This is a genomic window from Megamonas sp., assembly GCF_986095205.1.
Map to the genome: position 1 here is coordinate 1 of NZ_CFQVBI010000003.1, position 57671 is coordinate 57671.

At 36.1% G+C, this 57671-nt stretch carries 33 protein-coding genes and 1 pseudogene (1 of these 34 running past the window's edge); 24 read left to right on the forward strand and 10 right to left on the reverse strand.

The window, feature by feature from the left end; all coding sequences use genetic code 11:
- From AC5LAX_RS00560 to AC5LAX_RS00675, 24 genes and pseudogenes are all read left to right on the forward strand, one after another.
- On the forward strand, positions 1-876 hold an 876-nt coding region (locus AC5LAX_RS00560), incomplete at its 5' end, for a hypothetical protein (protein ID WP_493263560.1).
- 91 nt (positions 877-967) lie between these two features.
- Complete coding sequence (locus AC5LAX_RS00565) at positions 968-1852, forward strand: hypothetical protein (RefSeq protein WP_493263561.1); 885 nt, start codon at positions 968-970, stop codon at positions 1850-1852.
- Positions 1842-2798, forward strand: a complete 957-nt coding sequence (locus tag AC5LAX_RS00570; protein WP_493263562.1) for a hypothetical protein — start codon at positions 1842-1844, stop codon at positions 2796-2798. The genes AC5LAX_RS00565 and AC5LAX_RS00570 overlap by 11 nt, the downstream gene beginning before the upstream one ends.
- A gap of 11 nt (positions 2799-2809) precedes the next feature.
- Positions 2810-3850, forward strand: coding sequence for a hypothetical protein (locus AC5LAX_RS00575; protein ID WP_493263563.1), 1041 nt, complete (start codon positions 2810-2812; stop codon positions 3848-3850).
- Positions 3851-3959: 109 nt separating this feature from the next.
- Positions 3960-4592 (forward strand): hypothetical protein, encoded by a 633-nt coding sequence (locus AC5LAX_RS00580; protein WP_493263564.1) that lies wholly within the window; start codon positions 3960-3962, stop codon positions 4590-4592.
- A gap of 29 nt (positions 4593-4621) precedes the next feature.
- Entirely contained in the window at positions 4622-5281 is a 660-nt protein-coding gene (locus AC5LAX_RS00585; RefSeq protein ID WP_493263565.1) for a hypothetical protein, read from the forward strand.
- Between the two features lie 232 nt (positions 5282-5513).
- Positions 5514-5723 carry a hypothetical protein gene (locus tag AC5LAX_RS00590; RefSeq protein WP_493263566.1) on the forward strand — a complete coding sequence of 70 codons (210 nt, stop codon included), beginning with the start codon at positions 5514-5516 and terminating at the stop codon, positions 5721-5723.
- A gap of 217 nt (positions 5724-5940) precedes the next feature.
- Positions 5941-6297 carry a hypothetical protein gene (locus tag AC5LAX_RS00595; protein ID WP_493263567.1) on the forward strand — a complete coding sequence of 119 codons (357 nt, stop codon included), beginning with the start codon at positions 5941-5943 and terminating at the stop codon, positions 6295-6297.
- Positions 6298-6299: 2 nt separating this feature from the next.
- Complete coding sequence (locus AC5LAX_RS00600; RefSeq protein WP_493263568.1) at positions 6300-9788, forward strand: hypothetical protein; 3489 nt, start codon at positions 6300-6302, stop codon at positions 9786-9788.
- A gap of 5 nt (positions 9789-9793) precedes the next feature.
- Positions 9794-14599 carry a hypothetical protein gene (locus AC5LAX_RS00605; RefSeq protein ID WP_493263569.1) on the forward strand — a complete coding sequence of 1602 codons (4806 nt, stop codon included), beginning with the start codon at positions 9794-9796 and terminating at the stop codon, positions 14597-14599.
- On the forward strand, positions 14592-16298 hold the full coding sequence (locus AC5LAX_RS00610; protein WP_493263570.1) for a hypothetical protein: 1707 nt from the start codon (positions 14592-14594) through the stop codon (positions 16296-16298). Before AC5LAX_RS00605 ends, AC5LAX_RS00610 begins: the two co-directional genes overlap by 8 nt.
- Positions 16295-16858 (forward strand): DUF192 domain-containing protein, encoded by a 564-nt coding sequence (locus AC5LAX_RS00615; protein WP_493263571.1) that lies wholly within the window; start codon positions 16295-16297, stop codon positions 16856-16858. Before AC5LAX_RS00610 ends, AC5LAX_RS00615 begins: the two co-directional genes overlap by 4 nt.
- Positions 16859-16970: 112 nt before the next feature.
- Positions 16971-17174 carry a DUF723 domain-containing protein gene (locus AC5LAX_RS00620; RefSeq protein WP_493263610.1) on the forward strand — a complete coding sequence of 68 codons (204 nt, stop codon included), beginning with the start codon at positions 16971-16973 and terminating at the stop codon, positions 17172-17174.
- Positions 17147-17350: pseudogene (locus tag AC5LAX_RS00625) on the forward strand (DUF723 domain-containing protein); the annotation flags it as partial. The gene AC5LAX_RS00620 and the pseudogene AC5LAX_RS00625, both read left to right, overlap by 28 nt.
- Before the next feature lie 66 nt (positions 17351-17416).
- Positions 17417-17695, forward strand: coding sequence for a PDDEXK family nuclease (locus tag AC5LAX_RS00630; protein ID WP_493263612.1), 279 nt, complete (start codon positions 17417-17419; stop codon positions 17693-17695).
- 7 nt (positions 17696-17702) lie between these two features.
- Positions 17703-18023 carry a hypothetical protein gene (locus AC5LAX_RS00635; RefSeq protein WP_493263572.1) on the forward strand — a complete coding sequence of 107 codons (321 nt, stop codon included), beginning with the start codon at positions 17703-17705 and terminating at the stop codon, positions 18021-18023.
- Between the two features lie 68 nt (positions 18024-18091).
- Positions 18092-22750: a hypothetical protein gene (locus AC5LAX_RS00640; RefSeq protein WP_493263573.1), complete on the forward strand. Its 4659-nt coding sequence runs from the start codon at positions 18092-18094 to the stop codon at positions 22748-22750.
- Positions 22741-24567 (forward strand): hypothetical protein, encoded by a 1827-nt coding sequence (locus AC5LAX_RS00645; protein ID WP_493263574.1) that lies wholly within the window; start codon positions 22741-22743, stop codon positions 24565-24567. Before AC5LAX_RS00640 ends, AC5LAX_RS00645 begins: the two co-directional genes overlap by 10 nt.
- Position 24568: 1 nt before the next feature.
- Positions 24569-33472, forward strand: coding sequence for an AAA family ATPase (locus AC5LAX_RS00650; RefSeq protein WP_493263575.1), 8904 nt, complete (start codon positions 24569-24571; stop codon positions 33470-33472).
- Between the two features lie 98 nt (positions 33473-33570).
- A complete protein-coding gene (locus AC5LAX_RS00655; protein WP_493263576.1) occupies positions 33571-40305 on the forward strand; it encodes a hypothetical protein in 6735 nt (2244 codons plus the stop codon).
- A gap of 294 nt (positions 40306-40599) precedes the next feature.
- Positions 40600-41304, forward strand: a complete 705-nt coding sequence (locus AC5LAX_RS00660) for a hypothetical protein (RefSeq protein WP_493263577.1) — start codon at positions 40600-40602, stop codon at positions 41302-41304.
- A gap of 61 nt (positions 41305-41365) precedes the next feature.
- Positions 41366-44317, forward strand: coding sequence for a hypothetical protein (locus AC5LAX_RS00665; RefSeq protein WP_493263578.1), 2952 nt, complete (start codon positions 41366-41368; stop codon positions 44315-44317).
- A 52-nt stretch (positions 44318-44369) separates the two neighbouring features.
- Entirely contained in the window at positions 44370-46733 is a 2364-nt protein-coding gene (locus AC5LAX_RS00670; RefSeq protein ID WP_493263579.1) for a hypothetical protein, read from the forward strand.
- Positions 46733-51304, forward strand: coding sequence for a hypothetical protein (locus tag AC5LAX_RS00675; protein WP_493263580.1), 4572 nt, complete (start codon positions 46733-46735; stop codon positions 51302-51304). Before AC5LAX_RS00670 ends, AC5LAX_RS00675 begins: the two co-directional genes overlap by 1 nt.
- A gap of 62 nt (positions 51305-51366) precedes the next feature.
- Here AC5LAX_RS00675 and AC5LAX_RS00680 read toward each other — a convergent pair whose 3' ends face one another.
- The 10 genes from AC5LAX_RS00680 to AC5LAX_RS00725 form a co-directional block, all read right to left on the reverse strand.
- Positions 51367-52083: a deoxynucleotide monophosphate kinase family protein gene (locus AC5LAX_RS00680; protein ID WP_493263581.1), complete on the reverse strand. Its 717-nt coding sequence runs from the start codon at positions 52081-52083 to the stop codon at positions 51367-51369.
- A 165-nt stretch (positions 52084-52248) separates the two neighbouring features.
- A complete protein-coding gene (locus AC5LAX_RS00685; protein WP_493263582.1) occupies positions 52249-52437 on the reverse strand; it encodes a hypothetical protein in 189 nt (62 codons plus the stop codon).
- 166 nt (positions 52438-52603) lie between these two features.
- Positions 52604-52999, reverse strand: coding sequence for a hypothetical protein (locus AC5LAX_RS00690; RefSeq protein WP_493263583.1), 396 nt, complete (start codon positions 52997-52999; stop codon positions 52604-52606).
- 146 nt (positions 53000-53145) lie between these two features.
- Positions 53146-53700, reverse strand: a complete 555-nt coding sequence (locus tag AC5LAX_RS00695) for an NUDIX hydrolase (protein ID WP_493263584.1) — start codon at positions 53698-53700, stop codon at positions 53146-53148.
- Positions 53701-53728: 28 nt separating this feature from the next.
- Complete coding sequence (locus tag AC5LAX_RS00700; protein WP_493263585.1) at positions 53729-54304, reverse strand: nicotinate-nicotinamide nucleotide adenylyltransferase; 576 nt, start codon at positions 54302-54304, stop codon at positions 53729-53731.
- Positions 54295-54519 carry a hypothetical protein gene (locus AC5LAX_RS00705; RefSeq protein WP_493263586.1) on the reverse strand — a complete coding sequence of 75 codons (225 nt, stop codon included), beginning with the start codon at positions 54517-54519 and terminating at the stop codon, positions 54295-54297. The genes AC5LAX_RS00700 and AC5LAX_RS00705 overlap by 10 nt, the downstream gene beginning before the upstream one ends.
- 29 nt (positions 54520-54548) lie before the next feature.
- Positions 54549-55652, reverse strand: coding sequence for an AAA family ATPase (locus tag AC5LAX_RS00710; protein WP_493263587.1), 1104 nt, complete (start codon positions 55650-55652; stop codon positions 54549-54551).
- On the reverse strand, positions 55645-56634 hold the full coding sequence (nadE, locus tag AC5LAX_RS00715; protein WP_493263588.1) for an NAD(+) synthase: 990 nt from the start codon (positions 56632-56634) through the stop codon (positions 55645-55647). Before nadE ends, AC5LAX_RS00710 begins: the two co-directional genes overlap by 8 nt.
- Positions 56631-57008 (reverse strand): hypothetical protein, encoded by a 378-nt coding sequence (locus AC5LAX_RS00720; protein ID WP_493263589.1) that lies wholly within the window; start codon positions 57006-57008, stop codon positions 56631-56633. Before AC5LAX_RS00720 ends, nadE begins: the two co-directional genes overlap by 4 nt.
- Positions 57001-57671, reverse strand: partial view of a metallophosphoesterase family protein gene (locus AC5LAX_RS00725; RefSeq protein ID WP_493263590.1) — the 3' portion only. 34 nt of this gene lie beyond the right edge of the window; only the last 671 of its 705 coding nucleotides appear in the window; its start codon lies off the right edge, out of view — the gene reads right to left on this strand; it ends in the stop codon at positions 57001-57003. The genes AC5LAX_RS00720 and AC5LAX_RS00725 overlap by 8 nt, the downstream gene beginning before the upstream one ends.

A 57671-nucleotide genomic window follows, 5' to 3' on the forward strand; every position in this document is an offset into this window, starting at 1 on the left:
AAATATCAATCTAACATTGAAAGACACAGAGGTTATATTACTACTCACAGATGTGATGACAGTTATACAGCTCTGTATGCTGCACAAGAAGACGTTCTTATTAAAATAGGTGAAGGTAAAGGTAATGGTCAGATGTCTGAAACTATGTACCGCATGGATAAGACTCAATCTAACTTGCTGAAGAACTTCCTATATGTAAGAAACAACGGTTTGCTGTTCAACAAAACTAACGTTGACAAGAATGGTAAACCGACACTGTTCGACCCTGACACTGGTCGTCCTATCTACATTGGTGATGGTATCATCCCACAAGTAGAAAGATTTGCATCTAAATATGCATATAATAAGCTTACTGTGGAAGCATTCACTACTGCTATCGCTATGATGAATGAAAAGAGTGAGAATCCAACTGGTAACAAATATGTACTTATTTGCAATGAGAAAGCTTGGCAAGACGTACAAACTTGTCTATCAGAATGGCTTGCAAGATTCAAAACTTGCGGAACTTATCTGTGGTCTAAGAAAGCTAACGGCTATGTTGACGTTGGTGCTACATTCCAATCTTATGAAATCGGTGGTAACACAATTTCATTCAAGGTTGACCGTACATTCTCTCGTGAATGGGGTAGCGACAAGGGCTTCATGCTAATGTTAGACTTGACTGCTGACAAAGTAAGTGGAGAACCAGCTATTCAAATGTTCACTCTTAAAGGTGGTGACTTCATCTCTAATAAATATCCAGGTGTTGGTGGACTTGATGGTCTAAGCTCAGGTGTAGTTTCTAGCCCTGTAGCAGCTTCTAAACTAATCAACTGGGGTTATTCTGGTGTTGGTGTATTCTCACCATACAGAAGCTTTATTATGAAAGAAGTGTAATTAAATAAGTAGATATTGTGGGGAAGGCATAGACCTTCCTCACATTATTTTACAAGATAGTAATTTATATTAAGTAAATGATTGAAATAATATGGCTAATGAAACAGACAACATAATTGTCTTAAGAAGTGTATTCGGTAAAGTAGGACAAAAGTACTTCCTTAATCCAGTTAGAGACCCACAGACAGGTAGATATCCTGACTGTGTAAGACCAGTAGATAGTAAAGGTGATATGCTATTAAGAGGAGAAGAAGATAAAGGTAAATGCTTGATTGCAGAGAACCGTGTATTTATTATTGAAGACGGTAAAACATTTGACCTTAATGACCCTTGGCAAGCAGCTGAATGGTATTCTATTCAACACTGTCCTATGATTGCTATGTCTCGTGACCAACGTGACAAGAATGGCAATTTAGTGATTGACGGTGACTCTAAAAGATACGGAGGAGCTGAACTTTACGTTGAAAGACCTGGTTATGAGACTAATAAGCGTGTTAATAAGAGACGTCTTATCCATGATGCTGAAGAGTATATCATTAAAGACCCACAAGGTGCTGCTGGTAGATTTAAAATGGCTAAATTGCTTGGACGTAACATGCGTAATGCCCCTGATGCCGACGTAGAAGACTTCTTGATGAACATTGCGTCTAAGGACCCAGAGAAGATTATTAATCTATATACTGGTGATGACATTGCACTTAGACTTCTGTTTATTGATGCTAAAGACAAACGTGTAATATACGTTAAGAATAAAGTATATCTATATAGCGAGAATCAAATACCATTGGGCGCAAGTGATGATGCAGTTATTACTTGGATGAAGAGTCCACAGAATAGAAGAACTCTTGAACTAATTAAGAGGGACACATATCCGGAACTGTATGAACAACCAGAGCCTGATTTTACTAACAAAATAAAAGATGGAGAGACTAAGAAGTCATCTTCAACTGGTAAATATATAAATAATGACTGCTAGACAGGTTTATGAAGGAACCGCTACTGAAGTAAATAAAGTACAGTCTATGACTCTATTATTAGAGGATTTTAACTACTTCTTTAATAAGGCTATATATCAATATATTAATAAGAGATATAATATATATGATATTAACCAACAGACTACTGACGACATTAGGGTTCTAAAAGCTACAATAGCCCTTCCTGTAACACTTGCTACGTCCGCTTACGGAGACACAGAAGGTCTTGATTCACTATATGGCGCGACGTATGAAGTGAAATTACCTAGTGATTACTTACATTTACTTAATTGTGTATGTGATTTTGAACTAAAGAAGACTTTCAAATGTTATAACGCTGGCTCCAGAGTTCAAGTCGGAGCTAGCCGTTTAACATCTGATGCATGGTCTCAAATCATTCAGAATATCTATATGAGACCTAGTTATAAACGTCCTTATTTCTACATACACAATGTTGACATAAATACTAGCAATCCTACTAACCCGTATGATGCTGTTAATAATCCACATGGTACCGATATTAGTTCTGCTAAGACAGATGCTGATACTAATGCTACAGAAGTAGCTGGTGGATTGCCAAAAACAATTTCTATTGGTGGTAATGCTGTTACCACAGTAGAAAGAGAAGGACAGATTCGTTTCGGTAATCCTTCTACTGTTAGAATGGAGATACGGTACGGGAAGGACCATACTCTATTTGAGTTAAAGAAAGTATATGTGGACTACCTGAAAGCTCCACAAACTATACGATTGACACAAGAACAGATGGATATGACAGAAGACACATCCCAAATTATGGAATTTCCTGATTACGTGTGTCACGAGATTATTAATGAGCTGGTACATATAATCTTGGAGAACGAAGGTAATCCTAGATTACAAACACATATTCCGATATCAACGTCAGTTGCAAATCCAGCTCAGCAACAGACACAAACCAAATAATTATTTAAATTATGTTTAAGTGGACAAACACATTAATCGTAAATTCTAATTTAGATTCTAGTGGCAAACCAAAATGGTCAGCACAGGCTGAAGACACTGGTAGTGGAGTTGTAGGTAGCTTCGAATTTAAAAGAGTTAACAAATTCCTCAAACCAAACGTAGTAGCAATCTATAAGAAAGAAGCATCAGACCCAGTACTTGGTAAAGTTACTTTCACTATGAGCAATCAAGGTGTAGGTAATTATAGAGTTGCTCTTTACATCAGACTATCTGGAAGCCAGAACTCTTATTACTCAAATGACTTCGTATTCAAAGGTAAACCTTTGATGTATGAATTTGCAATTAAGAATGCAAGTGCTACAGCAGCAGATGTTGCTAAAGAAGCGGCTAGAGTAATTGAGAAGATTCAGACTATCTATGGAGACCACTGGATTAAAGCTAGTGCAAATGGTAACAACCTTGTTATTGAAGGAATGGATGAATATCAACTATTTACTAAAGCTGAAATTCAGAAATTCAATCCAGACTTGAACACTGCTTTAGTTGGTGGAGAGTTTGAAACAATTGCAACAGCACTTCCAGCTGACGACCCAGACTACGATGGACAAAACACTATTGTGAAATCTAAAGAAGGATTCGGTACTTACTGGATGATTCTTAAAGACCTAAGACTTCCGACTATGGAAGCTAGACGCTTTGCTGGTATTAACGAAGAAGAGCTTCCTGTTCCAGGAGCTAAGTATAATGAGTATATTATTAACTATTGCGTTAATAGAGGCATTATGGGCGGAGATGCTGTAGGAGAAGTTACAAGGTCACTTACGACTCATGTATTCTATGTTAAACAAGATTTGGCAGCTGATTTTGAAGCAGCTCTTGCTAAGATAGGTACTATCGGTCAAGAAGTTACTCCAGGTGAAACTGCACAACAAGCTCTAGAAGCTAGTAGTGCTAATGCAGCTGAAATTGCTAAATTGAAGACTGGCAAGGCTAACGTTGCTGATGTTTATACTAAAACAGAAGCAGATGCTAAATTTGAGCCAAAAGCGTAACAACTTAAAACAGTAATTGAAGGCGGGGGCGTCATACGCCTTCGCCTTTATTTATTATAATCATATGGGATATTACGAGAAATTATCGTCAGCCATATATAATGACATAATGAGTGGTCTTAGAGGTTATAGCTCCACTCCAACAATGTCATTAGAACAGTTAGAGGATGATTGCGTTGATGAAAGACTTCAAATTATTAAGGAATATTTTATTAAAGGATTAGTTCCTAAGAAGGACTTACTGATGACTATACCTTGTATAGAAGTTGACTGCAAGAATATTGAAAGGTGTAGATGTAATGCTAGTCCCTGTGACACATTAACTGCTCATTTTGAAATTCCTCAACTTCTTACAGAGTTCGGAGAAGACGGTATAGAATATATAGGAGCTACTGATATGAGTAATCCATTTATATATTATACTAATCCTATCGTAATGAAGTATCATAAATATAGAGTAAGAGGAAAGAATAAACCATACGTGTGGATTGATATAACTCCTAACGAGAACAATATGTACGATTGCTTTGTATTTAATGCTCCATTATTAAAGAAAGTAACAGTAGTGGCAATATTAAAAGACCCTAGACAATTAGATTGGTTCGGATGCTGTGCCCCTGTTGATATTAATAATATGACATTCATTGATGCTGAAATTAAGAAGAGACTAACTGAAAAGAAGATTCGTTATTATAGGCAGCTCGCAGCTCCTGTTTTACCTAATGACCAAGTACCTAAATAATGGAGAATTTTAATTCAGCTTATTATCAAATGAATCTGCTCTATGGAACAGAATTGTCTCCTGAAGAGTTCGAAGAAATTGGACTGATTGCCTGGCATAAGATAGGTAACAGGAGAACTAGATTATACAGGTATGTTACTGATATTCAATGCCCTGACAACACAGTGGATTTACCTTGCAACTGTGACATAATTGAAGCAGTCACTTATGGCTTTGAAGAGTGGAATTATGTTACGAATGACACAGTAAACGGAGATTACTCTTCACAGTTTACTGAAAACTATATAGAATCAAGAAAGCTTTATAGTGACCCTCTCTATATAAGTGGCAAGTATGCCAAATTTGAAAGAGTGGGTGATACTTTGTACTTTGAGAAGAATTATGGACAGGTAAACATTCTCTATAAGGGCATTCTGGTAGATGAGGACGGATTACCTGAAATCAATTATAAAGAGAAAGACGCCATTGCATGTTACTGTGCTTGCACTAAGAGATTTAAAGAAGGTTGGAAGAATCACAACCAGAATATGTTACAGGAAGCACAATTATTGGAACAGAGGTGGTTGAAACTATGTGATGCAGCCAGAGTTTCAATTCATTTAAGTCAAAATGACATGAATGAAATCTTAGATGCTAAAACTAGTTGGAATAGAAAGATATTTAATAAGTCATATAAGCCCTTAAAATGATATGAATTATGCTTTAGGATATGCCTTTAACATCCATGACATGTTTGCTGGTTTTGATACCAGCAGACTTGACTTGGACAGTAAGACATGTGAGGAATTAATAGGTAATAGACATAAAGAAGTAATTGCTAAGCAAGTGTTTAAATACGCAGTTAAGCTAGTAATTGATGATATTATACATAGAAACAATAGATTTGAGCTTCCAACTTTGGGAAGGAATGCCTGGTTATACATGAAGAGAGTTTCTGGTAATGAATTTACCGAAGCTAGACGATTTGGTAAGTGGAAAGATGTAGACTTTCTAGCTTCTGATTTCTGCGGATATAGAATGGTATTAACTTACAAGAATCAAGAGATACAAAGGGAGAAGATGGCTTATCTAGACCCTGTTAATAAGAACGTAATCACAGAGAATACTAACAATGGAATGCAATACTACTAAGAAGTTTACTGATTATACAGACGAAATAATGAAGGAATTTCCATATCTTAGTAAGCATGACATAGAAATTATTGTTAGATATGGCTGGAGACAAATATACTTCTTAAATCAAAGAGGAGGAGATACAATCCTTAATAGCCATAAATATAAATATTGGTTATATATAGGGGAGTTAACTAAGAATCCTATTAAGCATTTTAGATATTACAGGAGAAAGATGCAGAACAAGTTGAGAGTGATGTATACTAGAAAGAAGATTCAATGGGACGGGTATTACTATGTAGCCTTAACCAATGAAGAATATGAAGAATTACTAGAATCTTTTAATAAGAAAGGCAGGAAGAGGAAATATTATACCTTTAATAATAAGAAGGTATTTAAGATTCTAGACGAATGTAAACTATCATTCTCTGGCAGTCCTTGTATTATAAAATTCAAAGGACTTGTAGATTTAGGATTCTCCTATAAGAAAGAAGTACTTAAATGTGAGTATCCAGAGATAGCGTTCACAAGAGATAGAAATGCTAAGTTTGAAGACATCTTAGTAAGTAACGACAATTATGAATATTTATAACAATGAAACAAGAAGCAACAAATACCTTTGGAGAAGGAATAATAATGGACCTAAATCCATTAACCACTCCTAACAATGTACTTACAAGTGCTCTGAATGCTACTATGGTTACTTATAATGGTAATGAATTTGTGCTTCAGAATGATATGGGTAATGGTAGAGTCGAAACTGCTTATTTACCTTCAGGCTATGTTCCAGTTGGAATTAAAGAATATGGAGGAATAATATATGTTGCGTCATATAATCCTCTTACTAATAAGGGTCAGATTGGCTCATTCCCGTCTCCAGAGCGTAGTATTAGTAGTAACGAAATTCAAGGGGCACAGAGTGTGCTTACTCCCAGTTCATTTGGAGCGCTGTCTAATGGAATTTTAGACACTTTTGTATCTAAAATAAACATATTCCCTGAAGGCACAATTATAAGGTCAGGAGACAAATTTACTATTATGCTAGATGCATCTAAGGGGAGTCAAATAGACACTAAAATACTTAGGACATACCTATCAAATTGCTTTAATACATCAAGTAACAAGCCCGATTCTCCTAAAAACAAATTGATGACTTTAACTCTTGCTGTAAGTGATTCTAATGGATATCTTAGGGATATTACAGAACAATTAAAGAGATTTGATGAGGATAATAAAACTATAGTATTCAGCGAAAGTGACGCCCCACTTTATAAAACTAATGCGGGATATTATATACAAACTGTGGCAGAGGATTACTCATCTAATGTGGATGAATATAGAAAGGCGTATCCAGCAAATGTATACAATAACAAGTTATCAGGCTCTTTAACTTTAATAGCTACCTTGAATACTATAGATTCAATAGATGTAGCGGTGACTGGATATGTAAGACCTGAAGAAACGGATATGAATATTGAATATGAAGTTCCTAATCAATCTGGCATAGTTATGCCCTCCGGTTCCAAGTATACACTAATATATGATTTAACATACAAGTATAATTGTCCAGATGGGTATTATGAGGACAATAAGCCATATAATTATGATGAGGTTATAGAGTATTATAATTCATACTACGGAGAGGCAAAAGATTTCGGTTCTAATCAAAATGTAATTCAGGGATGTGAGTTCTTTATGATTGATTCTAGCAAGGCTACTCTTCAAGGCCACGTTAACTTTGATAACTCAGACAAAGCTCCAGTTTACAGCCTAGAATCAAAGCAATATACCAGAGAACAAGCAGTTCAGGTTAACTTAAGTGACGTAACTGGGAATTTAATAAGCTATACTGTTACTCCATGTATGACATATAGTAGGCTTCAAGGATTAAGCATCAATGGGGCTATGGATTTATCCAAGATAGGCTCCGGTATAATTCAGCTAAATACCTGGAGGTATTACTACAATGATATGTCAATTATATTGACTTGGGGACTGGAAGCTTATTTAGTGGAAGGCACCTCTATAAATGAAATTAAGTTTAAATTTTATAGATTTCCAGACGGCAGACCAGATATGCCTACATCCGAGTATGTTGTGCCAGCTAAAAGGAATTATAACGGAGTATTTACAGAGGTTCTAAGATTCGGGGATGTTTTAGAGCCTAATAACATCTATTTGGTTGAGATACAAAAGACTATAACAAAAGGGAATATTACAGAAGTGGACCCAGACTCCGAATTTAGATGGCTCGTAGCTTCTCCTTTGTACAATGAAGCTTACATAGATAATACACAGCTAGACTATAACAGATTTGATGATACTTTAATTAAAAAGTACAATTCATTACAATTAGATACTACCTACAGTAATACGTATACCAGGAAAGTAGGAGCATTAGTAAAAGATGGTGCAGATTTATTTCCGTTGTCCAATAGACCTCTAAGTGAGTTTGATGTAAAAGCAGTGACTCTGTATAACTATTCGTATACTATGATAGAAAGCCATAAGATAGCAACAGAGGCTAAATATCCATTCGAGTTGAATGTATCATCAATTGATACTAAATATTTAGTAGATTCTGATGAAGCCAGGACTACACATGAGGACTACTTTCTGGAAGGCAATGGAGCTAAGCCTGATGATTATATAGTAGATTCTGATTTTGAACGATTGCCATTAGTTGAAGCACGACCTGATTATAATAGTCATAAGTATTCTATAGAAGTTGAGGGAGATAAGATTGGAGTTAATGGAGCTGTTATTTCTGAATTAGTAGCCGCTAAAGACCCTACTCCTAAACCCATAACCTATTCTAATATCTATAAATCCTTTGTAAGTGACATGAGTCAAGTATTTGGGACCAACATGAATAAGAAGAGTACTGGAGCTTATTACAGTAGTTCAGAATTTGGAGTTCATGTATATAGTAAAAACAAACGTAGAAGAATATACCTAGACACAATTAATAGACACTCTCCTACTGGAGAACCTAGTTCTATTAATTCACAAATATACACTGACAAAAATAGTGGTACACGTCAAGACTTCAGAAACTATTGGGATAATTTTATGGGGGCAGTATGGTCCGCTTTTAAAAGGTATCCACCATGTGTAATATTTGGAACTATCAGTGAATTTAACAATAAGGGTTACAAATATCCAGGGAGTCAAGATGCTACACATGTTGGGGGATTAGTCAGTGATAAATCATTAGGCTCATTCCAAATGCTTCTATGGTACACTGGTACGACTTATGCTTGGGTTAAAGACTTTGCATATAGAAATCCAGGAGAGAGTGGCGGCGACAGTTTGTTTATTAATAATGAAATGGCGAATATAGTATATGAAACGTTTAGAGATGTTTACATCCAAACCAGTGATTCTACTGTGCAAAGTTACTGGATTTATAATCCAAATGATTATTTATATAATCCAGACGTTAAAATAACTCTAGCTTACGACGTTTCATGCAAAAGGAACATAAGTACTAAATCTTTGTTGCAGGTTAATGGTAACGATGTTAATACAACGTCTATAAGTGACTTCCTAGATTTGTTCAAAATAGAGGATAAGGAAAGCTATATAAATCTAATGACATTTTATGTAAAATCAGATTCTGGGTATAATAAAGTGGATGGGACCACTTATGAATCTACTATTCCTTACACATTATCCACGCCAATGACAGCCCTAAGTATGGAGAGTGTGTATGCTGAATTGGATAAGAATGCTAAATCTGATAGTGTTAGCTCTAATGTAGGGGTTCTAAGCAGAGACGACACTTTCTTTATTTTGGACGGAACTGGTAATCCATTTATAGGAGGACGTATCTACTACGGTGAAGCTGTAGACAGGATAATTCCAATAGAACAGTCAACTACAGGAGCGGCTAAAGTCAGAAACCTGAAATTAAAAGATGGAACTTTGTTAGTAAATTCTACGTCTGCCACCACTAAGGACTTTGCAGTGTATAGGGATAGTTTAGGAGACGGTGATATATCCGTGCATTTTGCAGGCTTCCCTGTTGTAGAGATAGAGCTAGACAAAGGTAGTGGTAACAACTGGGGCACATTAAGCTAAATATTATGACTACTTTAGAGAACGGATTATTTAATAATTACTCCTTGAACTTCGATACTTTAGCTTTCTCATACTTCCTAGGGCAAATAAAACCTGAGGGCAACATAGTCTATGAATATAATCCTCTACATAATTATAGAATAACCAGAGATACTGATAGTAAGGGTAAAGTATCTGGTCAGGATGGATTCAATCCGAACGATGTTGTTGTGGAAGGTGGAAGTATATTAGATTTAGATACTGAATCACTTCAATTCAGCTTAAACCACCCTGTAGATATTATTGCACAAGAGTCATATGACGGTTCTGTAAATCTTATATTAAATGATAACAAGAATATACCAAGACTAATCAACACTAGATTCTCTGTGCTACAAAACAACACATACGAAATTGTAGATAGAATTGGTAACAATGATACCAATTTGTATGACGATTCTCAATTTGATTTAGATACATCACTTTATAAAAGAGTAAATAACATACCTTCTTTAACGTTTAACGAGGTTCTTCCATATGGTAATTTGAAAGTTGGTAATTATGTAGTCTATCTCAAATATGCAGACGCAGATGATAACGAAACAGACTTCGTTGCTGAGTCCGGAATAATATCATGTTTCCAAGGGTTGGATAGGGACCCTTTCTCTATAAACGGAGGACTTAGGGATATGATTGCCAACAAATCCATAAGTTTGTTAATATCTGATGTAGATGATAGTTATGACTATATAAAAGTCTATTATACTAGGTCTACATCCGATGTAGACGGTAATGAGATTACTACTGCATTTAGAATTTCTAAGAAGTATCCTGTCAAGAATCGCACCTGTAATTTAATAATAACGGGTAATGAAGCTGGACAAGATATACCATTGTCTGAAATTAATATGCAGTATTTAATAGCAGACAAAGCTAAGGCACAAGCGGCTTGCCAGAATATGCTATTTCTAGGTAATTATAATAAACCAGATATGCTATACTCCGACTTGTCTGATATAAGTCTTAGAATATTGCCTTATCTAGAAGTTTCTGATGCCCATTCTCTTATAGGTGAAGTGTCCCCTCAATATGGAGATGTTTCTGATTCCATTACTGCATTTGAATATTATAATACTAAGAATATTTACTACCATTTAGGCTATTGGGATGAAGAGATATACAGACTTGGAATAGTATATATAATGTTTGATGGCTCATTGTCTCCTGTGTTTAATATTCGAGGCATAAACGGATTACCAGACATGAATACTTTATTTGATAAGTACTCCTTATCAAACTATTCTATATTAGATGATTCTGGGGAACGTCAATACTTAGAAGTAGATGAATCTACTTACGAACTTGAGGATTCTAGATATATAGAGAATAGTAAGGGAGTGATTAGAATAAATTCTAATCTTAGTACTGGGTCCCATAAAGTTTACGGCTTAGGAATGTTTATACCAATAGATGTAGTCAACTATTTAAAAGGTAAGGTACGAGGATTCTTTATAGTTAGACAAAAGAGAATACCTACTATATTAGCTCAAGCATATGTATTACCCTTGATAGCCAAAGCAGAAGTTCCTGGAATCAATGTGTTAAACGTAAACAGTAATCCTCAATATTCAGTGGTGGCAGAAAGATTCTTAGATAATAACAAGGGCATAAACAGTAGCTATTTAAGTAGGTTGTATACGTTAGAAGGTTACAATGAGAATACAACGTGGTCTAGAGCTGGAATATGTCCTGAATATAGTTTAAAACAATCCTATTTTAACACCTTGTTCACGGGAACATCATTTCCTATTAAAGAAAGTAGAGTAATCCCAGCTAGTGCCGGATTAACCAGGAGTACCTACGAATCTAGAAGTTATTATGTTGATGCTTATACTTATAATACTTCTGTAAAGGAGATGGATGCTAAAATAGTCGGAATACCTGATAATACTCCCATAATAGCTATAGAAGACTATTCTTTCAGAGCTAGAGCTGGAGAAGCAGAGGAGGGATATAAATTTAGATACTTAGGCATAGAGAACAAAAATAATGAGGCAACCAATCTAGTCAGGGGTTCATATTCATCATATATTGGAATAGTGGGGACTCCTAGTGTAGGGCGAATAATCAATATATACATTCCTGGTTATTCCATAGGTAACATGTCTGACTACTTTAGGATAAGATATGAGGACGTCTCCCCTTATTACGCCATATCAGACAGAGTTGGTTTTGATACAGTAAGCGAGACTTATGACGTAGTAGAGCAAAGTGACATACATGCTTATTCTACAGTATGCTACAGGGGAGATTGCTATATATGCAATTACACTCACAGACTAAATAGAAATTTCCAAGACCCGTCTGCTCCTATAAATGACGAAATTGTGGATGAAAATACTTGGAAGGACAATTATGATGTAGAGAATACGGAGAAGTTAGCAGATATAAACAGAGGAGATATAAATGCGGTTCAATTAGGCAGTTGGATTACATTTAAATTATGCTCTTCTGTTAATTTATCTCTTAGGTCTCTAGACCCAAGTTATCCTACCGAGGAAGGCTTGACCGGATTAAAGAGAGGGTTCTATCCATTACAAGAAATGAGTACATCTGGAAATTATAAAATACCTGAGGCATCTATCATTAACAGTGGATTGAGTAGTACAACTAGCGATAAGAACTTCTTTACATTACCAGATGTTCCCTATATAAAGAACAGATTTGATACTAGAATAGCTTATTCTGACCTAGCAATTACAGATGCCTTCAAGAATGGATATAGAGTATTTCAGTTTACTCACTATAGAGACTATCCTAGAATATATGGAGGAATTATGAAACTAGTTGAGCTGTTTGGTAATATCCTCTGTATATTCGAACACGGTATAGCGTTAATTCCAGTTAATGAACGTGCCGTAGCAGGTGAAGGTTCAGGCGGAAATGTCTTCATTAACACCTCTAACGTACTCCCAGAGAATCCAAAGATGCTGTCGGATACCTATGGTACTCAGTGGCCGGAAAGTGTCGTACAGACCCCGTATTTCGTTTATGGAGTGGACACAGTTGGAAAGAAGATTTGGAGAACTAATGGAGACCAGTTTGAAATTATATCTGATTTTAAGATACAGGAGTTCTTAAATGAGAATATTACACTAAGTGAAAGGGAAATGACACCTATTATAGGTGTTAGAAACGTTAAGGGTCATTATAATGCATTCAAACAAGATGTTATGTTCACTTTCTATGATAATTTATATGGATTTGAAGAGAAGGCTTGGAACATCTGTTATAATGAGGTTATGCAGAAGTTTGTAACATTTTACTCTTGGATTCCTTCCTATTCAGCTAACATTGACAACATTCATTTTAGCTTTAATAGAGATACCTCTAAATGGATAAGTAAATTAGCACTATCTAATATAAATTCAACCAGTGCTGATGGAATTGTGGCTGACTCTGTTGTATTTACTGAAAATATGAAATCTACCAAATTGAGTCTTGTTAATAGACCAATTCCGAATGAATACAACACAGGTTTACCAGCAGTTTACTACAGGTACAGCCTAGAAAGAGACAACTTTAAGAATTGTGAACAGTTCAGTGTTTCTGAGGATGGAATATTAACTTATTTAGGTACTTATGACGAATTAACTTCTAAGCCTGTGTGGTTGCTTAATATTAAAGTAAGTATAGTAATAGATAGATACTCTGGAACAGATAATAATATAAAACAGTATATTAATGGATGGAATAGTTACTCCACTACCAATTATGGTTATTATCAGTCTGTAGTCGCTATTACTTCTGATAGAGTAGTGAACAATCCTGGACTTACCGAAGATGATAAAAAGCTGCCTAACTTAACAACAGACTTCTGGAAACATGGTCAGTCTGGAATCATTGATATTAAGGACAAGATTAAACCATGTTATTGGTATGGTAAGCAGCATCCATTTGAGTATGAATTTGTAGTAGTTGACAACCCAGCTACGCACAAGATATTCGAGAATTTACAAATTGTAAGTAACAAGGCTGTTCCGGACTCATTCCATTATGAAGTAGTAGGTGAAAGTTATGAGTTCCATGAGGACAAGAAGAACATGTATATAAGACAAGAAGCTACTAAGGACTTCTATCAATATAATGGTTCTGATATACTGTACAACAGGAATTTCTTAGACCTAAGAGGTAAGCAAAGAGACATTCTTAGAAACTGGAAACCCACTGGACAGAAAGTGAAATCTACAATGTTCCCATTATACTATGCTAGAGTAGATACATTTAATGAGATTGAGGATTACTACAAAGGTAAGACTGCTCCTAATAAGGATTATGTTAATCTATCAGGTTCTGAAATAGTTTATAATGAGAAGCTAGATGAGTTTAGAGTCTGGACTCATGCTAAGGCTGCTGATATTAAAGACCCAAGAATTGGAAGATTAAGAGGAAACATGAATTATCAAGGAGATGTTTGGAATATTCAAATTAATCCTATTATCTTTGTACAGCGAAACGAGCCAGCATGGAATACAGCAAAACTTACTAAGGAAACTATAGATAAGGTTCCTATCTCTGTAGGTAATTCTCCTATACCAAACGACTTAAAAGGATTTGATATAACTTCAGAAACTCCTGTGGAAGACTATATGCCTCAAGATTTAATAGACTTAGGATATGGACCTGAAGATATAGACACATCTGATTGGTGGAGTGGTAGGAAGGAAGCAAGACTTAGAGACAAATACATCAAGATTAGAGTAAGATATACTGGCGAAGAGTTAGCAATAATAACAGCATTAAAGACATTATATACAATAAGTTATGCGTAAAATTATGAAATTCCAATGGGGAAATTCGCTATTAAGACAAGGTATGGGGAGTATAACTCCCCTACAGTCTAGTAGCGACCTCTATACAGCAATGACTGGATTACAATCCGCTAACTTCGATAAATTCTCTCCCGCCAATAATCCTTTATTACAAGCTGGTGCGGCTAGTGGTGACATGGCTTCTAAGGCATTACTAATGAATGCTAATACTAATAAAGCTGTCAATGGATTATCTAAATCAGCTGCTAATATGGCAACTGGAACTGCTGGAAGTACTGTTAAACCTGGTGGAGGGCTGTTTAGTAAAGCAAATATCGGTAACACCATGTCTAAGGCAGGAGGCTATGCTGATATGATTGGCAGTTTTATTCCGAAGAAGGAGCAATCAGCACTTACTACTGGCTTAAATCAGGGATATGATGCAGCAGCTAATATGATTTCTAGTGTACCTGGAGTAGGAACTATCGTTGGAGGGGCAATGAAGATTGGTGGTATGTTGTCAGATGGACTTACAGCTTTAGGAGTAGGAACCGACCAAATGACTACTACTGATAAGATTCTTGATAGTAAATTTATGAAGTTAACTCCAATGGGGTTAGTAAATGCTTTCGGAGCTAAGAAGGCTGATACTATTTATAAAGATAACGAAACCTGGGAACAGCAAGGTTCAGCTTATGGAGGTTCAATGGCTAAGGTAGATGATGCTCTCACCAAAAGTGGTAAGAAGTACGGAGCCTTCAGTGGTAAGGCTAGACGTAAAGCTAATGCACAAATAGCAGAAGCTAAACGGCAGCAGAATTTGGTATCTGATATTAATCAAGAAGCACAAGATGCATTTGCAGCTTCTAATTATAGTGGAATTGGTCTTAGAAACGAACTAGCACTTAGTGGAGGTTATAGAAATATGGCAGTTGGTAGAAACGGAATGAAGATACTAGATGCTGAATCACAATGGGCTAGAGAAGTTCTTAATAAAGCTAGAGAAGTTAATAAGCTTCAAAAGGGAGGTAAGGTAGACGGAATTACAGGAGCGGCTCCTAAGATAACATTTGAGTCTTGGTATGAAACTGTTCCTTCTGATAGAAACGATACTACTTCATATAATCTTAGAAGGGCCTTTGAGTTAGCTCCTAAGGAGGAATTAGAGGCCTGGAGAACATCTAGTGTAGAAGATTTAAGGAATGGGAAGAATCACCTAAACTCTGTCTATCTAAATCCTAAAACAGGTATCTATGAATTTATGAAGGCTAAGAATCATCCAACTCTTAAATATGAATTAGAGTGGTATAATTCTAAAGACCCAGAAGCAATAAAGTTCAGAAACGCTTATGATTTAGATATGTCTGGAGATTATTATAAATATGTTCCAAAGAAGTTCGCAGAGGGAGGTAAAGTTAATGTAATCCCAGACGGAGCATTACACGCACACAAGCATCATTTGGAGGATATTAGTCCAGAGTATGAACAAGTAACTAGTAAAGGAATACCTGTAGTAACGGAAGAGGAAGGTGGTAAATTGAAGCAACATGCTGAAATTGAGCGTAATGAAATCATCTTCAGGTTAGAAGTTACTAAGAAACTGGAAGAACTTATGAAGGACGGAAGCGATGACGCGGCTATAGAAGCTGGCAAATTACTTGCACATGAAATTATTAATAACACTGTTGACAATACAGGTCTAATGGAGGTAGTAGAATGAGAATAGAAATTGGCGATAAGAAGTATAATGTAGAGGTAGCTCAAACAGATGAGGAGAAGACCAAAGGATTGCAAGGCAAGAAAGAGCTTGCTGAAGATGAAGGTATGCTGTTCATATATGATGAACCTCAAACAGTTGGTTTCTGGATGCAAGATACTGACATTCCACTTGATATAATATTTATTGACGAAGATTTTGAAGTAATATCGGTTTATAAGGGACAACCGCACGATGAAACTATTGCTGAAGAAGACGATGTGCAGTTTGTATTAGAAGTAAATCAAGGTTCTGGAATTAAGGAAGGAGATGAGCTTGACATAGATGACGATGATGAAGTACCAACTATGAAGGTTATAGCTCCCGATGGTTCCACTCAAATGGAATTAAATGGAGGAGAGAGAGTCTTTAGTAGAAAGAATACTAAAACTCTTATTCGTATGGCTAAGAGAGCAGATAAATCTAAGGCAGATAAAGATTATAAGGCACTCGGGAAGAAGATGTTTACCTATTTAAAACAGCAAGATGAACGTGAGCCTGAATATGTGGAGGCTCCTGAATAGTAACCATAGTATTTTAATATAATTACTATCTACATTGATGTAAATAACAATAGTAACGGTTAGCTTTGATATGTCTAATTTAGTCACTAAATTTGTAGTCAAATACAATGTTATGGGTAGGTACTTAACACAAGAAGAAGTCATAACTAGGCTGACAAACACATTCGGTGATAAATTAGACATATCTAAAGTTAAATATATAGATGCTAAAACCAAAGTTAAAGTTAAATGCAACGTATGCTCTCATGAGTTTGAAGCTAAACCGCTTCATTTGTTCAACGGGCATGGATGTCCAAATGTGCTAGAGCACTTGTAGGAAAGAAATGCAGAAATAGTACTGATAAGTTTATAGAGAAAGCTAATAAAGTACATAATTATAAATATGACTACTCTAAAGTTACATATGTTACTAATAGAGTCAATGTCTGTATAGTATGCCCTATTCATGGTGAGTTCTACCAGACTCCTCACTCACACCTATCAGGCAGAGGATGTCCGAAATGTTTATATAAGTCACAATATAATCTATATAACAGGTTGTGTAACGAGCTTCCAAATTTGGAAATATTATATGAATATAGTCCGGATTGGCTAGGTAAGCAAAGATTTGACATCTACATACCTAAATATAATATTGCTATAGAATATAATGGAGAGCAGCATTATAAACCTATGGCTAAGTTTGGAGGAGTAATTGGATATAATAAAACTGTTGAAAGAGACAGTCACAAACTAGAGAAATGTAAAGCTAATAACTGTAAGTTATATGTTTTAAGGTATAACTATAAGAATAATGACTTGCAAGAGATAATAAACACAATTCAATCTTTAAATTAACATAATTATGAAAATTCAAAGTAAAGTAGCTAGATTTATGCAACAAGGTGGTGCAGCTCCTGTACCACAAGACCCCGCAGCAGGAGGCGCACCTGCTGAAGGAGCACCAATGGAAGGCGGAGCACCGGAAGGAGCACAAGCAGGTAATCCTATGGAACAGATTCTTCAAGTGGCAGCACAGGCAGTGCAAACAGGTAACTGCGAAGCAGCTCTAACTGTATGTCAGACTCTTATGGCGGCAGCACAGGGAGGTATGGGACCTGGAGAAGCTCCTCAAGAGGAACCAACCTTTGCAAGAAATGGTTCTAAACTTAGAAGAGTTAGATAATCATTTAACAAGTTAGAAAGGGGCATATATCAAACAGTATATGTCCCTTTCTTAGTTTATAATACGATATGTCACAAGCAATAAGAAAGTATCAAACTGGTGGCAAGTCCTCACAAGAACCAGAGCTGTTTGAGTGGAAAGATGTTAACAAATATAACAAATCAGATTTAGTATCTGGCTTATATAGAAACATTGACACCTATATACAGAATAACGGACTAAAAGGGGACAAAGCTGACCAATTCAGAAAGGCTGCTGGTCAATTCATAGAGGGTCTTAAGTCCGGGACTGTGACTATGAATGGAGACGGAACCTTTACAGATGCTTCTGGGCAAATGAGTAGTACTGGTAAATATGACAAGAAATTTCTAGGATTAGGTACTAAGAATACAGAGAATAATGCATTCAACAGAGTTGGTGATTATGCATTAAGCTATATTAAAGGTATGAGTCCTTATAAGGCACAGGTTGAAGAGAAACCTCAAACTAAGGCAGCTCCAATTTCATTTAAACAAAGACTAGCTAATATAGCTATGGGAGGAAACTGGGATGATAGTCTATGGAGGAAGTTTAATTCACAAGACCGCTTAGGATTCCTAAGACAAGCAATACAATCTAGTCATAATGATTTCATTAATAATCCAGAAGCAGAATATAACAAAGATGTATTCGGAACTAGAGAGAATTGGATAGAGAGAAGCTCTAATCTATTAAAAGCTCTAGAAGACAATAAATATGACCCTGAAGACCTAAAATTCTCTGCCGCTATGGGCTATGGAGATTTAGGCGCTTATCTAAATGATGAAGTCTCTAAAGGAGGTAGTGATGTAAACTTGATAGATGCTTACAGGAAGTCCTTAATAGCAGATGCCAAAAGTAAAGGGATATTAGGAGATGAAGCAATTAACGCCTATGTAGAGAAAGGTCTAAGAGACCAAGCTAATAAGGAGAAAAAAATAATAGATACTAATAAGGCTGAACTGAAGACTGAAGCTACTAAGAAATACTTTGAGGATTATAGAAAGAATAATCCGTTTAAATCTTCCATGTCAGGACATTTCGGTAATGTTAATCCTAATTACAATGTTGACAATTTACTGGATTACTTGAAAGGTCAACCAGATATGGCAAATTATTTTACCAATGTATTAGGAAGAACTTCATTTAGACCAGACAACGGACAGCATATAGTTAATAATATGGATGCTGCCTTAAGTGTCATGAGGTCACAGTTCCCAGACATAGGCGATGGCTTTGTAGCAGTGCCCACTACATATGATTTCAATAATTATACTAGTATGGCATATAATCCTGAAACTAAACAGTACAAGGAAGTATCTATGCTAGATATACCTGCGTTGCAACAGATAGCCTATGCTCATTATGAGAATCCTACTGATAGTTCAAAACCTAGAGTTGCTCCTAGAGTACCAAAGCGGGGAGGTTCGTATTTCCAACAGGGAGGAAGTATAGGATTTAATAGGGAAGCTGCTAACGCTGAAATACTTAAAGCTATTAAGGAGAGAGACGCTAAACGTCAAGCTGACAAGGAAGCTAAAGTAGAACAATCTGTAGCATCTGGTAAATCTCCACAACAAGCTGTCAATGATAGTAGGAAGCCAGCAGATACTGGATTCACTGCTTCTGATTATGCAAGGCTTGGGGCTATAGGTGCTGATTTAATATCCATGATACCTGGAGCTGGGGTAGTAGGTTATGCTGGAACACTAGCCAATTTTGGAGCTGATTGGGGCCAAGATGGTCTTGACTGGGGAGATGCAGGACGTTTAGCTATGAATTTAGGTTTAGATACAGTTGGATTAATTCCCGGACTAGGCGCAGCGGCTAAAGGCAGTAAGGTAGTCAAAAATCTCATAAAATGGACTCCAAGACTATTATCGGCAGCAGCTGCAATAAACTATACAGGCCCTGGTATAGAATCGGCTAGAAAGCTAGCCACTAACCCAAAAGACCTTTCTGTAGATGATTATAGAAACTTAGCTGAATTAATAAAAGTTGTAGTTGGGGGTGGTAAAGGAGTTAAACGCCAAATACAATCTAGACAACTTAGAAATGCCGCTGCTACTGGAAATCATGTAATAACTAGCGCTACTGGTAAAGAATACACTGTTACCGGAGCACAGTTGGACGAGATAGCTAGTCATGGTAAACTCAAAGACCAACAGGCGGCTTTCCAGAAAATTACTAAGAGTGATGATAGATTAGGTCGTCAGGTTAATTTCTCATGGCACAATCCGTTTATAACCAGTTTGCCCAATTCTGTAGTAAGACCAGAATATAACTTCAACAAAACTAAAATAGTTAGTACTACTAAAGGTGATATTGAAGTGCCTCTAGTCTATTCAAATTCAGAGAAAGGAATAGTTAAAAGAATGCAAACTGGAGTTATATCTATTCCTGGCCTTGATAAGCCAGCTCAATGGTACAACTCTTTCAAATACAGAAATCTTAATAAAGGTCAAGCTAAGCCTTCAGAGCTGTTAGCATTACCTGCCCCTAATCAAGTAACTCCGTCTAACAGGGTATTTCACATGGGAGATGGTAAGTCAAGACAAGTTGTAGACATTACTGACCCAAACAAGCTGGCACAAACTAGAGCCACAGGAAATAGAAACAGACGTAATGAAGCTATTAGGAATGAAAGACTTAATAAGCAGGCTGAAGCTAGAGAAGCTCAAAAAGCTAGAAATGAAGCTTTGACTGCATGGGCTACTAATCAACCTTCACCTAAACAGCCATTAGCTGGAGCAGCTAGAGCTAATAAGGAAAGGACTTACAGAGAAGTATTCCAACCAGTAGCTGAACGTGAGTACAATAAAGTATGGGATGAAGCTGTTATTAACAGAAAGGACTTTGGATATGAGGATATGACTCCTAGAAGGAATGTGTATACTCCACCAACTCCAACTGAAATTACTGCTACTGCTACTAATACAATTACTGATAAGAATGCTAGATACTTATGGGAATTAGTTAATCCGCCCAAACGTAGTACTGCTCATGTTAAAAGAGAACTTCCTAAGAAGCAATCTAAACCTAAGACTAAGAAGAAGTCTAAGGATGACAGAGTTACTAAGAAAGCTAACGGAGGAGTGTTAATTCCTAAATATCAAGGAGGTAAAGGTATTAGAAATTTATCATCTGCTAGCGACTTAAGTTGGAATAAGGATATATTAGGAAGTAGTGGTTATAATAGTACTCTTGGCATGATTACTCCAAGTAACGCTTGGAATTATAATGATATGCAAAGGGAGTATAGTACTTTAGGATTTGGTCCAAACAAACCTGGAGCGGTTAGATTACCATACAGTGATAAGGTGGCTAGCTATCAAACTGACTTTAATGCTAATACTAATATTAACACTGGAACTATAGCTGGCTTAGAAAGCTCTGGAAGAATCAAAGGTAGGGGAGGAAGTTCTGATAATAATGCACAAGGGTACGTTGCTGATGGTTACGCAGGAGATAAAACTTGGTTAAGACATTTAGGAACTAACAATATTAGTGCTGACAATCTAGCTAAAGTTAGAGCTGGAGTTAATGATAATATTGATGTTATTAAGAACTTAAATACTGGAATGCTAAACTTTATGCCTAAAGCTAAGGCAGCAGGCATTACTAGTGGAAATCCACAACCAACTAAACTAGAATCTCCAGTTCCAGCTATGGGTAGTAATCCTACTAAGAAGCAAATTAGAGATGCTAAAAGGTCACAGAAAGCTGCCGGAGACGGTACTGTACGCGGAGCAGCTGGAGGTGAAAAGAAAGGTTTAGGAGGTTTTAGTGTGTTGCCAGAGGATGTGATAGCATTAGGTAGAATGGTTGGAGGATTGGCAACTAATAACAAGGCAGCTGAACAGTACAAAGCTGGATTAAAACCATTACTAATAGATACATATGAAAACACTGTACCTATTACTGGCAACTACTTTGCTAAGGCATCTGCTGATAGGCAAGCTTCTAATTTGACATCTCTTGCCGCTAGACCTAGAACTTCTGATGCATCACTTCAGCTTGCTGGAGAATTAGAAGCGCAGAATAAGGCTGGTGATATAAGATTCCAAGGAGATATGGCTGATGCTGATATGTTCTATAAGACAAGAATGATGGCTCAACAAGAGTCAGATGCTGCTAAGGCTAGAAGAACCGATGTTGCCAATAGAAATAGAGCTTCAATGCTACAAATTGATGCTGCTAAGGCGCAAATTGATTCTGCTAAGACTACAGCTAATTATCAGCAAGTTATTAATCCTTACCTATCTGGCATTGAAAATCAATTCAGACAGAATAGAGCAGCTCGTAAACAATACGATGCTGAATCTTATAGACAAGGGTTACTATCTACAATGCAGCCACAATATGATGCAGCAGTTCAAGCTGGAGATACAGCTAAACAGCAACAACTATTAAGACAGTACAATACAGATATGCTTAATTATTCTAGAAACAATGTTGGAATGCCTTGGATGTTCCAAAGAACTACTCCTTCTCCTAATGCCCCATATACTTATGCTAAGGGTGGAAGGTTGACAGCCCAGGAAAGGATTATAATTCAAAGAGCTAAGGATTTCAACAGAAGAATGCTAGCAGATAATAAGCAATTCCATAAAGACATAATGGCAGCGAAGAAGCAACATGCTGATATGATTAAACATATGTCTTCATTAACTTCTGAACTAATTAAGAAAGGAATGTCATGGAAATAATAAATAAAATACAGAAGCTACAGGGCGGGGGTATTCCCGCCTTTGTTAGCTATACTAACGTACCACAACCTCAACCTACAGCTCCTTATATGGAAGGTGCTATGAGTAGCAATGCAGAAGCAGATAAGAATACGATTGGAGGAATAGATAAGTCATTAATAACTGCTTTATATAAGGAAGGACTTATTAGTGACACTGACGCTGTAGCAGAAGAGATAGGTAATCTATTCAGTAGTCAGAACAACCCATTCAATCCAAATCAAACTGCCACAGCTTATAGAAGAACTCTTCAACTAATGGCAAGACTTAGAGAGGGCAAAACTCAACTAAAAGATGCTATAGCAGAATCACAGAAGAACGGCTCCTTTGGTGAAATGGCGATTACTACTGACGGTAGATATTATGTGATGGGAGAGGACGGAATTACTACTAAAGCAACTCTAGAGCAAGGTGATAGAGTTCTTACTAATGCTGACCTAGCTGACCTACGAGCTAATAAATTACCGTATGCTAATAATATATCAACTGTAATTGCTAATGGGGTTAGTATGGATAGTATTAATAAGACAGTATGGGACCTCATTGGTAAAATAGGTAAGGATAGCACTTCTAAAGAGTTCTTTAAAACTAAGAAAGGTAAAGATATAAAGGAGGGAATAGACGAATTACTAGCTGCTGGACAGGACGGAGTGTATAAAATTACAGAAAGTAATACTGACCAATCAAAGAAGGCTAGAGTAGCTCTTACTTACTTGCTGTCTACCATGCCTAATAATGCCAAGGCTTTACTAAGAGGTAAGGCTGCATTGTCTGGATTGGACCCTACTAAAGGTGCATATGAATTACTGGCTGGTATGATTTCATCTGGAATTGATTCTGACTATTCTATTAAAGTAGATTATGATAAGAATGCCACAGAGGGAGCATCTGGCTCTAAATCTAATAAGACTATGCAGATTAAACCTATTATGTCTTATTACATGGGAGAGAATGGAGATGCTGGTAAATATATACTTAATCCTGGACAAGGTTACCAAATGGAAGCAGATGCTGTATTTTATGGTACACCACAAGGGCAAGACGGTAACTTAGTTGCCAAAGGCTCATTAGAGTCACTATTAATGTCTGGAATTGGAGGTATTGTTGATAGCAATAGCATTCATTTAGGCAATCAGAAAGTCGATTCTTCTAAATTTGGGCAGGTGCTGTATGACGGAACTCAACTTGCAAGAGCAGTTCTACCGTACACATATGACCAAAACGGCAGTATAGCTCCAGACTTTGAACTTATGCCTAGATTCATTGAAGCTCAAAAAGAAATAGAATCCAGAGGAGCTAATATAAGTGCTGATGAAGTGCAGAGCATACTTATGAAGCACGACTTAGAAGGATATATGGTGCAAGATGCTAACGGAGGACTAGTTTGGGACAAATCTAAATTCCGTCCTTTCTTAATGACTAACGTATATGCTAGCGGGGAAGACCCATGGTTTGGCAGCAAGAAAGGTGCAATTGATGTAGATAGGGCAGGGGAAGGTTATATGACTAATATCAGAAGTATGCCTAATGTTGACCCTGATGATATAGAGAACTTATTTAAAGGAACACTTGGAATGAAACCTTATGATGACATATATAAAACAGTTGCTTATATGCCACTAAGAGAGAGTGCTGGATTAGCTCTTAACGTCGCTGGCGAGAATCCTACTGTACCTGCTGACTGGGGAGATATGACAATCCTAAAGGGAAGGGCAGCTAGAGCAGCTAAATTAGACTCATTTATGACTCCAAGTACATCTAAAATATTAAATAATTGATATGAATGATATAAAGAAACCTAATGATTGGTTTGTAGCTCAATTAGAGAATCCTTCATTTACTATGGACAATTTTAGAGATGTGGGATTAACAGCTGATAATACTGGATTACTAGATAAGAATACTTACAGGAATAGTAAGTTTGTCCAAGAAATGTTTAAGGATGAGAATGGTAAGTTTAATGAAGTAGCATTTAACCAAAAGTATGATAGTGCTGCATTTACTTATCAAAAGTTTGCCAATGACCAATTCGAGGATACAATCATGGAGGACGTTGATTGGGACCCATATTCTCAATTAAAACCTAATGATGCAGAGGATAGACCTATTAATTTTAATGTTAGAAGGGTACTTAATCCTGATAGATTGAAGACTGGTGTGTCACAAATAGGACGCACAGATAATAGAGAATGGACAGCATCAGAACTAGCACAAACACAGAAGGTATTTAACTACGAAACTGGTAAGTACGAAGACTATACTCCTAATGATAATGTTCTATTTGGCAGCCCATTAGGTTTCTTGAAATCACTTTCAGAACCTTTAGTACTTGCCCAATGGGATTCAGACGGAGAGCATAAAGACCCATACTCTGGCAGAATAGTTAAGCATAGTAAAGGTGACCTTAAATACAATGACGAAGGAACCTACTACTATGAGACACTAGCCGGAAGAGAAGCTTATGGTCGTAAGTTTAAATCTATGTTTGACAGTTTCACAGTAGACGGTTCTGCTGCTAATAAATATGACTTCTTTGATTCTGACGGACTTGATAAGTCTGTTACTGGTACTGTTATGAAGACAGTGACTTCACTAGCACCTTTATTTGTACCTTATGTGAATTTGGTATATGGAGGAGCTATGATTGGTGCCCAGTTAATGGATATATTACCTACTATTTATAAATCTACTCTAGGATTAAATGAAGACACTCCTACAGCTAACCTAATACAAGGTATAGGTAGGACATTTAAAGGCTCTAAATCAGAATACTCTCAAGGTAAATTGATGTCAGCAGAGAATTTCTTTGATTTAGTAACCGATGTGGCATTACAGTGGGGACAGCAAAGAACTATCTTCAAAGGCATGAATGCATTACTAGGTACAGATAAGAAGTACAAAGCTGCAATGCAAGCTGCTGATTTGGAATCAACTAGATTACTGGCTTCTAATCCTGATAAATATAAAGGAGCCATAGGCAGCTTGTATGAGATGAATAGGCTTAAAGGTACAAAAGCGTTTGAGACTATTCTTAAAAGAAATAACAGAATGGCAGCTAATACAGCTCTAGGTTATATGGCTATGATGCAAGGTCTTGAGACTTTTGAAGATGCTATAGAGCAAGGAGCTGATAGAGCAGAAGCAGCAGCTATAGCATGGGGAGCAGTAGCTGGCATGTATGCAGTTGATAGAACTGGACTTGGTGAATTATTCTTCCCAGAGCTTAAAGGAGACGCTCTCACTTACAGAAAGGCTATCTCACAAGTAACTGGAGAAATTAATAAGGGGCTGGGCCAACTTGCTACTAGTAACATGCCTAAGCCTAACAAGCTGGCTAAAATGTTTAATACTGCTAAACAATACTCTTCTAATTATTGGTCTGACATTAGAAATCATACTACAGGATTCGTAGGTAAGGCCATAGGTGAAGGTCTGGAAGAAATGTCTGAAGAATTGGTAGTTGACCTATCGAAAGCTACATTTAACTGGGCTCAGGAAATGGGTTACACTAAGAGTAAACAGAAACTCGACGCTTGGGAGAATGCAGCTGAAAGATATGGTATGAACTTCTTCGGAGGAGCCCTTGGTGGTGCTATCTTCTATGGTGTAGATATTGCACAGAATAGAAAGGCTACTAATGAACAGACTAACCAAGAACTTATCTACCTTATTAGAAATGGTAGAACTAGTGAGTTAATGGAAGAGCTGAATGATATGCGGAGAAAGGGCAAGCTTGGTAATAAGAATCTATCTGCTACTAAGACAGAAGATACAGACCAAGGCACAATATGGACCTCTCCTACTACTCCTAGTGACAATCAAAACGAAGCAGTCTATACCATGACTAAGAATTACCTACAGCATCTTGACGCTGTTATTAATCAAGAAGGGCTTAACTTCTCTGATGAACAGCTTCTTGACAAAATGGTAATGGGAGACGTTAGGATGAAAGCTCTAGCTAGCTTTGAGGTATCAGACGGGCAGAAGTTCGGTAGAGCTATAGAGAACGGATATAATGGCAAAATGCTTCAGGATTTTAACAGTTTAGTTTCTGACATTGTAGAAGTTCGTAGAAAGATAGCTGCATTAGAGTCTAATACACAAGACACTGGAACAGAAAGTAAGAAGAGTACTACTTATGCTGACGACTTACAAAGGCTAAGACAAGAGAAGGCTGACCTTGATTTGAAGAAACAGAAATTCCTAGACGGAACATTCTCTGAATACTATACTGGTCAAATGCTGTTCGCTATTGATAATAGTGTAAATGCATTCTTCTATGCACCAACATTTAGGGATTTTGTTGAGTTTAAATCAGGACAAAGATTCCAAGATATGGCTCCAGAACAAGTTAAAGGTTACGAGTCTGATTATGCATCTTATAAACAGCAAGACAAGATGCAAGCTCTTGATACAGCATATGGTATATTTAAGAAACTCAATAAAGATTTCTCTACTAAACTTGAAGAAGGTACAGTAGCTTATGATGATTATTATAAGTTCAAAGCATGGGCATATAATAATCTAATCGATTTAAGAGCCACTGTTGACAAGTTAGATGTGCCAGAAGGTGCTGATGCTGAACAGGTACTTATTTCTAAATTAGGAAGAGACAAGAATATTAGACCAGTACTAAACAAGAAGTTCGTAAGAGAAAGATTCTCTCCTATTGAAGGTGAGTCTGAAGTTGACGCAGACCTAAGACGTCAAGCTATTGAAGTTCAGAACCTAGAAGTAATCGGAAGAGTGCAAGCTGTAATACAACAAGCTATGCAGTTTGGATTTATGGATGCTGATACCAAGGAGATTCTATTAAGTGTACTTGGAGACAAAATCTCTAATGAAGCAGCATTTGATGTAGTGTTAAAAGCTATTGCAAATGATGTACCAGTTTTAGATATAGACGGGAACAGAATACCACATCCTATATATGATGCCTTATTAGAAACATTAAAAGACATAGACGGTAATAATTTGGATACTGTTATAGACAATATTCATAATATTCTTCATTCTGATGTACATAGAAAGAGACTTGTTTATGACACTTTAGACTTCATGGACAACAATGGGGACGTGTACCCTTCGGAAGACGCTCCTGTAGTAATGGAGAAAGTCGAAGAGAGAATAAATAATTTCGAGAAGACATTTGTACAAGCAGCTAAGGATATGGAAAGTCTTGTAATGTCTAATCCTACTAATGCTACTATAGCTCAATTAAGGAAGGATGTTTTACAAATCAAAACTAGTCCAGTATATGATTTCCTTGACCAACTTACTAATACTGTATATGGAAGCAAACTCACTATCTTTGACTTACTAAGAGATGAGAATAGAAGACTAGAGAACGCCCCTTCTGTATCTGACTACGTATTGGACGGTAATAAGGAGAAGGAAATAGACCAAGCATTCAAAATCATAGACATGCTTAGTGCTGTTATCGATGCCAGTTCTACTACTGATTTAGACATCAATAATCCATTTGGGCACAATGCTACTATGAATTACTTCTTAGAAACCTACTTCCCAAAGGAAGAGAAATATGGGATTATTAGAGGTGATATAGCTGCAATCATGAAAGAGGAGTTGGCATTAATAACTAGGCAACTCACATTCTTGAAAGAGTTGTCCAGAATGAATGCTGTTAATCAGTTCAGCAAACATGGTAGAACAGGTCAACAAATATCTAAATTGACAGCTAATATATTAAAGGGTAAGGATAGATACCAGTTCCTAAAAGAACTTAAGTATAAAGGCATGCAGCTATTTAAAGATATAGATACTATGCCAACCCCTACTCTTGATGATATTGACAATGTTAGCTATGACAATCCGCTTATCTCTAAGGAACTTAGTTCATTGCAGAACAAACTGTATGACAACTTCCAGGAGATAGTGCAAACTACTGGAGATTCTCCACAAGTTATATTGAAGGACCTATTCTCTGATGTAAGAAATCAATTCAACATTAATAATTTGGTAGAGCAAAGAAACACCAAATTTAGCCCGGAGACTAAATCTTTAGAGGATTATGATGTTTATATGCTATTACATGCAATGATAGCTTTTAAGAAGTCAGATTTTGATTATTACTTAAGAGAATCCCTTGTTGAGACAGATGCTAATTATGCCCCTTTATATTCACAAGAATATGCTGCATATTTGGCTACAGCTATGGCAGTTAATCCGGATATAATGAATGCTGCTGTTAATAATATAGATACTCCTAAAGGAACTTATGGTAGCGAGTTAATACGATACTGGAATACTGTAATGGTAGACGGTATTGGTGGTGCTGGTAAAACAGCTGTTATTGCTAAGTTAATTCAGAACATTGTTAAGAAGTACTATCCTGATGCAGAGATATGGAAGGTAGGTCCAACTAAACAACAAGTTGACAATCTTGTTAATTCTTTGGGAAGTGAAGGCAAAGCGTTTACTATAGAGGATTTAATGAGTCATGTATTGGGAGAATCTAACTATGCAGAGCTGTCTAATGACATATTACATAATAATAAGGAGTCTAAGCAGTTCACAATAGAAGAACTTGGCCCCATTACATCGCCTGGTGGAACAGTAATGGAATCTTATAGAGCTGCCATTATCAATGAAGATATAGAGTATAACGATGTTCAAACTCCGAGGCTTGTATTTATTGATGAGGCTACTTGGGTAAATAGCCTTTATATGCAACATTTGTCTAACTGGGCACATAAGAATAATGTAACTATTGTTCCACTAGGAGACTTAAATCAGAATGGATATGAAAATCCTACTATTAGTGTCTACAATGTTAAGTCATCTGAATCTTTAATGGTCAGAACTCCTAAGCTGGATATTAGCTTACGTATTACTAATACTCAACAGAATGATAATAATACTACGGTAAATGCGGCTTTGAGTGTGTTGACATTTACTCCAGAACAAATGGCTGATTCTGAAAGTCAAGCTAATGCTGTTAATAGTGTCAAAGACACAATAAGTAATATGATGGAGCTACATTATTATCAGGACGAAGACAATATCCTTAATGGAAGTAAATTTGTCACTGCTATTACCGAGGACGATGTTAGACAAATACTAGAAAGGGACGGAGAAGTTGGATATGTGTATGATGATGAGAATACTCCTACTTACAAAATGCTAACCAATATGGCAGATAGTAGGATTATTATGCGTACTCCTAAATCAGTTCAAGGTTCTGAGTTTAAACATGCTATAATTGATGTAAACTTCAGTAAGTATAATACAAATACAGTCTCTGGACTTATTGATTATATGAAGTCATTTTATACTATGATGTCTCGTTCTAAGGACGGAGCTTATTTTATTAATAGCAACATGGGAACTATTATCAAAGAAGCTAATTTACGTCAAGATGAATATACATCTACTACTTCTGACCCTTCTGCTGTGATAGATAGATTCAAGGTAATTAGAATGGCTGCATTTAATGCCGAATTAGAGGGATATACTCCTTCTAGGAAAGCACAGGAGCCACCTATACCTGAACCTGCTCCAGTTAATCCAGAAGAAGCTCCGGAGCCAGTAAAATCTACTGATATACCAGAGCCTACTCCTACAACTAAAGAGAAATCTAAGGAAGTGCAAGCTCCTACATTTATACCACCTAGTAGAACTATGACTGGCACTAATGAGCTTGAAAATGAGTTCTTAGCAGATATAGAGGGTAAAGGAGAAGAATCTGTTATAGATGAATCATTACTAAGTGAACCTCTTTCTGGAATTAGAGCATACGGCTGGTATATGAGATATGGTATGGCAGAAACTTCCGATGGTAAATTTACTAGAGTGGTAAGGAATGATGTAGTTGATGATTTGAATGTCTTCACTAGAAGTAATGTAGAGTATGATACTAATACATTACAACCTGCCAAGGATATGTTAGTAGACGTTAGAAACTACTTGACATTTGGCGAGAAGTTTGATGCTGACTTCATTCAGAAACTAAGCGACAATGGTTATAAATACTTAGCTGGATTGGGTGCAGAAGTTTGGAATAATGGTACGTTCAATCTAGAAATCAGGAAAGATGATACTAACGAAGAAGGCACTGATAAAGCTAGAGACAAACAGGGTTATGACTCTACTAAAGTAGAACCTGTTGCGTTCAATATAGTATATAGAATACCTATGGAGAAGGGTAATGATTTGCAATTCACTATAGGTAAATTAACTAATCCTGATACTTGGCAGAAATGGAACAACAGTAATGGTAAAGATGCTGATATTGCTGCTAGAATTAATAAGTACAAGAAGTGGTATAAGAATATGCAGAAGGAAATCTTAGATAATCCTAGTACTGTTAAATACCTTGGAATTGATGAAAGCGACATATCATTCTCTGCTGCGACTAGACTTAAGAAAGTTCCAGACCAAACTTGGAACTTGGATAAGGTTAGAGAAGCATTTCCCAATGCCATTATTAGTCCGATGTATCTTTATGCAGGACATGGTGGAGTAGCTATGGTAGATAAGTCTGTAAGAGGTAAAGGTGTAGTATTTGCCACTTCTAACAAACATCTTAAAATTGACGGAGAGAAGGTAACTGAATCTAATCTTGCAGAGATGTATCTAAGAATGCAGAAGAAGCGTAAAGCTGCACTAGATGAAGCCAAATCTAGAGGTCTTAGTGATAAGGAGGCTCAAGCTGAAGTAGCTAAGACGGTACCACCACTTATAAGAATGATAGTAGCTAATTCTAATGGAACCTTTATTGATAATTACTTTAGACTGTCTTTTAATGATTTAGTTCATACTGCTGATGACGGTAAAACTAAATTAGACAAGAATCAAGTAAAGGAATATTTAGGAACATTTGGAAGTAATACTACTGCTGCCAGAATGCTAGTAAGTATGTGGAATTACAGGTCTGGATTAAAGAACTTCATTAAGGCTTATGACACTTACAGGCAGGCTAATAACCTTGATGATGTTAGAGGTACTTCTGAAGTTAATGAGTTTAATAGGCTGATTGACCAGTCTACTGTGGACGGACAGAAGAGAGTTCCTTGGGATTCTTCTATTTATAATGGATTTATGTTTAGACTTACATATGCAGATGCTATTAAGACTAATGCTCCTGGTATGGTAGTAAGACCTATAAATTTAAGTAGAAACGAATGGCAAACATTTGACTCTAACGGTAAAGTTCCTAGAACTCTTACATACGGTGTTTACATAGACCCTAAAGTAGCTCAAGCTCAACTATCTATATTGGATAATCTATTTAGCATATTGGAAGAGTATATTTCATTACCAGGTAATCCGAACTTCACCATAGCTACTAATGGCAGAGATATGGACAGTATCTTAGCGCAGTTAATAGCTGACGACGGAGCCATAGAGTTAACCGACGGTAAGAATACTTATAAACATGCAGCATCTAATATAGGTGGAATGGGCGGCTCATTCAAAATGGTTGGATTATTATCATCAGTTTACAAACTATTCTCTGCTGGTAAGAAATCAGATGAAAGTTATGTATTCCGAGCTAAAGCTAGAGACGGTAAAACGAAGGAAACTAGGTTAGAGGAATTATCATTTAATATAGTTAGAGCAGTTAGAGATGCAGGTAGAGATAACTACTTCTCTGTACTAAATAACATGTTTAATGTGATATTCCATGGCACTCCAACTATTAAAGAAGGAGCTGCAACTACTACATATGCTCCATTTATAAATGGAATATATTATACTCCTAGAACTCCGACTTCACATGATAGTAGACCTTCTGATTTCTATCCAACTAGAAATAATGACAATCAATTCTATATTGATACTGCTATAGAAAGTCCTAACTTTGAAATAACCATTGACCCTACTGTATTATCAGAGAGACAATTTAATAAAGGAGTTCCACATAACAGACAGTCAGAGTTTGATAATAACATTACGTTAATTGCTAATGGAGTATCCAGTGCTTTCACTGGCTATACCTCAATAGACCAAATCCTTAATGATGCACGCAATGAATATCTAGAGAAAGGTGATATTGCATTAGATGAAATATTAAAAGGAGTAGCAACTAAGGTAAATACTAGTCTTACTAATGACATAAATAACAGACAGCTATTAATTAATAACGACCCTGTAATTCATCTAGATATGACTGTTGATGTTAACAACATGCCAGTCATTAATAAGGTACATACTCTATTACAGGAAATAAATGTTAAGAGTCCGTCTGTACTACCCAAAACTAAAGACGGAGAGATTGATACTACGGGTATTCAAAATGTTGATTATAGTAGTGGTAATTTACAAGATTTTACAGTATATTTGCAAGGTGGACAAACAATTAAAGGAAGCATTATTGGAAGTGAAGTTAATATAGTTGATACAGTGATGTATGAAGTTCCATTTGACCCTAATAGAGAACAGAAACTCAAGATATTCGAAGATACCATTGGAGACCATGAGAATCTTAGGGAGACCGAAATCATGACTGTTATCCAAGAATTGAGAGCTACTACCTCTCTTACTCCGGAAGCTGCTGATGCACTTCTTGATAAGATAAGATTAGTGGACAATCACTTCGAATGTTACTTGACTGATGAGCAACTTGACGACCCTGACATATTAGATGTTATGGAATATATTAACAGTCTTGCTAATAATAAGCAAATAATTGATAGTCAGAACTGTAAATTAAATATATAAGAATAATGGCATGTACTAACTTTGACATAGGACTACATAGGATTGATGCCGAAAGTGTCCTTAGAGGAACAGTACTTAAGTTTAGAAAGGCTGAACCGTTGTCTACTACAGACTTTGTTCAGCATTTCTTTACTAACTTGAAAGGTACTAACCTATTCAACCTGGAGAGCGAGGCAGAATACGTCTCGCTTTCTAAGGTTTTTGAAGATTATATTAAAACATCAAGAATACTTAAAGATACACAGAAAGAACAGCTGTTAGCTGAATATGCACAACCTCTAGGTCAGAACTTTGGACTTTCTCCTGAAGCAACTACAATTGAAGTAGCTGATAAGGACCTTATTATTCCGGATGCTCCAGAGAATATTAATAATGAGGTTTCCAACTCGGAGAAGAGAATACTTACTCCGTCTCTGAATGATACGTATGGCTCTGCTACAGTAGTAAAAGAGTACATGCTAAATCAATTCAGATATAATATAATTGAATCGTCTTTAGTTAATTTTACTGATGGTAAATTAATCAAGACTACTGATGATTTGAACATATATATTGCTAAATATAAGAATACTATGTTCAAGAACTTAGTCGATTATATTAAAATGACTAATGAAGAAGATGGAATTACTACAGATTTCAATATGCCTAACGCTATCTACATAGATGGAACTCCAGATGTGGAAGGTATGCAGAAAGTTCTTAGACTAGCTGATGAATTGTTTAAGGACATGCCTAGGTCTAAACTAGACAATGCATATGTCTCAAGAAAGCAGAAGTTCGGAGACCTGTATAAGAATCAAATGCTGATTGATGCGTTTAATGCTTGGGCTGTACTGTCAAATGGTAATTTTGATACTATTCTTAAGAATCTATTCGGAAAGAATATGGAGATTAAGAACAAAGGATATATTGGAATAGAGATTCCCGTATCAGTTAATAAATATCAATTTAGAGCTGGTTCTAACATGGTTAAAACCTGGAGAACTAATGAGAATGTGGATGCAATATCTGAAATAGGTAATGTGTCTAGGTTACTTATTGAGCAAACTCCTGTGCTTAACTTTACCACTGGAGAGCAAATAAGGGACAATTACCTTACACTTAAACAGTTCTTGCATTCAATGAATAAGCTTAAAGACGAAGCGAACTTTCTATATTTTGGAGACAGACTGCAAGAATTAGTTATTAACTTCCATTCAGCTCCTAATTATTACTTGAAGAGGATTCTTGAAGAAATTATTAACAATGGGGGAGGTTCTAGAATATTTCAAATAAATGATTTGAATGTATTTAAATCTATTTATGAGAAGTTCTATAATGATAGCAGAGCTAACTCTCTATATAACATTATTAATAACGATTACAAGCAATCCAAAGCTATAACCACCTATGATTTGCTTGATTCAATATCTGGAGTTGTAGATAGAACTAATAATGCTAAGTACATTCAGTATGCCATGAATCAAGACACAAATGACCTAGATTCTATGGAAATTAAACAAACTAATGTCAACAGACGTAAAATCCAGAGAGAGAATGATATTGATATTAGTAATGAATTACGTGGCAACAGACAAGAACTACTTGACAAGTGGGGAGTAGAAGTACATAACGCTACTCTGGGAGACATCTCATTTAAATTACCTTATAATGGCGACACTATTACTCTTATATATAATAGGGCTGCTATTGGTAGTAAAGGTCAAAAGAAACTTGAGTTAAGTCCTTCTGATAAGGTTAAATATGGTTCATTAGATACTATATTAAAAGAGCCTTCATTTACTACACTAAAAGCAATCTATGAAGAGAATAACCCTCAAACTATAACTCCACAGGAGAGACTATATGTATCTTTAGTAGAGTTTATGGATGATTTCATTAATACTAGATTCCTAAATGGCAACATAGATTTACTGGCGGCATTTAAGAATGTAAAAGAAGCAGACAATCTAAAATATCTAACAGAGAACTTAATGTCTCTAGCTAATAGTTCTGCATTTGTAAATACAGTATATAATGAGTTCGAGACTAACAATCCAGACAACCTAGACCTGTATTCATTTATTAAGACCCTTAAATATTATACTGATAAAGTTGATGAGGATAGTCCAGAAGCTAGATTCTACTACGACAAGTCATCTAACTCATTAAAAGCTATTGATGGTGCTTTAATTAACACTTTGAATGATTTAGTAGCAGCAGAGCAAATAGTAACTGGAGAAATATTTAAATCTGTTATTAAGAACGCTGAAGGTAATAATATTCCTAATAGTAGGATTGCTAATTTAGCTGGATTGACTAGAAGATACGTCACAAGAACCATTATAGAGAATCCGAACTCTTCTTTAAAGAATACATTATTTGGATTAAATCCAGGTATGCTTAGAGGTACATCAATTAAAACCGATGTTGTTAGTAGAACTGGAGTTAAGAAGAGTGCTACTAGTTTCTCTGTAGCAGAGATTGGATATTCTTCAATATTATATGACTTCTATGCTAATCTATTAAGGAAGGTTGACAAAGGACAATCTAAGACTATTAATGTTCAACCTACTGTATATTCTGATAAGGGAACATTCGTAATGTGGACCTTAACTGCCGACGGAATCAAACTTGTTGACGAGAATGGAGAAGAGTTTACTATTGACTTACTTAATTCATCAATTTCCGATTTAAACAAAGCTATTAGGTCTACTGTTGGTTCTTACTATAAGAACACATTTAATAATGTGCTTAATGACTATAGAAATGTATATAGAGGAAGTCTTGATACATTCTTGCAGAGACTACAAGAGAATGGACTAACAGATGCTTATAATAGCATAGTTGGTAAGCAAGCAGCAGTGGATGCAGAGAATGCCAAAATAGAAGCACATAATGCTAAATTAGCAGAAGAAGTTGCTAAACAACAAGCATTAGCTGATGCGGCATTGCAGGCTGGAGATTATATGGAAATTGATGCAATTAATAACTATATATTAACAGAATTACAGCCTAAGGAACCTATTGACTTAGTAGATAAAATGACATTTAAAGACTTTCAAGCAATATTGTCAGTAACTACTAAAGGAGAATACGGTGATATGTCTTACCGTAATGGAGTTCCTAATATTGATAATGTACATGTTAATAAGGGAGGTTCGTTTGTCCTAAATGGAAACAAGAAAGGTGGACTGTCTCCAAATGCTCTATTGAATTTCAATGCTAATGAGTTATATGCTAAGGAAGATGTATATAATAAAATGTTCTTGAGAGAGAAGAAGAAGTTTGTCAAAGATATGATTGATAATAATATGACATTCCCTCTTAGATACGCTAACGGTAGAGTAAACTCTGTTTTAAATAAGGCATTAAATACTCTTATTCCTACTGATAAGGCATCATGGATAAACAATGATACTCAAGAATTAATACTAGCTAAGCAAGGAGACAAGGTACTTAGTAGGTTGTCTGACTTAGATAGTACATGGTTAAGAAATGATGAAGATATTACTTTAAATCCTATTCTCGAAAGATACTTCTTAGCTGACTTTCTAACTTCAGAGAACTTGCGACTAGTCACTACAGGTAGTAGTATAGCACATCCTAATAAAGCTAAATATGGTAAAGTTAATCCTGCGTCATTTAATGGCATAGAGTTAGAACAATCTTCTAGAGAACTTGCAGAATTAAAAAGAAATGTAATTATACCAGGTACATTGCAGTACTTCCAACAGAACAGTTTATTAGGTATTCCTAAAACATACAGACTAGCCATTATGAGCGACGTTGCAGCATTTGTGTACAACTTTAAAGGCGAGACATCTACTGTAGATGCACATGACGGTTCTGCGTTCTGCAATCCTATTATGTCTTATTTAGAGAACTTCTCATTACAAGACTCTGCTGTAGGTGATGATAAAAAGCCTATTGGGCATGACTTCAATGGGGATTATGGTACTGCTTCTTTGTTGAAATTTGCTACATTCTCTACATACAACGAAAGAATGAGAAACTCTATGAAATCTGACATCAGTCTGTATAACATGTTTAGAAAGATGTCTGATTTCAAATGGAATCAGTCTACAAACCAGTTTGATAATGCTTATGAAGGAATAGACCTTACTAAGAACATATTCGGAAACACTATGGAGCTTAAAGATGTTACTGGTGGGGAAAGAATATTCTACAGGGACGGTAATAATCATTACGAGATATTAGGTCTTGACAGAGTAGGTGACGGATTATATAATATCAGAACTCAAGCAGTTAATGAATATGGTAATCCAGTTAAAGCTGTAGGAGACGCTAATGTAATGGTTCAGTTAAATGTTCCTATTAATTCATTATTTGAATTACATGCAGCATTAGGTGGAGTATATAGTGAATCTCTTAGAAATGGAGAACTTGCTTATAGTGATGCTTCCTTAGCCGTTACCGCTAATTATGCTAACAATGTAGGTTGGTATAGACCTAATGGAGAGATACCTTCTCAACGTAATACTATTCAGCCGCTTAAACATAAGATGATTGCTTACTTGGTTAATAAGTCTGCAATTAAAGTAGGAGCTCAAAATATAAATGGAGATAGTTCTTGGTTTGATGACAGTCCTTTAATGGAAATGGAATTTAATACTGAAGGTCTTGGTATTCAAATGGATGCAGACCATGTAGTAACTGACCCAGAACATCAATCTACAATGACAGAGTTCTCACAGGTAATCTCTGCATTAGAAGCTATGGGATTTACTCACAGTATGGCTAAAATGGCATACAAAGATTTGGGTAGAGTGGCATTATCATCAATAGGCGGCATTAGAGATGCAGTGTATACATTAGTTGGGATTAAACCTACTGACAATCCTGATGTTAAATCCGATATTTATGAAATAGTAGGTAAAGCTATTATTAAGGAGCTTAATAAGGACGGAGATGAACTTGGTACTGCTAAGACTATTATTGAGAAAGCTAAGGCAGAGTTTGCATTAGATAGAAAGAATAATAATTCTCATGGAACTGATGTATATAAAATACCATACAGTGACCCTTCTATCTTTGGTAAAACTTTATCTTCGTTTACATCTAATATTAATAAAACTGCTATCAAGAGGAAGTTCCCAGGTATGGGTGCAGTTATGGCTCCTGCATACAATATAGTACAACAATTCCGCATAGGAGGTACTAATTATAAATATGATGATATTTATAGGATTGCTTCCGAACAAGGAATGACTCCTGATGAGTATTTACAAAGTGAGCAAGCTAAAATAGAGGCACAGCCAGCATCTACTATAGATAGATTACTTCCTGGAGATAGAATCAAATTGCCTATTCAAGAAGTAGCATCAGTGGTGGCTAGAATTAGCCAAAATGCATTAGACAAGCAAATAGCTCTTGATTTGGCTGTTAAGAGAACTCTGACAGAACTTGAGAAAGCACAGAATGGAGACGGGGAAGGTGTAGAGATAGCTAAAGCACAGGATAACTATGACAAGGCTGTGTCTGCACAAGCTAAGAATCAAGCCAATTCTTTAATGACTGTAGACCAATATCTAGCTGATAGAGGTTGGAGTATAGAGGGTAGTTACGTACCGGTATATGTAAATGATTTTGATACGTATAACTTAGTAAAAGCTAATTTCTCTCAATTCTATACTGATATTACTAGACCTACAGACTTAAAGCCAGCAGAGATTTATTGGGAAGATATGACCGGTATGAGACATAGCATATTTGATATGCCAGCTATACAAAGGTCATTCAGTGAAAGAACTAAGTATGACGGAGGTAAACTTCCTAAAGCTTTAGATTCTGAAATACAAGCACAAATACAAGCAACATTTACGTTACTGGACAACGGATATATGCCTGTAACTGGCATTCAGAAAGCAGAGTACTTAGCAGACCCAGTCGCATTCAGTGACAAATATGCAGCTAATGGCTATATTAGGGATTTAGGTAATGGAGATATTGCTATTCCTATTCAGAATCTAGTCAATAATCCTGCTGAACTTTCTATTAGTAAACTATATGTAGACCAGTTTAACTTAGGACCTAATGATAGTATTAATGATGTACTTACACAAGGATATCAGTTCTTCGTTAATAGGTATGATAAATATCACGCTCCTAAAATTAAATGGTATGATATGATGTTTACTAGAGCTAATGGTAAACATGTGTATGTTGCACTCGGAGAAACTCCTTCTCTAATGGAACATCTATCAGTTAATAAGGCACTTACTGAATCTGATTTCGTTAGAGTTGGTAATAGTGTTATGAGGGTAGATGAAAATGGTGAGAAGATGTACGAGGCTGGATTCTATGATGAAAGTGGAGAGTATCATGAAGTAGTAACATCTTACAATGCATTAGGTAATAATACTACTGAAGAAGTATTAGTAGCTAAAACTCCTGACAGTGTTATTGATATTTATGGAATGGATAGTTTTGATTCTGTTAAAATTAACCAATACACTAAGAATAAGGAAATGATGCAGCAAGTAATTGAAGCAGGTTCTGAAAGAAATGATAGATTGCTTAAATTACTATTTGATACTTATAAAGAGAACGAAGGAGAAGAGTTCAGTGTGTCTAGATTGGCTTATCAATTAGACGGAATAGAGAAGAATCAGAAGATTATAGATGCCAAGAAGAAGTTTGTATCATTCCAGAAATCACTTGAATTTACAGTAGCTCGTATTCCTGCACAGACAATGCAGTCATTTATGAAGATGAAAGCTGTGGCATTTAATGACTCTGATAAGAATGTGGTACATGTATCTCACTGGCAAACCTGGCTTCAGGGAAGTGATTATCGGCTAAACCTACCGTTTAGGTTAGCTCCATTATAAATATTGTAATCACTATAATAAATCTCGTGAACTGACGGGGAACTCCTTAGAGTCTAACCTACTAAACTAGGGCAGAAATGTACTTAGTGGCAGTAATTAACTACTACTGGTATAGTAAAAAAGGTTAGAATTGGACAATCCGCAGCTAAGCATCCTAGATAAATATATTGATATAAGACTTGTTACTCGACAACATAAGTCCTATCTTTGTATTCATAAGGATGAAAGTTCATCGACTATCCCGTAAGGGAGTAGGAACTTTCATTTAGTGTATTAATTTAAACATTAAATGAAATGGCTAAAAGAAGTATAATTAAAAAGCTTAGTAAAGAGCAGAAGAGTCTTTTGATAGGACTCCTGCTAGGAGATGGAACAATATCTAGTAATTGTGTATTTAAGTTGAGTCATTCTGAAGCTCAAAGAGAGTATTTAGAATGGAAAGTTGGATTACTAGATGTTCATGGGATTAAAAACAATGGCGTTAAAGAGTATATATCATCTTGTGGGTATAACACTGGTAAAAAGGTATTGTATTCACAGATGTCTCTAAATCCGACCATTAAGGCTTTAAGGCGAACGGTATATACTCCAAAGAAACATATAACCAGGAAGTTATTAAATTGGATAACACCTCTAGGTTTAGCTATTTGGTATATGGATGATGGCTGTATTAATGTGAATACATCTAAGCAGCGTAGCTCTATACAACATACGATTAAAATAGCTACATGTGTGGATGAAGATACAGTCAATGTAATAATTGCTTACTTTGCTGAAGTGTGGGATATAAAGTTTAGACCTTTTAAAGAAGGTCGTGGAACATATTCAATCGCTACATCTTCAGAACTTGATTGTGACAAGTTTGTAAACATAGTAAGACCTTACATAGAGCAAGTTCCATCATTATTATATAAAATAAGAAGAGATTCAACTAAGCTTGAATTTATAGCGCAGCAGAGAGCTGCTTCCGAAGCGCGAGACACTCTTGAATTAGAGTGATGATATAGTCAGTCTTATATTGAAAGATATAAGGTAAACGGATATTGATAAAGCATATATCATGGGTTATGATTTTGATACCAGCGGACATTATGTAGGTTGGTCTCCGTATTTTAATTTTAATAGTATTGAGTCACTCAAAGCATCCGAAATGCTACCTACTCCTAATGGCAAGTTATATGCATATGGAAGTGGTGGAGTAGACATTACTAACTATCTAAACCAACTTAACAAGGAGAACTTCTATAATCCAGAATCTGTCCCGGTGATAGCAGAGATGCTCAACGCTATTGATGATGCTAGAATATTAACATATTCAGGTGAAGTTGACACCGATAATGCTAATTTCATTCTTAATAGAATTAACAATCATACTATGTATATGACTGAAGAATTTGATGAAAATGGAAAGAAAGCTAGAAACGGTAGACAGAAGATTAGAAGAAGTAACTTACTTCCTGCATTTAGAAACTCTGTATCATCTAAAATTAGCAATATTATCCAGAATTTGAAGAATATGAACCAGGCTTACTCTCCTATTGAAATGGGAGACCCGCAAAGGGCAGCTAAGGAATCAGCATCTGGACAAGAAGCTAATAAGATTACCATGACATCACCCTCATCCAAATGGGTAATGCAGATGCAGAATATGGACGGTAAACAAGTAATTGGTATTGCAGCTGTAGGTGAGAAAGTATTCTTTGCTAACTGTTACTACTTCAATGAAGGTGTTAGAAATGGAGACCAGGATTGGTTAGACAACATGTTCTTCTCCACTAGATTTGAAGGCATCCAAACAATGTTAAGTGAGAATGGCAAACCTATAACAGTACCTACTCTAAGAAACATAATGGCTAACGTTAACTTTGATGATTTGGCAGTTAAGAAAGATTATTGGAGAAATTTAATAGTCAGAGCCGTAGAACAGCAATTATCACCGGAGGATGTAGCTAGAGTAGTTCAAGAGCAATTAGGTATGCAACCAGACCAGTCATTAGTAATTTCTGCATTACTATCAGCTGCTACTGATAATGCTAAAGAGTTGATTCTTTCTAAAATCAATGCAGGTCCTAATCTAGCTGGTATGTACTTACATATGATTATGTTAGGATTCAGTTTTAATGATATCGCTAAATTCATGACAAGCCCGACAGTACAAACTGTAAATGACTTAATGAAGGTAAATGTATTTGATGAATATCATGACCATGCATCAGTAGACTCTGTAGTTAGGGCATTGGAAGAAGGCCCTAATATTAGAAACTACTTCGATTCTACTTCTTTAGGTAACTTCTTCAAAAGAGTGCAAGAGAAACTACTTGACTCTGGAGAGGAAGCGTTCGATAAGAGAGGTAATTGGATTCAAGCTATCAAAGATAGGTTTGCAGAAGGTGATTCTATTGATGATATATTCCCAGCTGTATCTTATAGAGAACACAGATTCTTGGAAGAATATAAGTACCTACAGAAGATGAAAAATAGGTTGGACATGGACAGATTTGCCGAATTTAAGAAGGTAAATAGAAATGCTAGAGAGACAGAACTGTTAGGAAGATTCTACGGACTAAATCAAGGTATGCCTACAGATTTAGGAGGTAAAATGGCTATGTTAAATACATATGAATCTGCAATTACTAGCAGAGAGCAACTATATAAAGATGACAAATATGAGAAAGGATATAACCCTGAGGTAGTTATTAAGAACATCCTGAATGATAAACCTTACCTATCCGAGGAGCAAGTAAGAGCTGTGGTCAATGATGCTATTGCACAAGGTATTACTAATGGAGGATTTAGTATGAGGAAATTCCTTGACCCAATGAACTCTGGCTACAAAAAGTCAACTATAGCTTACTATAATCTAATAAAGGGAACTTGGAATATATTCGACATGATTGATAAAATTCCCCACTTCAAGGCCTTATACGAAGTGTTATTCTTAACTGACACAACTGATGTAAATATTAGTACTAAATTCAACTTAGTAAATTCCTATAGAGAAGCTCTTATTAAAGAGAATCCTACATATGGTAGAGCTGTTACTAAAGAGCAACTAAATGCACTCGGTGAGCATGTAGACGATGTACTAATCACTGGCTGGTTGGCTAAACGCAACATTACCTTCAGAATGGATGAAGGTCAGAAGTATATCGGAAATGATATGACTCTGCACGATATTAAAGAAGGAGGTGAGGTATTTAGTTTGGCCACTAACGATGGAATTGCTAACTTTAAACTATGGATGGAAGGAACAGTTATTCCAGAACTCCATAACGGAATGGTTGGAGATAAGAGAGTTCGCTCGTTATTAATCAACCAATTTGTGCAAGGATTAAGTATGAATAGACGTATTGACCCGTTTACTAGAGGTAACACCACATATATGAAGTTACCTATTGACATGATGAATATAAGAACTGAATCAGACCAAGCTATGTTTAGTAGATATCAGAAAGATTTTGCAGCACTAAAGAGAATTAATCTACAAGGATTGCCTCTTACTGACTGGTTCTTCTTATATAACTTAGTTGTTAATAAGGACAAATACGGGGCGGATAGGTTTACGACTCTGCTGAATACATTTGATAAGACTGACGTTAGTGACTTACTAATAGAGTATCAGAAGTATGTAGGACAATCAGACTACAGTTTGGATGTTAATATAGATACATTCTCATTAGAAGATGCACTTATCAGAATGGCTCCTATTATTAGTGAAAGTGCTAAAGGTAGAGCTAGAAATAAGTATATTAGAATGAGAAATGAAGAAACAGGTCGTCTCGAACTATATGAAAGGGATGGAGAGGATTATTATGAAGTAAATGACATCCCGGACTCAAGTAATGTAGATATGAGAAGATTATATGATAATTACTTCGTTATTAGAACTCCAAATCAGAATGCTAAAATGAAAGAGTTAGTTCTCAGTAGGAATGACTCTATGGAGAATATAGTTAATAAGATTAAGAGCTTAATGGAGCGTAATACTATACAAATAAGAATTAATTGTTAACATGAGTTGTACAGTAGAATTTTTAGTACATTCTAACGAGGGAGCCCCTAGCTTGTTTAAGCTAGAGGTTCCTGACGTTAGTAAAATGTCTTTAGAAGATGCAGTAGGAGCATTAATGGGAAATGTAGAGAGTTATAATGATTTTATTAATGCAGTAAATTCAGGAGGATTTCCTATTACAGCTTTGGATTCCAAGAATCTTGGCAAGGACGGATTACCAATTGGTAATTATAATTTAAATACAATTAAAAATGAGTTCCCAACTCCAAATATTACCTACCTAGTGGACAAGTTGCAAGGGGAAGGTGAGGACTTAAATAGGAATAATATACTACTCACTAATGCTAGATTTAGCCTTGCTTGGAATACCAATTATGGTATATTTAGAGACACTAGTGGCAGTTTGGCAGTTATTAAGCCTAAAGAAGAATATATAGAGACCTATCTAAAGCAAAGATATGTGAATACAGTATTAGATAAGGCTCCTAAAGAACAAGTTCAGGAAGTAAACAAGAATATAGAGTCTGCGTTAAAGATGCTAGCTGCAAGTAATGATACTTCATCCAGAGTGCAGACTATCATGAAATATATAGGGTATAACTTTAACACCAATAGTATTCATGGTAATGTTATACCTGCTTTTGTGAATTACTTCTATACTAGTGCTACTTTCAATGATGCATTATATAAGAATGGGCTTGTTAGTAAATTTAATGAACTGTTTAATCAAATAATAGGTACTCCTACTACTGAAATTCCTTCTTATTCAGACACTACAGTTCAAGCGCTAGTAGACAGAGCAGAAGTATCTGGGAATTACTTGCGTATATCTAAGAAAGATATGCAAGACTTTATGGATGCTTACAGCTACGGAGAACTGTCTGATGAATCTATAGTATCTACTATACAAGACTTGAATAATAAAATTGACAATGAGAAGTTCTTAGACATTGCATTTATAAGTGATGGGGGAATATTATTAAGAAATACGTTTAAGCAGCCGGAGTTTGACAAGACTATAGTTAACACAGAATACTCTGGAGAGTTAATAGAGCCTATTGAAACTGTAGGGGGTTATAACATCGCTAAATATAATGACAGATATTATATAGACAGTAGGATTGTTACAACTTCAGACGGGCTGAAAGGAGCAGGAGTAGATAATCTCAAATATGCTAGAAGTATTGCCAATAAACTATTAGACAGACCTATAGATTTGAAATCGGTTACTAGTAAACTCAAAAATGGAAGTTTAGCAATACAAAGTTATCAATTCTTACAAATTGGAGACAGATTCTCCGTTTTGGATATAGAACTAAATGATAACATAAAGCTATACAATGATAAGGATTTAGTTAAGAGTATTACTTTTAACAACTTCATATCAGAGCTTAATAAGAAGCCCCAATATAAGAAACTAATTGGCATACTTAAAGAGCAGGGACTTAATATAGAATCTATACTTAACACCCAAGAGAAATTGGAGACTTTCTTCTTATTAAAGAATCAATTAAGAGACCCAGACATTCATGCTTCTCTATATAACAGTAAAGTACCTAGTATGCTAACTCAAGACAAACTAGACTATGAGCTGCAATTAATGACAGAAGCTTTAAATACAATTCAGAATGCTACCGAATCTGTATATGAAGTAACTGGGGCAAATGGGGACAAATACTCATTCAGAAAGCTAGAATCAGAAAGAAGTGTACCAGTTCACAAGAAAGTACCCAGGTCATTTAAAAGTGAAATGGTAGAGATAGCCAATCACCTTAGTAAGAACTATGGCATTAATGTTAACGTAGTTACTGCTAGAGAGATAGCTTCTAAATTCAGAGGAGTGATTCCTAATGCTGGAAGAACTAATGCATTTATTTATAATGGAGAAGTCTATCTAAATGTAGACAGAGCTACTACAGCTGATTCACTGCATGAGTTTGCACATTTAATTATGGGTTCTATGAAGAGGACTAATCCAGGTCTTTATTATGGGCTAGTTGAACAGGTGGAGTCTCTGGCGAACTATGATGATAAACTAGAAGCATTTAGGATGATAGGAGATACTAGAGCTGTTCCTGACTTGAATGAGGAGATATTTGTTACAGAGTTTGGTAATTACTTCGCTAGAATCGCAGAGCCTTGGTTTGAAGGTAAAGAAGCTTCACTAGAGGAAATGGGGAGAATATTTAAAGAGAAGACTCAAAAGACATTCCAAACTAGTGATGATATTAAGAATGAGAAGTTAGGAAGACTTCTTAATATGTCTATAGATAATATTATGTCTGAATTTGGTAGTGCACTTATTAACAACGATTTAGCAGCAGGTTTTGATATGAACTTAGCTTCTGAATCCCGTACTATAACTAATTTAATTCAGAAATTAATAAAGAGTGGTAACTTAAAGGAGAATTGCTAATGGCTTGTTCATATAGTTTAAATATAAATGGTCAAGTAGTACAATTTGGGGAGGGTAATAACAACTATGCAGACCTATTTGACTTCTTGATAGCACATAAGAATCAGATAGAATATGGTCTTATATCTGATATCGTACTTAGTCAGGACACTAAGCAAGCTGAAATAGTAGCTAAACTAAGAGGTATCAGAAGTGAAGCTAGACTTAGAGAAGACGGAGTAGATTTAACTGGGGGAGATATAAGTTATACTGCTTCTGACGGTAATATGTCCGTTACAGATTTCTTAGAGAAAGGAAGGTCTGGTGACGGTGAAGGCGCATTAATTCAGCCCTTTAATGTTACTAATTGGAGAGGCAGAACTGTTACTGAATTAATGGATAAGGAGAAGATTAGTAGAGAAGAAGCACATGCTAGAGTAGACCAAACGTTAGAGATGTGGGATAGAATAGCTGAAACTGGTATTGATATACATTCTATGATTGGAGACTACTTTGCAGGGCATTATGACTTAGAAGCCCTGACTAAGAAATATGGAATGCAATACAACGAAGCTGTTATTAAATCATTGTATGATAATTTAGAAACACTTAAAAGTGAGCTATATAGAGCTCATGGTAAAGGTGCTAAAATAATGTCTCAATTTCTGGTTGATGCCAATACAAATGACGGACTTAAACTAGTAGGTTCTATCGACTTAATAGTTGTAGATGAAGAAGGACAACCTCATTTGTATTTATTTAAAAGTTCTACCAAAATTTCTAACGACTGGGATGCAGCTAAAGCATCTAAATATGATTATCAATTAGGATTTTACAGGCAGATGTTAGCTTCTAAGGGAATCCCAGTAAGAAATATGGAACTTAATATAATTCCAATGAAAATAGAAGGCCTAGATGAAGGTCCTTTAACAGATGTTCAGTTTGAGGCAGTACAAGACAGGAAGAAAGACACATCTTCAGCTGTTAATAGACTAGCTTGGGGAGTAGGAGAATATTACTCAAATATTAGTAACATAATACCTGTAAGGATTACTGATGAGACTGTAGGACATCCTATTAAGGACGGAGTGCTTAACACTTTATCAAAGTTTATTCCCAATCCTAAATTACAGAGCAGAATGGATAGAATAGACGTAGATTCGTTTATTCAAACTCAAGTACATGATTCACCACATCCTTCAGAAGGAAGGTGGTACTTTAGTGATTATTACAATCATAGTAAACCTATCTATATTAAAGATACAGCTGATAAAGCTGTTAATGAAGAACTTAGACAAAAGGTTGAAGAATACTTGAAGAAGAGGGATAGAATCTTTGCAGAGAAGAGACAGGCATTTATATACGATTTGGACAAGGCTTTAAAGGGTTATAAACCTCTAGACCAAATCGTACCACCTTCAGGGTTTAAGACTACAGCTTTTGTAGTAAGTACATTTCAGAAATATGTAAACGACCCTGGTTGGGAAGTGGTTGATATGGAGAATCTTAAACAGATGGGAATTATAGCTATTCATAATGTTATTACTAAGCAAGTGGACTTTGTGGCACTTAGTAAACATGATTTAAATACTATTATACCACTGTCTTTAGGAACTACTATGTTGGGAGACTATGAGAAAGACGCATATGCTATGAATAATCCATGGTTATTAAGGTCTACTAGCGGTAATATAGAGTTGATGAAGATTATGGCAGCTATTAATGAGATGCCAGAAGTCTTCGGAGATGTATTTAGGATTGGGACATTCAAGGTCTTAAACGCAGATACATCTACAGCTACTATAGCCAATATGAAGAGTATAAGAGAAACTTTCAACTTATTAGCAAAGGAAGCTGGAGTAACTAATAGACTTAATCAGGTTACATTTATGGATGAACTTGAGGTTTTAAAAGGAGAGTTCTTAGCACTTATGAGTAGACCGGATGCTACTCCTAGAACCCAGCAAGAATTAAACACTAAAGTACGTAAGGCATTATTTGACATAAATGCAAACGATAAAGCTGCTACAGCCGACAGGTTAGAAGATATAGCCAAAACGTTGTATACTTCATTCCCAACTATCCTTGAGAAAGCATCAGTGGAGGATATAATGAAAGAGAACTCTAATACTGGTATAGAAAGATTCTATAAAGCAGTTCTAGGAGCGATGCTTTATTATAGAGATATTCCATTTACACAGCCGGAGAAGATGGGAAGATATACTCGTAAAGGAGCTCCATTATCAGGAGGTATGGATACTAACCCTGAACTAATTCCAGAGAATAATATTAGACAGGCTGTTAAATTAGTAAGAAAGGCATTTGATGGAGTTACTAGGAAGACTGAAGAATATTACTATCCATTCTTTAATGACTACGTTAAAGCCTTGTGGAAGGATAAGGGATACTCAAACGCAAGAAACTTAGTAATAGGAGACCAGACTAAAATATACGACAATATGTTTAGAAGAAATCCAGACGGGTCTCTAAATGAGCAAATGCTGTTTGCTAATCCTTACGATAATAGTACTCCACTGTCATCTGAAGAAAGAAGATTCCTGAAGAAGATATTATGGGACATCAACAAGTACAGATTTAATCTGGAAGGTAAGTCAGAATCTGACTCAGAAGTGGCGCAATTAAAGAAACAAGACAAATGGTTCTGGGTACCATTGCAACAGACTAATAATAAGATATTGCAAATGGGAATTGCTAAATGGGCTAGCCAAGAGACTAAAGATGTTACTATGAAGTTTAAAGACTTCTGGAATAGGGAAGAGAATGATGCATATTCGGAGGAAGAATATACAGCTAAATCTGACATGATTACTAGATATGAAATGTATAATAGGTTTAACATTTCTGAATCTAGTGAAGATGCCAGACAGGCATTACTAGCACAATACAATTCTGATTTCTGGGAACGTAATTTGGAATCATTAGTAACTAGCTATGTGTTCGCCGCAGAACGTAAAGATGCCTTTGATGATGTGCTCCCGGCAATTAAAGCAATTAAATTATTAGCTCTTAACTATGCTAAAGAGACTGGTGTTGATTTAACAGTGTTTAATGAGACAATGGATAATTACCTTAAAATTGCAGTATTTAACCAATCCATTATTAGTGAGGAAGGTAAACAGTTATACCAAGCTGTGGGCCCCATTAAGAGATTAGCATCTTTCGGATTGTTAGCATTTAATGTTACTGGTGGAGTCAGAGATGTATTTGACGGAATGTGGAAGAACTCTGCAATGGCCTTTAGTAAAATGTATTACACTGGAGAGAAATTTACTTATAAAGAATTACTACAGGCCGGAGCTATTATCATGAAAGACGGGCCAGACTTTTTATCAAGAGTCACTAAGATAGAGGCTCTTAATGCTAGAATGAGACTCGCTGATTTTGATATGAATAAATTGTCACAGAGGTTAGTAAGTAACAAGTCAGGATTGTCTAATCTATCCAGGTATACTTATTGGTTTACTACAGCACCGGATTACTATAATAGAATGACCATGTTTATAGCTCAAAGTCTACATGATGGGACTTGGGATGCTATAGAAATGACTAAGGATGGATTAAAGTATGATTGGAAGAAAGACAAGCGGTTAGCTGCTTATGCTTCTGGCAATAAGAGTAATCCAGACTACAATAAGCAAAGAGGTCTGTATCTATCTATGATGAAATCTTTCAATGAAACTGAAGGTCTGAATCTAAAAGAAGGTGATGCATTACCATTTGCTTATACACAGGACGAAGTACTTGCTATTAAAACTTTATCAGATTTAGTTTATGGTTATTATGACCATGACGGAAGAATGCAGGCCGAGAAGACCTTTATGGGAGCGTTGCTTGGTCAATTTAAAACATTCTTGTCTGCAACCAGGAATGCTTATTTACTAGAACCAAAGAACTATGGACTGGCAGGTAGAGTTCAGGCTAAAAATGATAATGGAGACCTCCTATGGTACAAGGATATAGTAGACGATAATGGAGAAACTAAAACTATAGTAACTACAGAGAATACAGGAGTGCCGGTAGAAACTTGGGCTGACAGATACCTAGAGGGAATCTTTTACACCCTTAAAGATGCCTGGAGGGAATTTAAATCCGGAGGGCTTAAAGGAGTCAGAGACAACATATGGAACGAAGATACTGGTGTCAAGAAATCTAATTTAAAGAGATTAGGACATGACTTAATGCTGTGGTTGTTATTAGGAGCTCTAGGTCAGTATCTAATAAGATTGTGGGCTGAAGCCAGAGAGGAAGATAGAGACCCATTAAATCCTACTATGTCTAGGGCTATGGAAGATACAGTGTTTAGTCTATTCCAGAGAGGATTTACCAATTCATTTGGCGATGTAACTCCTATCAACACTATGTCGAGTTTAGTTAATAATTCAGAACCTGTATCTATTGGGTATCTTAGCACGGTGTTCAATAATACCTATGAATTTGCATTTGGAGATAAGACTCTATCTCAATACTTTATGGGAACTACAGGATTCGGTAGAACTTTCAAGGGAGCTACTACTGAACTAAAGAATATAGCTAAATTAGCAGCTGACACAGTTAAAGAAGATACAGAGTAATAATCAAAAAAAAATGGCCTGTACAGTAGAGCATTACACTCCACCATACAGGCCATTATTGTTTATTGAAGCACCCCTAGGGTCTCCATCATAGTTGCTACTTTGACAATTAACTCACCGAGAGTTCCGTTATTATCAACAACATAATCGTAGTCATTATAATCATCCAAAGCATGTTCTGAAATATGATTATCTAGTAATCCGGTATCTCTGTTTACCTTAATGACAATTCCTTTTCTATCTTTGATAGCCTGGACTTCATTTGGAAACCTAGTATCTGGCATAATCCAACAAGGCTCTACTGTATTCATATGTACGAATACAGTGTTACCGTATTCATCAGTACCATAAGTAGGATAACTCTTAAATTTCCTTTCATAGTCAAACATCATAGATTTAACCCATAGGTTAGGGTCAATAGTTCTTCCCACTTCAGTACCTAGTACTTGTAGGAACTCTCTATGAGTCATAGGCTCCCCTTCACTATTACTAATTGGAATATATGTAAATGATTCTTTGATACTCTCTGTCTCAAAGCTTGACTTATCACAACCCAATATAATGGACGCACACTGTTTCAGCTTCTCTGCCCATGGATGTTTCTCCCATACACTAAGTATAGGAGCAATATCCTCACTTTCACGGACAGCTTCAAAGTGTTTAGCATTCAGAGTTACTTCTCCCCATAGTTTAGAAGATTTAAGCCAACTTATATACCGAATGATAGTACAAACTGTATCCTTACCGCTTTGCTTCTTACCAACTATACCTATAATCATTCTTCTAGAAGGGTTATTTCATCGTCGCTATACTCACAATCTCTTACTTCTAAATCTCCTAGGTCTACTGTGTCGTAAGCCTTTTCCCAAGCTTCGTCTTCACTATCGGCTTCAACTTCTATGTCAAAGCATAGACGACATCTAAGCTGTCTATCGATACTTACATTATACTTCGGCATCAGTAGTAGCTATTACTAACTCACCAGAGTCAATTGCTTTACGAATGTATCTCATTAATGTGATAGGTTTCGGATACTCTGCTAGAAACGTAGTAGTTCCTACATCGTCTCTGTCATTCATGTCTATTGGAAAGACAATAGCTTTATCACCAGCTATTATTTGGTAATAAAGCACACCAGCTATAGCATGTGATATCTTAGCTGGATAAGGTAAGGTTACAATTTCTTTTAATGTCATATTATACTACACAAGATTTTACTAAATCAGCAATCTGTTTACCTTTTGAGCTTCAGTTGCCTGTTGTGCAGCCTTAATGCCCTCCAGGAACTCACCCCAATCTTTACTGTTGTCCATAAAAACTAGGGTTTAGATATTTCATAGTGTGCCTACGTAATATATTCTCTGCTGTACCAGAATCCCATTTAGATTTGCTTCTTATAAAGGCAATATCCTCACTTGAAACATTGGTCATAGCAGAATCACGGTCTCTATCTGTCTCAAATCCACCTACATAATGTACAATAGGACAATCATCTATGGTATATGGGTCATCATCCTCGCATAAGTCTGCATTGAGCTCATCTACCATGTCAACATGATAAAAACCGTCTTGTCCAGCTACGCCTACTCTAAACCTAGGTTCAGAGAACATATGATAAATGCACAAAATACATGGAGGACACTCTGTATCATCTGTATTCTCCTTAATGTAATTTGCTATGAAATTAGCTGCCATTTCATCACAACCCCTACAATCTCCGACTACAAATTCACAGTCATCGTAATTATCGTTGCATGTATCTATTACATCAACAATTGCTGGAACGTAGAACTTCTCAAATTCTTCAGGAGTTATGTCTCTGTGTCCACTAATGAAGTATGTCATTCAGCAAATAAATCGTCTAAACCTTCTACTTCTTCATAATCTACATAAGTATGAAAGATGCCTTCAATGAGATGTCTATGATTAAACGCCCACTGATAGTTATCAAGGTCGGACATTTTAACCCACATGATAGCTTTTACTTCATTCTCTTCTCCACCTAGCTGTCCTTTGATAGCATTAGTAGAAATTCCAATATGACTCTCGTCTACTACAGCCATGAACCTCATAGTGACATTCTGTCTGTTAGAGTCTTTCGGGTCATCGTTAACGCTACACATATAAAGAGCACTAGGTTCAATCTTAACTCCAGTTTCCTCGTAGATTTCCCTAGAGCAAGCTTCTGCTAATGTCTCATCAAAGTCCAAATAGCCACAAGGACAGTTCCAATATCCTTGAAAGTCTGGTGCTCCTTCACCTCTTTGATTAGCAAGAACACACCATTCATTGTTAATCCTACAGAATATAAATCCTGCAACGGCTATACTACGGTGAACCCAGACTGTCTCCCCAGCATGTTCACCTGTTTCAATTGTAATAGGATAATTCTTCATTAGTAAAATTCTTCAGTTAATCCAGCTTTTATACATATAATCTATATTGGTCAATGAATGCTTCTACAGTATCTCTTACAAATGGCTGGATGTATATTCCAAGCTTTACTCTATTGCGAATGCAAGTAGAGCATATTGTTATTTGCGGAACGTATACAACATGTACATTCTCCGGAAGGTCTTGTGGGGTCTCCTCTCCACTTACCACCATGAGGAATTTATAGTCACACAATATTACAGACCCTTTATGCCATTCAGGAATATCCTTATAGGTTTCTGGAGTAGTAATAATTACTAATTCATCCTCTGGCATTCTAGACTTTAATTCCTCTAATACAACGTATGTAGGTATACCTCTGGGATAAGCAGGACCTGCTAAGTCTTTCTCTACATCACTTACATGCACAAAAGGTAAAGTGTCGAATTGCATACAACTCATAGCATACCTATATGAAAATTTAGAGCTACTCTCCTTCCATAAGTTTTGATATGCAGGAATTACTAATACTCTACCCACCTGGCTAGAGTTAATGGCTCCCATTACCACATTTACATGCCCGATATGGGGAGGGTCAAATGAGCCAAAGAATAATCCTACTCGCATTGCATTGCCTCCTTAACTGCTGCTTTAACTATACTATCAAGTTCATGCTTACACTTCTTACAGTCTCCTGCATGTGCAAACCAATGATTTTGCCAGTAATATGTATGACCATTCAAAATAAGAACTTTGATATGACCATTACGACAAGTTCCAACCTTATCATAATTGTCAGTCACATTACTACTGGGAGTACAACTAGAAAGGAGCCAAAGCAAAGCTAAGGCTCCATAATACAATTTCATTTTCATCTAAATCCAATTTTAGGTCTATCACTTTCAATTTGTTCACCACCATTGTCTGTGCCTAAGTTATAGACATCACACAATGCCATGTCTTCAGTTACAGGTTCAGTCTTACCAAGTTTAACAGCTAAGGCAGTAGCTTTATCTTTGGTAAGTTTACCAAATTCATATTTAACTTTCAATCTTCCTTTACGTAATAATGCTTTATCAATACTACTAATATCAGCATTAAAGGTACATATGAACTTAAGGTTTAAAGAGTCTCCAAGTATACCGTCTGACAGGTTTAGTAAAGAGGATATTCTGTGATTTCCTTTAGTGTCCCTACTTACTAATAAGTCCTCACAGTCTTCTACTACAAACACTGAATCTCTCTTATTAGTAAGAAGTTCAATAAATGAAGCATCTCCAATGTATTGAAACGTAGAAGCATCTAAGAACACAAACTTCTTACCTGGATTGTCGGCTATTAGCTTTCTAATATAACTAGTCTTACCGCAACCAGGAACTCCGTGTAATATGGCAATTCCACTCTCCTTGGAATTTATCATATCGGTTATTTGTTGATGTGGTAAGTCATCATTATAATTAGATTGTATATCACAATCTTGCTCTTTTACCTTCATGAGTGTAGTTCTGAATCCTTGATTACTGTAGGTTACGTATTCCATAGTAGCTTTAGCCTCTTTATATACCAAGCAATCTACTATTTCTTTTGGAATATCATCAGTATTCAACATTAGAATTTCTAGGTCCTGAAAGTCTATAATATACTCATCAGTGAATAAGAAGTAATCATCTCCCCACCTTATATGAACTGCATCTGGAAACAACTTTAAAAGGTTGTGCTGAGTTGCCCAATAGTCTATAGGTTTGCCCTTGGAAATAGATTCAATCTTTCCTTTAGATTCTGCATCTGACCATTCTCGTCCTTCTGGTAAGTCTACTGCATAATAATCTGACCTAAAAGTCGCCCTATGTGGAGCTCTTCCATGTATCTTCATAAATACAGCGGCTAATGCAGAACCTAACCCGTAAGTTGGGGCTATGACTACATCATAACACTCTTTAATAGCTGTGTGAACTCTTCTCTCTAAATCATTCATATAATTCCCTAGATATATAAATTGGAGCTTTCTTACGTTTAAATTCGGAAGCTAAATGTCGGCTCCAAACCTTATTGACTACATCTTCTCCATGCCTAACACATAATTGTGACCAGCAATCAGATTCTGCCATTTCATCATGTGGGTGCATGATTTGTCCAGCTGAATCATAGCTTTTTCTAAAGTTCTCGAATGGGATAAACCTACTGAATATATCATCCACAGTATCATAGTCTTTAGCTCCAATTTGCTCTAGGTCACTATTACTAATGCCAAGACCGTCCGTAGGAATTAACTTGCAAGAACTATATACAGCATATGACATTGCTCTATATTTATCACAAGTTTCTTTATAATCATTGTGAAGAGCTTCTAAAGCTTTACTTCTGTAACGGTCTTGCAAATAGTTTGCCAGTCCGTAAACTTCAGTCTTCCACAGGTCTTGAATCGGGTCAAAGTCACCAACATCACCATGAATAGTCCAGAATCCAAGCTGATATTCAGTTTGATTATCTGTACTTATTACTAATCCTTTATGGCGACTAGCTATATCATATAGATACATCATTCTGCACCTAGCTTGAAGATTACCATTAGCAATAGGAGTTCTACTAGGCATTTCTTCTAGTTCATCGAGATAGTAAGAATTAGCCATATTGACATCACCTGCATCAGCACAGGCATCAAACAAAGCTGCACGATAGGAACGTTCAAGTCTGTAAACACTAAATTCATTACAGAAGGCTTCTCCTACATGTACAGAAGTAGCGAACTCATCACTTTTATTCTTAATAGGAAGACTTCTACCTATAAGAGGAATATCGGTCTTCTTACTAACCTCATGGCAGATAGCAGCGACAACAGTGGAGTCTATTCCCCCACTGATGCCTAATACCATTACCTTAAGGTTGTTAGAAGTAACGTATTCAGCTGTTTTATCAACTAATACATTAAATACATGTTCATAATTTAGTTCACTCATAATCCTAATTCAGATAAACAAGATTTTACTTCTCTCATTTCACCAGTATGTTTGCCTTTATCATCCGACAGCTTAACACAACCGTAAACAGGTTGATTAACATTCATTTGACAGCTAATAAGCTTCATCACTATGTTAGCTGGCTTAAATCCAGTATCATTAGTAAGATTAGTGCCTATTCCAAACGAACACCTGATTCTACTTCCACAATACTCCATAATGTCCTGGCATTTGTCAAAGTCCAAAGCATTACTGAACACTATAGTCTTAGTAGTGGGGTCTACTCCAAGTTCTTTATAACGAGCAATCATACTGTTTATGAATTTGAACTCATCGCCAGAGTCACACTTTTCAGTTGGCATCCTTTTAAACATTCAAATATAGAGGTTTGTAAGAAACTACATAATCTTCATTTACTAACGATACGTTAGAGAACTTCATGCCATTAAATTCCTGTATTCCATGACATCCACTGTGAATGTGTCCGCAGAAACAATGTTTAGGTTGTTTACGCATGATTTCATCGGCTAACCATGTATTACCCGCATCTTTTCCTGCCCACGCTCCTTTATGTATCTCACCTAGCCCAAGTAGTCTAGGAGCATCGTGAGATATAAGAATATCACAATCACTAGGCATATGAGCATACTTAGCTTCCAGGCGTTCAGGCTCTCTCATGAACGCCCAATTACCAAATTGCTTACAGTAGGGAGTTCCGAAGATTTTAAACTTCTTGAATACTCCTGGCTCGATTTCATGCTCGTATTCCCAAGACTTATTATGTAAATACACCAATTTGCCGTCAGTAGGCTTATGAAACATGTTGTACATATCTGGTTCCAAACCTCCATTTCTTTCAAACCAGAAGTCATGATTACCAGCTATGAATACTACATGTTTACATGGTAACCCATTAGCCCATGGAATAAACGTATTTTGAAGCCATAGCCTAGATTTAGGCATGTTTAGCTGTATATTTAACGGCATGATATCTCCACAGATGAGAAATATATCACATTCTTCAACTGCGGGAAGTA

Bases quoted from the DNA above. Each gene is read 5' to 3' on its own strand.
- AC5LAX_RS00565 (WP_493263561.1), top strand. From the start codon at position 968: ATGGCTAATGAAACAGACAACATAATTGTCTTAAGAAGTGTATTCGGT.
- AC5LAX_RS00570 (WP_493263562.1), top strand. From the start codon at position 1,842: ATGACTGCTAGACAGGTTTATGAAGGAACCGCTACTGAAGTAAATAAA.
- AC5LAX_RS00575 (WP_493263563.1), top strand. From the start codon at position 2,810: ATGTTTAAGTGGACAAACACATTAATCGTAAATTCTAATTTAGATTCT.
- AC5LAX_RS00580 (WP_493263564.1), top strand. From the start codon at position 3,960: ATGAGTGGTCTTAGAGGTTATAGCTCCACTCCAACAATGTCATTAGAA.
- AC5LAX_RS00585 (WP_493263565.1), top strand. From the start codon at position 4,622: ATGAATCTGCTCTATGGAACAGAATTGTCTCCTGAAGAGTTCGAAGAA.
- AC5LAX_RS00590 (WP_493263566.1), top strand. From the start codon at position 5,514: ATGAAGAGAGTTTCTGGTAATGAATTTACCGAAGCTAGACGATTTGGT.
- AC5LAX_RS00595 (WP_493263567.1), top strand. From the start codon at position 5,941: ATGCAGAACAAGTTGAGAGTGATGTATACTAGAAAGAAGATTCAATGG.
- AC5LAX_RS00600 (WP_493263568.1), top strand. From the start codon at position 6,300: ATGAAACAAGAAGCAACAAATACCTTTGGAGAAGGAATAATAATGGAC.
- AC5LAX_RS00605 (WP_493263569.1), top strand. From the start codon at position 9,794: ATGACTACTTTAGAGAACGGATTATTTAATAATTACTCCTTGAACTTC.
- AC5LAX_RS00610 (WP_493263570.1), top strand. From the start codon at position 14,592: ATGCGTAAAATTATGAAATTCCAATGGGGAAATTCGCTATTAAGACAA.
- AC5LAX_RS00615 (WP_493263571.1), top strand. From the start codon at position 16,295: ATGAGAATAGAAATTGGCGATAAGAAGTATAATGTAGAGGTAGCTCAA.
- AC5LAX_RS00620 (WP_493263610.1), top strand. From the start codon at position 16,971: ATGGGTAGGTACTTAACACAAGAAGAAGTCATAACTAGGCTGACAAAC.
- AC5LAX_RS00635 (WP_493263572.1), top strand. From the start codon at position 17,703: ATGAAAATTCAAAGTAAAGTAGCTAGATTTATGCAACAAGGTGGTGCA.
- AC5LAX_RS00640 (WP_493263573.1), top strand. From the start codon at position 18,092: ATGTCACAAGCAATAAGAAAGTATCAAACTGGTGGCAAGTCCTCACAA.
- AC5LAX_RS00645 (WP_493263574.1), top strand. From the start codon at position 22,741: ATGGAAATAATAAATAAAATACAGAAGCTACAGGGCGGGGGTATTCCC.
- AC5LAX_RS00650 (WP_493263575.1), top strand. From the start codon at position 24,569: ATGAATGATATAAAGAAACCTAATGATTGGTTTGTAGCTCAATTAGAG.
- AC5LAX_RS00660 (WP_493263577.1), top strand. From the start codon at position 40,600: ATGGCTAAAAGAAGTATAATTAAAAAGCTTAGTAAAGAGCAGAAGAGT.
- AC5LAX_RS00665 (WP_493263578.1), top strand. From the start codon at position 41,366: ATGGGTTATGATTTTGATACCAGCGGACATTATGTAGGTTGGTCTCCG.
- AC5LAX_RS00675 (WP_493263580.1), top strand. From the start codon at position 46,733: ATGGCTTGTTCATATAGTTTAAATATAAATGGTCAAGTAGTACAATTT.
- AC5LAX_RS00680 (WP_493263581.1), bottom strand. From the start codon at position 52,083: ATGATTATAGGTATAGTTGGTAAGAAGCAAAGCGGTAAGGATACAGTT.
- AC5LAX_RS00690 (WP_493263583.1), bottom strand. From the start codon at position 52,999: ATGGCAGCTAATTTCATAGCAAATTACATTAAGGAGAATACAGATGAT.
- AC5LAX_RS00695 (WP_493263584.1), bottom strand. From the start codon at position 53,700: ATGAAGAATTATCCTATTACAATTGAAACAGGTGAACATGCTGGGGAG.
- AC5LAX_RS00700 (WP_493263585.1), bottom strand. From the start codon at position 54,304: ATGCGAGTAGGATTATTCTTTGGCTCATTTGACCCTCCCCATATCGGG.
- AC5LAX_RS00710 (WP_493263587.1), bottom strand. From the start codon at position 55,652: ATGAATGATTTAGAGAGAAGAGTTCACACAGCTATTAAAGAGTGTTAT.
- nadE (WP_493263588.1), bottom strand. From the start codon at position 56,634: ATGAGTGAACTAAATTATGAACATGTATTTAATGTATTAGTTGATAAA.
- AC5LAX_RS00720 (WP_493263589.1), bottom strand. From the start codon at position 57,008: ATGTTTAAAAGGATGCCAACTGAAAAGTGTGACTCTGGCGATGAGTTC.